The organism is Micromonospora sp. NPDC049114 (assembly GCF_040648635.1).
Lineage (GTDB): Bacteria > Actinomycetota > Actinomycetes > Mycobacteriales > Micromonosporaceae > Micromonospora.
This window is the reverse complement of sequence record NZ_JBEZEA010000022.1, coordinates 1-56,012: the sequence shown is the minus strand read 5'-3', so window position 1 is coordinate 56,012 and position 56,012 is coordinate 1. Positions and strand designations below refer to the sequence as shown.

At 71.9% G+C, this 56,012-nt stretch carries 46 protein-coding genes, 1 tRNA gene and 1 pseudogene; 22 read left to right on the top strand and 26 right to left on the bottom strand.

Annotation, left to right across the window (positions count from 1 at the left end; translation table 11 throughout):
* Positions 1-126 precede the first annotated feature (126 nt).
* Both AB0B39_RS32170 and AB0B39_RS32165 read left to right on the top strand, forming a co-directional pair.
* Positions 127-978: a serine hydrolase gene (locus tag AB0B39_RS32170; protein ID WP_357498967.1), complete on the top strand. Its 852-nt coding sequence runs from the start codon at positions 127-129 to the stop codon at positions 976-978.
* A gap of 54 nt (positions 979-1,032) precedes the next feature.
* Positions 1,033-1,734: a lysoplasmalogenase gene (locus tag AB0B39_RS32165; protein ID WP_357498969.1), complete on the top strand. Its 702-nt coding sequence runs from the start codon at positions 1,033-1,035 to the stop codon at positions 1,732-1,734.
* Here the strand turns inward: AB0B39_RS32165 and AB0B39_RS32160 are convergent.
* The gene (locus AB0B39_RS32160) at positions 1,703-2,500 is read right to left on the bottom strand and encodes a tyrosine-protein phosphatase (protein WP_357498971.1); all 798 of its coding nucleotides are present in this window, start codon (positions 2,498-2,500) and stop codon (positions 1,703-1,705) included. The two genes, AB0B39_RS32165 and AB0B39_RS32160, sit on opposite strands and share 32 nt — an antisense overlap.
* 43 nt (positions 2,501-2,543) lie before the next feature.
* Here AB0B39_RS32160 and AB0B39_RS32155 point away from each other — a divergent pair, with 43 nt between their 5' ends.
* Both AB0B39_RS32155 and AB0B39_RS32150 read left to right on the top strand, forming a co-directional pair.
* On the top strand, positions 2,544-3,641 hold the full coding sequence (locus AB0B39_RS32155) for a dipeptide epimerase (RefSeq protein WP_357498973.1): 1,098 nt from the start codon (positions 2,544-2,546) through the stop codon (positions 3,639-3,641).
* A 59-nt stretch (positions 3,642-3,700) separates the two neighbouring features.
* Positions 3,701-4,618 carry an NlpC/P60 family protein gene (locus AB0B39_RS32150; protein ID WP_357576164.1) on the top strand — a complete coding sequence of 306 codons (918 nt, stop codon included), beginning with the start codon at positions 3,701-3,703 and terminating at the stop codon, positions 4,616-4,618.
* Between the two features lie 38 nt (positions 4,619-4,656).
* On the opposite strand, the gene AB0B39_RS32145 is transcribed toward AB0B39_RS32150, so the two are convergent.
* Positions 4,657-5,655, bottom strand: coding sequence for a TerC family protein (locus AB0B39_RS32145; protein WP_357498976.1), 999 nt, complete (start codon positions 5,653-5,655; stop codon positions 4,657-4,659).
* Between the two features lie 411 nt (positions 5,656-6,066).
* Between AB0B39_RS32145 and AB0B39_RS32140 the strand changes: the two genes are divergently transcribed.
* Positions 6,067-6,360 carry an antibiotic biosynthesis monooxygenase family protein gene (locus AB0B39_RS32140; protein WP_357498978.1) on the top strand — a complete coding sequence of 98 codons (294 nt, stop codon included), beginning with the start codon at positions 6,067-6,069 and terminating at the stop codon, positions 6,358-6,360.
* A 116-nt stretch (positions 6,361-6,476) separates the two neighbouring features.
* Here AB0B39_RS32140 and AB0B39_RS32135 read toward each other — a convergent pair whose 3' ends face one another.
* Together AB0B39_RS32135 and uvrB are read right to left on the bottom strand one after the other, a co-directional pair.
* Positions 6,477-7,334 carry a helix-turn-helix transcriptional regulator gene (locus tag AB0B39_RS32135; RefSeq protein WP_357498980.1) on the bottom strand — a complete coding sequence of 286 codons (858 nt, stop codon included), beginning with the start codon at positions 7,332-7,334 and terminating at the stop codon, positions 6,477-6,479.
* A 141-nt stretch (positions 7,335-7,475) separates the two neighbouring features.
* Positions 7,476-9,584: an excinuclease ABC subunit UvrB gene (gene uvrB, locus AB0B39_RS32130; RefSeq protein ID WP_234584531.1), complete on the bottom strand. Its 2,109-nt coding sequence runs from the start codon at positions 9,582-9,584 to the stop codon at positions 7,476-7,478.
* 327 nt (positions 9,585-9,911) lie between these two features.
* Here uvrB and AB0B39_RS32125 point away from each other — a divergent pair, with 327 nt between their 5' ends.
* Positions 9,912-11,489, top strand: coding sequence for a hypothetical protein (locus AB0B39_RS32125; RefSeq protein WP_357576163.1), 1,578 nt, complete (start codon positions 9,912-9,914; stop codon positions 11,487-11,489).
* A gap of 31 nt (positions 11,490-11,520) precedes the next feature.
* Here AB0B39_RS32125 and coaE read toward each other — a convergent pair whose 3' ends face one another.
* On the bottom strand, positions 11,521-12,705 hold the full coding sequence (gene coaE, locus AB0B39_RS32120) for a dephospho-CoA kinase (protein ID WP_357576162.1): 1,185 nt from the start codon (positions 12,703-12,705) through the stop codon (positions 11,521-11,523).
* A 350-nt stretch (positions 12,706-13,055) separates the two neighbouring features.
* Positions 13,056-14,555, bottom strand: a complete 1,500-nt coding sequence (gene rpsA, locus AB0B39_RS32115) for a 30S ribosomal protein S1 (RefSeq protein WP_109819865.1) — start codon at positions 14,553-14,555, stop codon at positions 13,056-13,058.
* Positions 14,556-14,970: 415 nt separating this feature from the next.
* Between rpsA and AB0B39_RS32110 the strand changes: the two genes are divergently transcribed.
* From AB0B39_RS32110 to AB0B39_RS32100, 3 genes and pseudogenes are all read left to right on the top strand, one after another.
* A complete protein-coding gene (locus AB0B39_RS32110; protein WP_234584534.1) occupies positions 14,971-15,777 on the top strand; it encodes a class I SAM-dependent methyltransferase in 807 nt (268 codons plus the stop codon).
* Positions 15,778-15,834: 57 nt separating this feature from the next.
* Complete coding sequence (locus tag AB0B39_RS32105) at positions 15,835-16,437, top strand: Uma2 family endonuclease (protein ID WP_357576161.1); 603 nt, start codon at positions 15,835-15,837, stop codon at positions 16,435-16,437.
* A gap of 36 nt (positions 16,438-16,473) precedes the next feature.
* A pseudogene (locus tag AB0B39_RS32100) lies at positions 16,474-16,812 on the top strand (DUF3140 domain-containing protein); the annotation flags it as partial.
* Between the two features lie 347 nt (positions 16,813-17,159).
* Here the strand turns inward: AB0B39_RS32100 and polA are convergent.
* The 8 genes from polA to AB0B39_RS32060 all read right to left on the bottom strand — a co-directional run bounded on the left by polA (position 17,160) and on the right by AB0B39_RS32060 (position 27,217).
* On the bottom strand, positions 17,160-19,859 hold the full coding sequence (polA, locus tag AB0B39_RS32095) for a DNA polymerase I (protein WP_357576160.1): 2,700 nt from the start codon (positions 19,857-19,859) through the stop codon (positions 17,160-17,162).
* A gap of 135 nt (positions 19,860-19,994) precedes the next feature.
* A complete protein-coding gene (locus tag AB0B39_RS32090) occupies positions 19,995-20,708 on the bottom strand; it encodes an ABC transporter ATP-binding protein (protein WP_234584537.1) in 714 nt (237 codons plus the stop codon).
* Positions 20,695-21,600, bottom strand: coding sequence for an ABC transporter ATP-binding protein (locus tag AB0B39_RS32085; protein WP_234584558.1), 906 nt, complete (start codon positions 21,598-21,600; stop codon positions 20,695-20,697). Before AB0B39_RS32085 ends, AB0B39_RS32090 begins: the two co-directional genes overlap by 14 nt.
* Before the next feature lie 28 nt (positions 21,601-21,628).
* Positions 21,629-22,786 (bottom strand): branched-chain amino acid ABC transporter permease, encoded by a 1,158-nt coding sequence (locus AB0B39_RS32080; protein ID WP_357498993.1) that lies wholly within the window; start codon positions 22,784-22,786, stop codon positions 21,629-21,631.
* Positions 22,783-23,766, bottom strand: coding sequence for a branched-chain amino acid ABC transporter permease (locus AB0B39_RS32075; protein ID WP_357498995.1), 984 nt, complete (start codon positions 23,764-23,766; stop codon positions 22,783-22,785). Before AB0B39_RS32075 ends, AB0B39_RS32080 begins: the two co-directional genes overlap by 4 nt.
* Before the next feature lie 66 nt (positions 23,767-23,832).
* Positions 23,833-24,984 carry a branched-chain amino acid ABC transporter substrate-binding protein gene (locus AB0B39_RS32070; protein WP_357576159.1) on the bottom strand — a complete coding sequence of 384 codons (1,152 nt, stop codon included), beginning with the start codon at positions 24,982-24,984 and terminating at the stop codon, positions 23,833-23,835.
* A gap of 366 nt (positions 24,985-25,350) precedes the next feature.
* Positions 25,351-26,535 carry a hypothetical protein gene (locus AB0B39_RS32065; protein ID WP_357576158.1) on the bottom strand — a complete coding sequence of 395 codons (1,185 nt, stop codon included), beginning with the start codon at positions 26,533-26,535 and terminating at the stop codon, positions 25,351-25,353.
* A 58-nt stretch (positions 26,536-26,593) separates the two neighbouring features.
* The gene (locus AB0B39_RS32060; protein ID WP_234584542.1) at positions 26,594-27,217 is read right to left on the bottom strand and encodes a response regulator; all 624 of its coding nucleotides are present in this window, start codon (positions 27,215-27,217) and stop codon (positions 26,594-26,596) included.
* A 105-nt stretch (positions 27,218-27,322) separates the two neighbouring features.
* Between AB0B39_RS32060 and AB0B39_RS32055 the strand changes: the two genes are divergently transcribed.
* The 3 genes from AB0B39_RS32055 to AB0B39_RS32045 all read left to right on the top strand — a co-directional run bounded on the left by AB0B39_RS32055 (position 27,323) and on the right by AB0B39_RS32045 (position 29,000).
* A tRNA-Leu gene (locus AB0B39_RS32055) sits at positions 27,323-27,399 on the top strand.
* A 356-nt stretch (positions 27,400-27,755) separates the two neighbouring features.
* Entirely contained in the window at positions 27,756-28,178 is a 423-nt protein-coding gene (locus AB0B39_RS32050; protein WP_357576157.1) for a hypothetical protein, read from the top strand.
* Between the two features lie 171 nt (positions 28,179-28,349).
* Positions 28,350-29,000, top strand: a complete 651-nt coding sequence (locus tag AB0B39_RS32045; RefSeq protein ID WP_357499003.1) for an epimerase — start codon at positions 28,350-28,352, stop codon at positions 28,998-29,000.
* On the opposite strand, the gene AB0B39_RS32040 is transcribed toward AB0B39_RS32045, so the two are convergent.
* Positions 29,001-30,179: an aminotransferase class I/II-fold pyridoxal phosphate-dependent enzyme gene (locus tag AB0B39_RS32040; RefSeq protein ID WP_357576156.1), complete on the bottom strand. Its 1,179-nt coding sequence runs from the start codon at positions 30,177-30,179 to the stop codon at positions 29,001-29,003.
* 83 nt (positions 30,180-30,262) lie between these two features.
* Between AB0B39_RS32040 and AB0B39_RS32035 the strand changes: the two genes are divergently transcribed.
* Both AB0B39_RS32035 and AB0B39_RS32030 read left to right on the top strand, forming a co-directional pair.
* Positions 30,263-30,742, top strand: a complete 480-nt coding sequence (locus AB0B39_RS32035; RefSeq protein ID WP_234584546.1) for an Lrp/AsnC family transcriptional regulator — start codon at positions 30,263-30,265, stop codon at positions 30,740-30,742.
* Positions 30,743-30,787: 45 nt separating this feature from the next.
* Positions 30,788-31,798 (top strand): LLM class flavin-dependent oxidoreductase, encoded by a 1,011-nt coding sequence (locus AB0B39_RS32030; protein WP_357576155.1) that lies wholly within the window; start codon positions 30,788-30,790, stop codon positions 31,796-31,798.
* A 193-nt stretch (positions 31,799-31,991) separates the two neighbouring features.
* Here AB0B39_RS32030 and AB0B39_RS32025 read toward each other — a convergent pair whose 3' ends face one another.
* A complete protein-coding gene (locus AB0B39_RS32025; protein WP_357576154.1) occupies positions 31,992-34,262 on the bottom strand; it encodes a cellulose binding domain-containing protein in 2,271 nt (756 codons plus the stop codon).
* 239 nt (positions 34,263-34,501) lie between these two features.
* Here AB0B39_RS32025 and AB0B39_RS32020 point away from each other — a divergent pair, with 239 nt between their 5' ends.
* Positions 34,502-35,941, top strand: coding sequence for a pyridoxal-dependent decarboxylase (locus AB0B39_RS32020; protein WP_357576153.1), 1,440 nt, complete (start codon positions 34,502-34,504; stop codon positions 35,939-35,941).
* 308 nt (positions 35,942-36,249) lie between these two features.
* On the opposite strand, the gene AB0B39_RS32015 is transcribed toward AB0B39_RS32020, so the two are convergent.
* Both AB0B39_RS32015 and AB0B39_RS32010 read right to left on the bottom strand, forming a co-directional pair.
* Entirely contained in the window at positions 36,250-37,362 is a 1,113-nt protein-coding gene (locus AB0B39_RS32015; RefSeq protein WP_357576152.1) for a sulfite exporter TauE/SafE family protein, read from the bottom strand.
* 559 nt (positions 37,363-37,921) lie between these two features.
* Positions 37,922-38,386, bottom strand: a complete 465-nt coding sequence (locus AB0B39_RS32010; protein ID WP_053658213.1) for an Rrf2 family transcriptional regulator — start codon at positions 38,384-38,386, stop codon at positions 37,922-37,924.
* A gap of 235 nt (positions 38,387-38,621) precedes the next feature.
* Between AB0B39_RS32010 and AB0B39_RS32005 the strand changes: the two genes are divergently transcribed.
* The gene (locus tag AB0B39_RS32005; protein WP_234584550.1) at positions 38,622-39,284 is read left to right on the top strand and encodes a YceI family protein; all 663 of its coding nucleotides are present in this window, start codon (positions 38,622-38,624) and stop codon (positions 39,282-39,284) included.
* Positions 39,285-39,366: 82 nt separating this feature from the next.
* Here the strand turns inward: AB0B39_RS32005 and AB0B39_RS32000 are convergent, their stop codons facing one another.
* The 4 genes from AB0B39_RS32000 to AB0B39_RS31985 all read right to left on the bottom strand — a co-directional run bounded on the left by AB0B39_RS32000 (position 39,367) and on the right by AB0B39_RS31985 (position 43,775).
* Positions 39,367-40,251, bottom strand: coding sequence for an acyl-CoA thioesterase II (locus AB0B39_RS32000; protein WP_357499019.1), 885 nt, complete (start codon positions 40,249-40,251; stop codon positions 39,367-39,369).
* Positions 40,248-41,696 (bottom strand): pyruvate kinase, encoded by a 1,449-nt coding sequence (gene pyk, locus AB0B39_RS31995; RefSeq protein WP_234584552.1) that lies wholly within the window; start codon positions 41,694-41,696, stop codon positions 40,248-40,250. Before pyk ends, AB0B39_RS32000 begins: the two co-directional genes overlap by 4 nt.
* 199 nt (positions 41,697-41,895) lie before the next feature.
* Positions 41,896-43,278 (bottom strand): FAD-binding protein, encoded by a 1,383-nt coding sequence (locus AB0B39_RS31990; RefSeq protein WP_357576151.1) that lies wholly within the window; start codon positions 43,276-43,278, stop codon positions 41,896-41,898.
* A 131-nt stretch (positions 43,279-43,409) separates the two neighbouring features.
* Positions 43,410-43,775, bottom strand: a complete 366-nt coding sequence (locus AB0B39_RS31985; protein WP_357576150.1) for a YciI family protein — start codon at positions 43,773-43,775, stop codon at positions 43,410-43,412.
* Positions 43,776-44,074: 299 nt separating this feature from the next.
* Here AB0B39_RS31985 and AB0B39_RS31980 point away from each other — a divergent pair, with 299 nt between their 5' ends.
* Both AB0B39_RS31980 and AB0B39_RS31975 read left to right on the top strand, forming a co-directional pair.
* The gene (locus AB0B39_RS31980) at positions 44,075-44,389 is read left to right on the top strand and encodes a hypothetical protein (RefSeq protein WP_357576149.1); all 315 of its coding nucleotides are present in this window, start codon (positions 44,075-44,077) and stop codon (positions 44,387-44,389) included.
* Complete coding sequence (locus AB0B39_RS31975) at positions 44,386-44,946, top strand: hypothetical protein (protein ID WP_357576148.1); 561 nt, start codon at positions 44,386-44,388, stop codon at positions 44,944-44,946. Before AB0B39_RS31980 ends, AB0B39_RS31975 begins: the two co-directional genes overlap by 4 nt.
* Here the strand turns inward: AB0B39_RS31975 and AB0B39_RS31970 are convergent.
* The gene (locus AB0B39_RS31970) at positions 44,884-48,963 is read right to left on the bottom strand and encodes a CHAT domain-containing protein (RefSeq protein ID WP_357576147.1); all 4,080 of its coding nucleotides are present in this window, start codon (positions 48,961-48,963) and stop codon (positions 44,884-44,886) included. The genes AB0B39_RS31975 and AB0B39_RS31970 overlap by 63 nt on opposite strands.
* Positions 48,964-49,176: 213 nt before the next feature.
* Here AB0B39_RS31970 and AB0B39_RS31965 point away from each other — a divergent pair, with 213 nt between their 5' ends.
* Entirely contained in the window at positions 49,177-50,049 is an 873-nt protein-coding gene (locus AB0B39_RS31965; protein ID WP_234589397.1) for an aldo/keto reductase, read from the top strand.
* A gap of 55 nt (positions 50,050-50,104) precedes the next feature.
* Here AB0B39_RS31965 and AB0B39_RS31960 read toward each other — a convergent pair whose 3' ends face one another.
* On the bottom strand, positions 50,105-50,905 hold the full coding sequence (locus AB0B39_RS31960; RefSeq protein WP_357576146.1) for an alpha/beta fold hydrolase: 801 nt from the start codon (positions 50,903-50,905) through the stop codon (positions 50,105-50,107).
* A 313-nt stretch (positions 50,906-51,218) separates the two neighbouring features.
* Positions 51,219-51,794, bottom strand: a complete 576-nt coding sequence (locus AB0B39_RS31955; protein WP_357576145.1) for a helix-turn-helix domain-containing protein — start codon at positions 51,792-51,794, stop codon at positions 51,219-51,221.
* A gap of 216 nt (positions 51,795-52,010) precedes the next feature.
* Here AB0B39_RS31955 and AB0B39_RS31950 point away from each other — a divergent pair, with 216 nt between their 5' ends.
* The 3 genes from AB0B39_RS31950 (at position 52,011) to AB0B39_RS31940 (ending at position 55,170) form a co-directional block, all read left to right on the top strand.
* The gene (locus tag AB0B39_RS31950) at positions 52,011-53,477 is read left to right on the top strand and encodes an MFS transporter (RefSeq protein WP_357576144.1); all 1,467 of its coding nucleotides are present in this window, start codon (positions 52,011-52,013) and stop codon (positions 53,475-53,477) included.
* Between the two features lie 100 nt (positions 53,478-53,577).
* On the top strand, positions 53,578-54,555 hold the full coding sequence (locus tag AB0B39_RS31945; RefSeq protein WP_357576143.1) for an SEC-C domain-containing protein: 978 nt from the start codon (positions 53,578-53,580) through the stop codon (positions 54,553-54,555).
* 147 nt (positions 54,556-54,702) lie between these two features.
* Positions 54,703-55,170: a nitroreductase family deazaflavin-dependent oxidoreductase gene (locus tag AB0B39_RS31940; protein WP_357576142.1), complete on the top strand. Its 468-nt coding sequence runs from the start codon at positions 54,703-54,705 to the stop codon at positions 55,168-55,170.
* A 241-nt stretch (positions 55,171-55,411) separates the two neighbouring features.
* Here AB0B39_RS31940 and AB0B39_RS31935 read toward each other — a convergent pair whose 3' ends face one another.
* Positions 55,412-55,675 (bottom strand): DUF6244 family protein, encoded by a 264-nt coding sequence (locus tag AB0B39_RS31935; protein ID WP_007462863.1) that lies wholly within the window; start codon positions 55,673-55,675, stop codon positions 55,412-55,414.
* Positions 55,676-56,012 lie beyond the last annotated feature (337 nt).

Here is a 56,012-nt window from a genome sequence, read left to right as displayed (position 1 = left end):
GCGCGCTCACCACCCCCCCCCCCCCGGCCCGGGGCGCCCCCGCCCCCCCCCCCCCCCCCCCCCCCGTCCGCTTTCCGGCGGGGGTACGCGGGCCCGCCCGCCCCGTGATCGGCTACGGTCACCGGCATGACCTGGGATGATCTCGACGCCCATCTGGACCGGGTGCCGGGCACCGTCTCGGCATACGTCTGTCGACTCGACGCGCCCCCGACATGGACCCGCCACGCCGACGCCGGCCACTACGCCGCCAGCACCATGAAGGTGGGGGTGCTGGCCGCGCTGCACCGCGCCGCCGAGGCCGGCACCCTGGAGTTGGACGCCGACGTCCCGGTGGTCAACGAGTTCGACTCGGCCCAGCCCGGCGCTCCCCGCTTCTCCTGCGCCCCGCACTACGACAACGACGACGCCGTGTGGGACCGGCTCGGCGGCACCGCGCCCCTGCGCTGGCTCGCCGAACGGATGATCGTACGGTCCAGCAACCTGGCGACCAACCTGGTCATCGGGCACGTCGGGTTGCCCGCGGTGGCCGAGGTGTGGTCGCTGGCCGGTGCCCGCAACAGCGTCACCGGCCGGGGCATCGAGGACTTCGCCGCCCGCGAGGCAGGCATCACCAACACCGTCACCGCCGCCGACCTGGCCGCCCTGCTGGGCGCGCTGGCCAGCGGCGCCACGACTCCCGGCCGCCTCGCCTCGCCGGCCGGCTGCGCGACCATGCTCGACGTGCTGCTCGCCCAGGAGCACCGCGAGGACCTGGCCGCCGGCCTGCCCGAGGGCACCCGCGTCGCGCTCAAGAACGGCTGGGTACGCGGCGTGCGCCACAGCGTCGGCGTGGTGCTGCCCGACGACGCACCGCCGTACGTCATCGCGGTGTGCACCACCACCGACCTGGCCGACAGCGACGAGGGCGTCGAGGACGACGCCTGCCGCCTGATCGCGCACGTCTCGGCGCAGGCCTGGGCGGCCCGCCACCGGCTCTGAGGCCGGCACCCGCCGATCCGGCTAGGCTGCTGCCACCCCACCCCGGAGCCGCTGATGCCTCGCAGCCGTACCCTGCTCGTCGTCTTTTCCGTCGTGACGGCGGCGAACCTGCTGGCCAACGCCGTCGACAGTGCAGTGGCCGAGCTGCTCACCAAGCCGCTGCTGATGCCGCTGCTGGCCGCGTACCTCTGGCGGGCGGCCACCGAACGCGGCGCCCGGCCGGACTATCTGGTGCTCGCCGCATTGGCCTGCTCCACGGCCGGAGACGTGGCGCTGCTGGCCTCCGGCACCGGCTGGTTCATGGCCGGCATGGTCTGCTTCCTCGCCGCCCACGTCTGCTACCTCGTGGCCTTCACCCGGCACGGCGCCGCGACGCGGCTGCGCCGTCCGCCGCTGGTCGCGGTGCCTCTGCTGTACGCGGCGCTGACCGTCGCCGCGCTGGCCTGGATGTGGGCGGGGCTGACCGAGGCCGGGCTGGCTGTGCCGGTGGCCGGCTACGCCGTCGCGCTGGCGGCGATGGCCACCACCGCCGTGACCCAGGGCTGGCGGGTCGGTGTCGGCGCCGCGCTGTTCCTCGGCTCCGATCTGCTGATCGCCTCCGGGGTGGCCGACGTGGCCCAGCCGCCCGGCGCGTCGGTGCTCGTGATGGCGACGTACGCGGCCGGCCAGGCGCTGATCGTCATCGGGCGGGTCGCACGCGCCGACGTGCCGACCGCCGTGGCGGTCACTCCAGCAGTTGCGCCCGCAGCGCCGTGAGGACCTCGTCGGTCAGCCCCAGCCCGTCGCGCAGGTAGCCGTCGAACGAGCCGTGCACCCGGCGCACCTCCTGGTAGCCGGCGTCGAGGTACTCGGCGCGGACCTCCAGCACCGGCAGCACCGCGTCGACGTCCAGGCCGGGCTGCCGGCGTCGCATCGCCTCGATGATCACCGCCCGGAGGCTGTCGGTCAGCTCGTTGTTGCGCAGGTACTCGGCGCGGATCGCGGCCTCGTCCACACCGAGCGCGGTCAGCAGGACGACGGTGAGCCACCCGGTGCGGTCCTTGCCCGCGGAGCAGTGGTAGAGCAGCGGAAGGTTCTCCGGCCGGGCGGCCAGCCGCACCGCCGCGCCGAAGTTGACCCGGGCCGACTCGCCGGTGACGAACCATCGGTAGATCTCGGCCATCGCCCCCGCCGTGCCCTGCCGGGCCAGCTCCGCGTACGCGTCGAGGTCGTGGCCGAGCAGCACCGCCGAGACGTACGTGAAGACCGGGTGCTCCGGATCGTGCACCGGCAGGTGCACGACCCGCGGCTCGCCGGCCAGCCGGTCGGGCGGGGCGACATCGATCTCCGCCGAGGCGCGCAGGTCGAGCACGCAGGCCGGCCCCAGCTTCGCCAGCACCGGCAGATCCTCGTCGGTGAGCCGACCCAGCGCCGGGGTGCGGAGCAGCCGTCCGGCCCGCACCCTGCGGCCGTCGGCGCCAAGCAGCCCGCCCAGGTCACGGGCGTTCGGTGCGCCCACCAGCTCCCAGTCCCGTTCGACCATCCGGTCTCTCCTCCCGTCGCGTGTCTGCGTATAGGGTGCCCCAATGACGATCTCGGCGGTACGCACCCACCGCGTTTCTGCCCCCTTACACACCCCGTTCGTCACCGCGCTGCGCCGTACCACCACAGTGGAAACCCTGGTCGTCGAGCTGATCGACGCCGACGGTCGGTCCGGCTTCGGCGAGGCGCCGCAGGTGTGGCAGGTGACCGGCGCGTCGGTCGGCGGCGCGCAGGCGTGCGTACGCGAACTGCTCGGCCCGCTGCTCACCGGGCGGGACCCGGACGACCTGGTGGCCCGCTGCGCCGAGGTGCAGCGCGCCGTGGTCGGCAACGAGGCGGCGAAGGCCGCGATGGACGTGGCCCTGCACGACCTGGCCGCGCAGCGATTGGGCGTACCCCTGGTGCGGTTGCTCGGCGGCACGGCCCTGCGGGTTCCGACGGACGTCACCCTCGCGGCGGGCGACGCGGTGGACCTGGCGACGGCCGCGCGGCAGCGGCAGGCCGACGGCTTCGGCGTGCTGAAGCTGAAGGTCGGCACGGACGCGGCCGGCGACCTGGACCGGGTACGGGCGGTCCGCGCGGCGGTCGGCGCCGGGGTCCGGATCCGACTCGACGCCAATCAGGGCTGGACGCCGCGCGAGGCGGTCCGGGTGATCCGTGGCATCGAGGACGCCGGGCTGGACGTGGAGCTGGTCGAGCAGCCGGTGGCCCGCTGGGACCTGGACGGGCTGGCGTGGGTCAGCGACCGGGTGTCCGTGCCGATCCTGGCCGACGAGGCGGTCTTCGGGGTCCGCGACCTGGTCGAGGTGATCCGTCGCCGGGCCGCCGACCTGGTCAACGTCAAGCTGGCCAAGTGCGGCGGGCTGCAGCCGGCGCGCACCCTGCTGGAGCTGGCCGCCGCGCACGGGCTCGGCACTGTGGTCGGGTCGATGATGGAGAGTCAGGTCGGTATCGGCGCGGCGGCGAGCCTGGTCGCCGCGTACGGCACCACTGCCGTCGCCGACCTGGACGCCGCCTGGTGGCTGGCCTGGTCGCCGGTGCAGGGGGGCATCCGCTACGAGGGGCCGACAGTGGTGCTGCCGGATGCGCCTGGCCTGGGCATCTCCGGCCTGACTGAAGTAAAGGTGCAGACCCGCGGTTGATGACCGTTGGTTTCTTTCATAGGGTTCCCCTGAACAGCCGACACGAGCTGGGGGTTGACGTGGAACTGCAACAGAGCCGCGAGGCCATCGTCCGGGTCGCCGTCGCGACGCTGTGGTCCTCCCCCGAGGCGGTCCGGCCGGTCGACGGTCCCGCGCTCACGGCCGGCGTCGACATCCCGACGTGGGTTCGCGGCATGGACACCGACCAGCAGGTCGGCGACTGCGTGCTGAGCCAACTCCTGCTCGGCGAGCGGGTGCTGATCGACGAGCTGCGCCCCGACGGCTGGGCACGGGTCGTCGCCGTCGAGCAGCCGGCCGCCAAGCTCGATCCCCGCGGCTACCCGGGTTGGCTCCCCGCCGACCAGCTGACCCCCGTGGATCCCACAGTCAGCGGCGACCCGCTGATCGTGGACGCCACCGTCACCGGGCTGCACACCGCTCCGGGCGGGCCGGTGGCGCTGCCCGGCGTCGTCGTCGGCACGCGCCTCGTCCCGGCCGGCCCGGCCCGCGACGGCTGGCGACCGGTCCACGTCCCCGCCCAGGCCGCGCCGCTCTGGCTGCCCGACGCGCAGCTCGTCCCGGTGCCTACCGAGCCGCCCAGCGCCGCCGACGCGCTCGCGGTGGCCCAGCGACTGCTGGACGTCGCCTACATCTGGGGCGGGCTCTCCGCGTACGGCATCGACTGCTCGGGCCTCGTCCACCTGGCGTGGCGCCGGTTCGGCGTACTGCTGCCCCGCGACGCCGACGACCAGGCCGTCGCCACGACCCCGCTGCCCCTGGGCGCGGAGCGTCCTGGCGACCTCTACTTTTTCGCCCGCCCCGGCCGCAAGATCCACCACATCGGCATCGTCACCGCCGTCGCCGACGACCCGACGACCCGACGGATGCTGCACGCCTGCTACCGGCGACGACGGGTGCTGGAGGAACAGCTGCCGGCCGACCGGACGGCCACTCTCGTCGGCGTCCACCGGGTCTGACCGGTCGGGCCCGTGGTGCGGGCCCGACCGGTGGTGGTTCAGCGCCGGACCCCGGCCAGCTCGCGGCGGCGGTCCCGGGCGGACTTGGCCAGGCTCGCGATGGTGGCGATGCCCAACGTGCCGATGATGACCAGCAGGGACAGCCAGATCGGGATGTGCGGGGCCCAGCCGACGTGCTCCCCGCCGTTGATGAACGGCAGGTTGTTGTCGGCGAGCGCCTCCAGCACCAGCTTGACGCCGATGAAGCCCAGCACGACGGCCAGCCCGTAGCTCAGGTAGATCAGCCGGTCGAGCAGGCCGCCGAGCAGGAAGTAGAGCTGGCGCAGGCCCATCAGCGCGAAGACGTTCGCGGTGAAGACCAGGTACGGCTCCTGGGTGATGCCGAAGATCGCCGGGATCGAGTCCAGAGCGAAGATCAGGTCAGTGGTGCCGATCGCGATCATCACGATGAGCATCGGGGTGAACAGCCGACGCCCGTTCTCGTGGGTCATCAGCTTCGCGTCGTTGTAGCCCTTGGAGATCGGCAGCGCCCGGCGGCTCCACCGGATCAGCAGGTTCTCCGAGAACTCGTCCTCGTCCGGCTCACCCTGGCGGGCCAGGTTGACCGCCGTGTAGATCAGGAACGCGCCGAAGATGTAGAAGACCCAGGAGAACTGCGAGATCAGCGCCGCGCCGGCGGCGATGAAGCCACCGCGCATCACCAGCGCCAGCACGATGCCGATGAGCAGCACCTTCTGCTGGTACTGCCGGGGCACCCCGAAGCGGGCCATGATGATGACGAAGACGAAGAGGTTGTCGACCGAGAGGCTGTACTCGGTGAGCCAGCCGGTGTAGAACTGCCCCGCCGAACTGGCCCCGGCGGTCAACCAGACGCCGACGCCGAAGAGCAGGGCGAGACCCACGTAGAAGGCGACCCAGAGGCTCGATTCGCGCACGCTCGGCTCGTGCGGACGCCGGCCAATGATCAACAAATCGACGAGCAGCACCGCAGTCAGTGCGACGAGGGTCCCCGCCCACACCAATCCGGACACGTCCAACGTTCATTCCTCCGGCAGACACGCGGCGTCGGGCACACCGTAACGCCCCCGTGGGGGCTGGCGTGCCGCTGTCGCTCACTCTGGTGACTGTCGGAGGTCTCTTCCGCCCCCGACCCGCGAACGGGTCGGCGACCGACGAAGCCGGGTCGAACACCGAGGTGCCGGCGATCGTCCGTGCTGACGACTTCGTCACGGGGGAATACTCCCCTCCTCGGTGACCATTGTTGCCCACCACTCGCCGTGATCACACCCCGGGCGTCGGGTGTCACCGCGCACCCGATGCGCCCGCGTCATCGGGAATACGCCACACCGCCTAAGCCGTCCTAGGAGGCTAGTGTGTGTCAGGTGCGGCAACCGGCCCCGCGACACCCGCACGCCCCTGCGCGCCTACGCCGTGGGAGGCTTTGCGGCATGGTGCTTGAAGTCGCGCTGATCGACGTACTGCCCGGACACGAGGACGCGTTCGCCGCCGCGTACGCCCAGGGTCACCCGGTGCTCGCCGGGACGCCCGGCTGCCGATCGGTGCGGATGACCCGGGGCATCGAGTCCCCGACCCGGTTCGTGCTGCTGGTCGAGTGGGACTCGGTCGAGGCGCACGAGAAGAACTTCCGGGACACCGAGCGGTTCGCCCAGTGGCGGGCGCTGATCGGGCCGCACTTCGCCGGGCCACCGGTGGTCGAGCACTTCCTCGACGTTCCGGCCTGAGGAATCTGTCGCACCCCGCGGTTATCGTGCCTCCCGCACGCGCCGGTCGCCGGCCCCGACGGGCTCGGGGGCGCCGGGTCCGGGGGCCGCGCGGGCGGCACCCGCCGCACCGCTGCTCACTCGCCGACGCGGCGGGCCAGCGCGGTGACCGTCTCCTCCGGTGACAGGGCTGCCGCCAGCAACGCCTCGGTCATCCGCTCGTACCTGTCGACGTCGAGCACGGTCGCCAAGCGGACGTCGGTGGTCAACGCCTCCAGCATCACCGTCCGCGGATCCGCCGGGTCGGGAAAGGCATACCAGGAGTACGGGGTGAGCGGGTGCAGGCCGCTGCCGGCCACCCCGCGCGGCAGCAGTCGCACCGTCACGTGGGCCAGCCCGGTCACCGTCACCAGGTGCCGCAACTGCTCTCGCCAGACGTCGACCGGCAGGTCACCCGGATCGCACACCGCCTCGGCGAGCACCGCCGTGTAGCGCGGCGGCTCGGCCCGGCGCAGCACCTCCTGCCGCATCGCCCGGGCGCGCACCTCCGCCTCCACGTCGACCTCCGGCGCGAGCAGGACGCCGGCGGCGACCCGCGACCGGGCGTACGCCGGCGTCTGGAGCAGCCCCGGCACGACCGCCGGCTGGTACTCGACGATGTCGGCCGCGCCCGCCTCCAACTCGGCGTAGATGCGCTGCCGCTCGCTCATCTCGCCGAGCGTCTTCCACCAGCCGCGGCTGGTGGCCGCATCCCGCGCGATCACGATCAACGCGTCCCGGGCCGACGCCGGCACCTGGTAGATGTCGAGCAGGTCCAGCACGTCGGCGAGATCCGGACGGCTCTGCCCCAGCTCGATGCGGGACAGTTTCGACGTCGACGCCCAGCCCAGCCGGTCGCAGACCTGCTCCAGGGTCAGCGCCTCGCGCCGACGTAACTGACGCAGCTCGGCGCCGAGCCGCGCGCGTCGAATGACAGGACTTGTTGGCAACGGCATCCCCGCCTCCCCATCGAGGGAGCGTACGCAGGACGATCACCCAGTGCAATAGCTTGCTTGCTCACCGCAATCGAGTGGTCGGCCGGCGGGCCGGGCGGGGACGCCGTTCGGGTAGCCCGGCCCACGCCGGCCGGGCTGCCCTCACTTCACCCCGGCGGCGTCCATGCCGCGTAGCTCCTTCTTCAGGTCGGCGACCTCGTCGCGGATCCGCGCCGCCAACTCGAACTGCAACTCGCGGGCGGCGGCCAGCATCTGGTCGTTGAGCTCCTGGATGAGCTGGGCGAGGTCGGCGCGGGCCATCCCCTCCCGGGACGGGGTGGCGGCGGTGGACCGACTGCGACTGCGGGTCTCCTTGACCGGCGCCTTGCCCCGGGAGAGCTGACGCGCCGCGCCGCCGACCCGGGAGTTCTCGGTGTCCTCCGCCTCGCGGTAGATGTCGTCCAGGATGTCGTGGATCTTTTTGCGCAGCGGCTCCGGACTGATCCCGTGTGCCTCGTTGTGCGCGATCTGCTTGGCGCGACGTCGGTCGGTTTCGTCGATCGCCGCCGCCATCGACGGGGTGATCTTGTCGGCGTACATGTGCACCTGGCCCGAGACGTTCCGGGCGGCTCGCCCGATGGTCTGGATCAGCGACCGACCGCTGCGCAGGAAGCCCTCCTTGTCGGCGTCGAGGATCGCCACGAGCGACACCTCGGGCAGGTCCAGACCCTCGCGGAGCAGGTTGATGCCGACCAGCACGTCGTACTCGCCCTTGCGCAGCTCGCGCAGCAGCTCCACCCGGCGCAGGGTGTCGACCTCGGAGTGCAGGTAGCGCACCCGGACGCCGTTCTCCAGGAGGTAGTCCGACAGGTCTTCGGCCATCTTCTTGGTGAGCGTCGTGACCAGCACCCGCTCGTCGCGGTCGGTCCGCAGCTTGATCTCGTGCATCAGATCGTCGATCTGACCCTTGGTCGGCTTGATCACGACCTGCGGGTCGACCAGCCCGGTCGGGCGGATGACCTGCTCGACGAACTCACCCTGGGCCTGTTCCAGCTCCCACGTGCCCGGGGTCGCCGACAGGCAGACCATCTGGCCGACCCGCTCCAGGAACTCGTCGAAACGCAGCGGCCGGTTGTCGGCGGCGCTGGGCAGCCGGAACCCGTGGTCGATGAGCATCCGCTTGCGGGAGGCGTCACCCTCGTACATGCTGCCGATCTGCGGGATCGTCACGTGCGACTCGTCGACCACGGTGAGGAAGTCGTCCGGGAAGTAGTCGAGCAGGGCGTGCGGCGGGCTGCCGGGCAGCCGCCCGTCCATGTGCATCGAGTAGTTCTCGATGCCGGAGCAGAAACCCACCTGCCGCATCATCTCGATGTCGTAGGTGGTGCGCATCCGCAGCCGCTGCGCTTCCAGCAGCTTGCCCTGGCGCTCCAGCTCGGCGAGGCGCTCGGCCAGCTCCACCTCGATGTCGCGGATGGCCCGCTCCATCCGCTCCGGGCCGGCCGCGTAGTGCGTCGCCGGGAAGATCACCAACTGGTCGACCTCCCGGACCACGTCACCGGTCAACGGGTTGAGGTAGTAGAGCTTCTCCACCTCGTCGCCGAACAGCTCGATGCGGACCGCCAGCTCCTCGTACGCCGGGATGATCTCCAGCGTGTCGCCGCGGACCCGGAAGGTGCCCCGCTGGAAGGCCATGTCGTTGCGGGTGTACTGGATGTCGACCAGCCGCCGCAGCAACTGGTCGCGGTCGAGATCCTGGCCGACCTGCACCTTCACCGCCCGGTTGAGGTATTCCTCCGGGGTGCCCAGGCCGTAGATCGCCGAGACGGTCGCCACCACGATCACGTCGCGGCGGGTGAGCAGCGACATCGTCGCCGAGTGCCGCAGCCGCTCGACCTCCTCGTTGATCGAGGAGTCCTTCTCGATGTAGGTGTCGGTCTGCGGAATGTACGCCTCGGGCTGGTAGTAGTCGTAGTACGAGACGAAGTATTCGACGGCGTTGTGCGGCAGCAACTCGCTGAACTCCTTGGCCAGCTGCGCGCAGAGCGTCTTGTTCGGGGCGAGCACCAGGGTGGGGCGCTGCAGCCGCTCGATCAGCCACGCGGTGGTGGCACTCTTGCCGGTGCCGGTCGCGCCGAGGAGCACCGTGTTGCGGTCGCCGCGCCGCACCCGGCGCTCAAGGTCGTCGATGGCGGCCGGCTGGTCGCCGGCCGGCTGGAATTCACTGACGACCTGGAAGCGGCCGTCGAGCCGGGGAATGTCGAGCGCCATGACCTCAACGGTACGCCGCAGGTCCGACACGTTCGGCCGTCGCGCAGAGTGCGTGATCGGCTTCGATATTCCCATTGTGTGGCCCATGTCACCGGGACTACCCTCTTCATGTAGGCCGCTCGCGGCGGCCGACCGGGCAGGAGGCCGGGCCGTCATCACGGCCGGCCGCCCCCGGCACAGCGGTCGCAGCACCCGGCTCGTCCGGCGTGCGCACCCGTGTGGTCGCGCTCGAGGCGCAGACCGGCCGCCGCGAGCGCCCCTGCCGCTTCGCCCCCAACTCGTCGCCCTCAGCTCGTCACCCCGTGCTGTCCCGCCCGTTTCACATCCGTGGACACCTCTTCGGCCCCGGCGCGCGGCCCCTCCCCCGACACCACACGCGCTGGCGACGCCGTCCGCACCGGCGGCCCGTCCGCCAACCCCGGCGGGGAGCCGCGCGACACGGACGCCCCCGACACCGACAGCGTCGGTCCCTCCCGGGCGAGCCGGCGTCGGCGTACGGTGCTGCTGCTGCTCGCCCTGACCGCGGTGACGTCCGCGACGGCGCTGGTGGCCGGGCTGCTGAGCTGGGCTCCCGACCCACCCGAGCCGACCCGACCGCTGACCGTCGCCGAGGCCGAACGGCTGGCCGCCATGCGGGTCACCAACCTTCGAGACCTGCGCGCCGGCCTCCACGTCACGGTCGGCGCAGGCGCCGCGCGTACCGAACTGGTGGGCTGGGTGGACTGGTCGCGGCCCCTGCTCTACCTGGATGTGGGCGGGCCGGGGGCGGGCGCCGAGCGTGGCCTGTTGCAGAGCGCCGGGTCGGTGCTGGTCACCCGTCCCGACCCGGCGGCCGTGCCCACCCCGGCCGCGCCGCCTCTGGTGCCACCGGCGGACGGCTGGCGGCTGCACCACCTGACGCCCGGCGCGGGCCTGGCACCGGTCCTCGATCTGCTCCTCGGCCTCGCCGCCGACCGACCGGACCCGTCCCCGGCGATGGACGGCGTCGACGCGCGCTGGGTCGCCCGGGACGTGGTCGCGGCCGGGCCGGTCGACGTCGTGCAGGCGCCACTGCCCACCGCAATCCCATCCAGCCCCGCCAGCGCGGCGACGGGCGGCACGGCGGCGACCGGTCCGGACGGGTCGACCCGCTACTGGCTCGACCGGGATGGCCGACTGCACAAACTGGTGACCCGGTTGCCCGGCGCCGGACCGGTCACGGTGCTCCTCAACCGGATCGACCGTCCCACGCTGTCCCCGGTCGACGCTCTCGGCGGCCGACCCGGGCTGCCCCGCGCGCTCACGGATGCGGAGCAGCGCCGGCTGGACCGGCTGCCCGCCCGGCTGCGCGGCCAGGGCGGGGCCACGCTGACGCTTACCGCGCCGGTGGGCACGGACACCAACCTGCGGGGCGCCGGCTGGTTGAGCTGGGCCGCCCGCACGGCGTACGTGGCGGTCGCCGACCTGGGCGTACCGGACCGCCGGACCCTGCTGCACCGCGACGCGGCCGGCCTGTCCCGGACGGACGTGCCGGCCTCCGCCGGCGGCGGTGGCACCGCCGAGGTCCCGGGCCGGCCGCCGTTTCCGGTCCCGGCCGGGTCGTGGCGGTCCACCCGGTCCCCCCGCGACGACCTCGATCTGCTGGTCGACGCCGCGGTGGCCGCCGCCGGGCCGGTGGCGCTGCGCGGCGCGGCCGTGCGGGTACGCGAGGACCTCGCCGCCGGCCGGACCGTCGACGTCGTGGAGCTCCGCACGGCCGACGTGCGCCTGCGCTACTGGATCGACCGCGACGGGTCGCTGCGCCGGGTGGAACTGCACACCGGCCCCGGCGCGTGGGCGCAGGTGGACCTCAGCCCCGCCGTGGTGCCCCGCCTCAACCCGCCGCCGCGCAACGCGAGCGGCCCGCCCCGACCCGGAGCCCGCTGACCACCCGCCCGTAAGCCTGCTGGCAGGGCTCTCAGGGCCGCCAGCCGGTCCGTGCGGCCCACTGCTCGGCCCGCAGGTACTCCTCGTCGAACCAGGGATCGCGGGCCGTTCCGGAGTCGGCAACCAGCGGCGCGGCGTCGACCAGATCCCGTTTGAACAGCAGGTACGTGGCCCGCTGATCCGGATCGGCGCGGAGGTGGTCACGCATGAGCAGCGCGTACCGCCAGCCCGGCGACTCGGCCTCCCGCACGTGCAGGCGCACCGGGCGATCCGGGTCGGCGCTGCCGTGCAGCCGCTTCTCCCACCGACCCCGGCCCGCCGGGCGCGGATCGTCCCACCAGTGCCCCGGCACGCGGGGAAACCCCGCGTTCGCCAGCCGGTCGGCCAGCGGCCCGTCGGCGTCGGCGAGGCTGGACACGGCCACCTGCACGTCGATGACGTCGTCGGCGGCGAGCCCGGGCACCGCCGTCGCACCGATGTGGTCGATCCGCAGATCCGCCGGGGCCAGCGCGTGACGGATCCGGGCGGCCAGCCGGGCGTACTGCTCGGGCCAGCTCGGATCGGCACCCACCCCGGCGCCGCGGTCCGGCACCGGCACGACCTGCCGCTGCCGCAGGTTGTGCTCGTAGGGACGCAGCCGCTGCCGCCACAGCGAATCCACCGCGGCGTGCAGCGCCGCCAGAGTGCCGTCATTGGTCAGCACCACGTCCGCCACGGCACGCCGACGGGCGTCGTCGGCCTGCGCGGCGATCCGCCGCTCGGCCTCCGCGCGGTCCATCCCCCGGTCGCGCATCAGCCGCTCCAGCCGGGTCGGCACGGCCGTCTGCACCACGATGACCAGGTGGTACGTCGGCGCGAGCCCCACCTCCACCAGCAGCGGTACGTCGTTGACGACTATCGCGTCAGGTGCCGCCGCCGCGACCAGTTCGGCCGTACGCGCCCGCACCCGGGGATGGGTGATCGCCTCCAACCGGCGGCGGGCGGTCTCGTCGGAGAACACCACGGCACCCAACGCGGCGCGATCCAGCGCGCCGTCGGCGCCCAGCACCTTCTCCGAGAAGGTGGCGACGATCTCCGCGAGACCCTCCGTGCCCGGCGCGACGACCTCCCGGGCGATCTGGTCCGCGTCGACGAGCACCGCGCCCAACTCCACCAGCCGCGCGGCCACCGCGCTCTTGCCCGACCCGATCCCGCCGGTCAAACCCACCCTCAGCACCGCACCAGTCAACCCGATCACGGCTCGCGCGCCAAACCACACCCGCCCCACGAGGAGCGCCGCAGGCCGTCCAATGCGCTGCCCCTCGCCCGCGTCCTTTGCTCTGCTTCAACCGAGGAAACAGCTGCCGTCCGATAATCGGACACCGGGTGTTTCCTGGGCTGAAGCAGAGCAAAGGACGCGAGGTGGGTGGGGCGCTCCCGACCCGCCAGTGTCAGGTGATCAGGGCGAATCACGGCGACACGCCCCCCTCGCCTCGGCGATGCTGCCTCCGGCGGCGGGTATGGCGAGGGCCCCGCCCCCGGCGATCGGAAAGATCGCGGGGACGGGGCCCGTCGTCGTTCAGCGGGTCACTTACCGCCGGCGAGCTTCTCCCGCAGAGCGGCGAGCGCCTCGTCGGTGGCCAGCGTGCCGGCCGGCTCCTCGGCCTGCCGGCTCGGGGCCGGGCTGGACGAGGAGGTGGTGCCGCCACCGGCGGCCGGAACGGCCGGGGTCGGGTTGGCAGCGGCCTCGGCGTCGGCGGCGCGAGAGGTCTGCACCTGCTTGGTGTGGGCCTCCCAACGCTGACGGGCCTCGGCGTACTGGTTCTCCCAGGTCTCGCGCTGCTTGTCGTACCCCTCGAGCCACTCGCCCGTCTCCGGGTCGAAGCCCTCCGGGTAGATGTAGTTGCCCTCGGCGTCGTACGTCGCGGCCATGCCGTAGAGGGTCGGGTCGAAGTGCTCCTCGCCCTCGACGAAGCCCTCGTTGGCCTGCTTGAGCGACAGCGAGATCCGGCGGCGCTCCAGGTCGATGTCGATGACCTTGACCATGACCTCGGAGCCGACCTGGACGACCTGCTCCGGGATCTCCACGTGGCGCTCGGCCAGCTCGGAGATGTGGACCAGGCCCTCGATGCCGTCGTCCACCCGGACGAACGCACCGAACGGGACGAGCTTGGTGACCTTACCCGGCACGATCTGCTGGATCGCGTGGGTGCGGGCGAACTGCCGCCACGGGTCCTCCTGGGTCGCCTTCAGCGACAGCGAGACGCGCTCGCGGTCCAGGTCGACGTCCAGAACCTCGACCTCGACCTCCTGGCCGACCTCGACGACCTCGGACGGGTGGTCGATGTGCTTCCAGGACAGCTCGGAGACGTGCACCAGACCGTCGACGCCGCCGAGGTCCACGAAGGCGCCGAAGTTGACGATCGAGGACACGACGCCCTTGCGGACCTGGCCCTTCTGCAGCTTGTTGAGGAACTCGGTGCGCACCTCGGACTGCGTCTGCTCCAGCCAGGCCCGGCGGGACAGGACCACGTTGTTGCGGTTCTTGTCCAGCTCGATGATCTTGGCCTCGAGCTCACGCCCGACGTACGGCTGCAGGTCGCGCACGCGCCGCATCTCGACCAGGGACGCGGGCAGGAAGCCGCGCAGCCCGATGTCGAGGATGAGACCACCCTTGACCACCTCGATGACCGAGCCGCGGACGACACCGTCCTCGTCCTTGATCTTCTCGATCGTGCCCCAGGCCCGCTCGTACTGCGCCCGCTTCTTGGAGAGGATCAGACGACCCTCCTTGTCCTCCTTCTGGAGGACCAGGGCCTCGATGTGGTCACCAACCGTCACAACCTCGGCGGGGTCCACGTCGTGCTTGATCGACAACTCCCGAGAGGGGATGACACCCTCGGTCTTGTAGCCGATGTCGAGCAGGACCTCGTCCCGATCGACCTTGACGACGGTGCCTTCGACAATGTCGCCGTCGTTGAAGTACTTGATGGTCTCGTCGATCGCGGCGAGGAATGCCTCCTCGGAACCGAGATCGTCGTGGGTGACCCGGGTGGCGCTCGAGGGGGCCTCGATGCTGCTCGTCATGTGGGCGGTTGCTCCGGTCGGATGGGTTGTCACAGCAGGCTGGTGTCGCGGTGACCTGTTCGCGCCAGCGGATCCGTCGCCGGGCACACCGAACGATCACCTACTGGGATCATGATGTGCTCCGTCGACCGCGCACCTGCTCCCTGCCGAGACACACGATCCGCGAGCGCATCGTCTAGCCTACCGTGCGCATTACCACAGCGTGCAAGCCCTCCCGACTCGTCGACGCGCGATGACCTGCGAAAGCCGAACAATCGCCCGGAAACGACCCCACCTGTCTCGTACGTCACAGGGGCCTCACCGCGCCCTCCCGGTGGGGGTGGCGGGGCGATCCCGCGCCACGACTTCGAGGAAACCGAGTCGATCAGGCCGCGCCGCCGCCGCCATCGGGTTGGCCGGGGCCTAGCGTGAGCGCGTGGATGACGACAGCCGGGTGACCCGGCGCCGGGTGGGTGACGCCGAGGCCCGGCGGGCCAACCGCGGCTGGTGGGACACCGACGCCGACGACTACCAGGCCGAGCACGGGGGTTTCCTCGGCGACGTCGACTTCGTCTGGTGCCCGGAGGGGCTGCGCGAGGCCGACGCCCGCCTGCTCGGTGACCTGTCGGGGCGGCGGGTGCTGGAGGTGGGTTGCGGCGCGGCCGCCGCCGCCCGCTGGCTCGCCACGCAGGGCGCGCGTCCGATCGCCTTCGACCTGTCCGCCGGCATGTTGCGGCACGCCGCGCAGGCCGCCGACCGCACCGGGGTACGCGTACCGCTGGTGCAGGCCGACGCGCTCGCCCTGCCCTTCGCCGACCGTTCGTTCGACCTGGCCTGCACGGCGTTCGGCGCGATCCCCTTCGTGGACGACTCGGCGGCCCTGCTCGCCGAGGTGCACCGGGTGCTGCGCCCGGGCGGCCGATGGGTGTTCTCCGTGACCCACCCGATGCGCTGGATCTTCCTCGACGATCCCGGCGAGGGCGGGCTGACGGCCGTGCACTCGTACTTCGACCGCTCCCCCTACGTCGAGCAGGACGACGCCGGCGTCGCCACCTACGTCGAGCAGCACCGGACCCTCGGCGACCGGATCCGCGAACTGGTCGGCGCCGGATTCCGGCTGCTGGACCTGGTGGAGCCGGAGTGGCCGCAGGGACACGAGGGGATCTGGGGGCAGTGGAGCCCGCTGCGCGGGCGGCTCTTCCCCGGCACCGCCATCTTCGTCACCGAGAAGCCGGCCGGGTGAGCGCGTCGCACCCGCGGTCCGACCTGCGATCCATCGATCGCCGGTAGGCTCGACCCCATGAGCGCCGAGCCCATCCCGACACCACCTGGCCCCTGGTGTCCGGATCCGATGCGGCAGCAGCGTGCCGACTACACGCTGGAGGACCTGCTCACCCTGCCGGACGACGCCCCCCGCGTCGAACTCGTCGACGGAGTTATCCAGGTGACACCCTCCCCCACCCTGGGCCATCAGGACATCTGCAGCCTGCTGTGGCTGTGGCTGCGCTCGCACGCCCCGGCGGACCTTCGTGCTGCCCAAGCAGTCGGAGTCGCGCTCAGCCGCAACACGAGCCGGCAGCCGGACGTGCTGCTCTGCCGTGCCGAGATCCCGTCCAACCGGTCCACACTGCGGCCGGCGGACGTCGTCCTCGCCGTGGAGATCGTTTCGCCGGGCACGCGACGGACCGACAGGTTCGCGAAACCGGGTGAGTACGCCGCCGCCGGCATCCCGTTCTACTGGCGGATCGAGCAGGACCCGGTGCACGTGTACGCGTACCGGATCGGCGACCGGGTGGGGCCGGGCGGTGAGCGGCAGTACGAGCTGGTCGCCGACGGCGCTGACGTGATCGAGCTGGCCGAGCCGTTCGACATCAAGCTGCCGGTCGCCGAGATCACCCCGTAGTCGTTTCTCCTCGGCCAGGTCGGGTAGCCGAGAGCCATGGCCGAACGTGATGATGGCCGGGACACCTACCGGGAGTTCACCGAGGCGGTGAACATGAAGCCCGGCGAGCTGTCCACGTGGCTGGAGACCGACGAGTCGAAGCAGGTCGGCTGGCACAAGGGCGGTCGCGCCGGTGGCGGCGAGTCCGTCGGCCACGAGTCCGGCCGGAAGATCATCGACCTGCTCCGCCGTAAACGCGGTGACCTGTCCGAGGGCGACTACAAGCACATGCGCAAGGTGGTCGGCTACGTCCGCCGGCACATGGCGCAGCGCCCGTCCGGCGACGTCCGCGACACCAAGTGGCGCTGGTCCCTCATGAACTGGGGCCACGACCCCATGAAGTAGGAACCGACCACCCGCCGAGGCTCCCACCACAAGATCCACACAACTTCGGCGAAGTTGGTGCCTCAGGACACGACGACCCAGCAATTACCCCGAAGTTGCGCAGATCATGAACGGCGCGGGACACGGACAGCGCGGAGGTTGCCCGCCTGGCCAGGACGCCGCCCACCACGCCAACGGCCGCGACCAAGGGCGACCGAGTCAGGGGTTCCGGGGCAGCCCGACCCACGCAGGGATCAAGCCTGACCGCCCGGAGTGGGTCGGGCTGCCCCGGAACCCCACACCGCAACCATCCAAGGGTGTGCGCGCTTCCCAGGGAACCCCCACACCGCGACCGAGGGTCAGTGATCAGCGCTGTTCCAGTCCCGGCCTTCGCCGACCGACACCTCCAGCGGCACCGACAGCGGGTACGCCCCACCCATCTCGCGCCGCACCAGCGCCTCCAACGCCTCCCGCTCGCCCGGGGCGACCTCGAAGACCAGCTCGTCGTGCACCTGCAACAGCATCCGGGAGCGCAGGCCGGCATCGGCGAGCGCGGTGTCGACGTGCAGCATCGCAACCTTGATGATGTCGGCGGCCGACCCCTGGATGGGGGCGTTGAGAGCCATCCGCTCGGCGATGTCGCGGCGCTGCCGGTTGTCGCTCACCAGGTCGGGCAGGTAGCGGCGGCGGCCCAGGATGGTCGAGGTGTAGCCGTCCTGGCGGGCCTTGGCGACGACCTGGTGCAGGTAGTCGCGCACTCCGCCGAAGCCGGCGAAGTAGTTCTCCATCAGGCCACGGGCCTCTTCGGTGTTGATGTTGAGCTGCTGGGACAGGCCGAACGCGCTGAGCCCGTACGCCAGGCCGTAGTTCATCGCCTTGATTTTGCGTCGCTGGTCCGGGGTGACCTCGTCGACCGGCACGCCGAAGACGGACGAGGCGGTGGCGGCGTGGAAGTCGGCCCCGGAGTTGAACGCCTCGATCAACGCGTCGTCCGAGGAGAGGTGCGCCATGATCCGCATTTCGATCTGGCTGTAGTCGGCGGTGAGCAGGCACTCGTACCCCTCACCCACCACGAAGGCCCGGCGGATGCGCCGGCCCTCCTCGGTGCGGATCGGGATGTTCTGCAGGTTGGGCTCGGTCGAGGAGAGGCGCCCGGTGGCCGCCACCGTCTGGTTGAAGGTGGTGTGGATCCGGCCGTCGTCGGAGACGGACTTGAGCAGGCCGTCCACTGTCGACTTGAGCTTGGCGACGTCGCGGTGGCGCAGCAGGTGGGCCAGCACCGGGTGCGGCTGCTGCGCGTAGAGCCACTGCAGGGCGTCGGCGTCGGTCGTGTAGCCCGTCTTGATCTTCTTGGTCTTCGGCAGGCCCAGCTCGGTGAAGAGGATCTCCTGCAACTGCTTGGGCGAGCCGAGGTTGAACTCGCGGCCCACCGCCTCGTACGCGCCCTGCGCCGCGGCCTTGACCTCGGCGGCGAAGTGCGCCTCCAGCTCGGAGAGGTAGTCGGTGTCGGCGGCGATGCCGGTGCGCTCCATGCCCGCGAGCACCCGCATCAGCGGCAGCTCCACCCCGGCCATCAGCCGCGCGGACTGCTCGCCGTCGCGGGACAGCTCGGCGTCGATCGCGTCGGCCAAGTCGAGGGTGGCGCGGGCCTGGAGCATGAGGTTCTGCTCGACCACGCCCTCGTCGCCGAGCCCGTCGAGGGTGAGCTGCCCGGTCTCGGGCACGTCCACCCGCAGCTCGCGGTGCAGGTAGCGCAGGGCCAGGTCGGTCAGGTCGTAGGACCGCTGGTCGGGACGGGCCAGGTACGCGGCGATCTGGGTGTCGCGGACGATGCCGGCCAGGTCCCAGCCGTGTGCGGCGCAGGCCAGCACCGCCGGCTTGCTGTCGTGCAGCACCTTGGGCCGCTGCGCGTCGGCCAGCCACCCCGCGAGGGCGCTCTCGTCGGAGGCGTCCAGGCCGGTCGGGTCCACCCAGGCGGCCGCGCCCCCGGCGCTGGCCAGCGCCAGGCCGGTGATCGAGGCGGTGTGTCGGCGGTTGGGGCCGGTGTCGAGCTTGACCGCGAGGCCGACCGGGGTGCCGGTCGGGGCGTGCATGCCCAGCCAGGCGGCGAGCCCGCCCGGCTCGGTGAGCACCTCACCGGTCAGGTCGAAGCCCGACTCGGCCTCCGGCTCGACGGCCTCCAGATACTGGTAGAGGCGGTCGCGCAGGATGCGGAACTCGAGGGTGTCGAAGACCTGGTGCACGGCCTCCCGGTCCCAGCCGGTCCAGCGGGTGTCCTCCGGGCGCAGCGGCAGCTCCAGGTCGGAGACGAGACGGTTGATCTCGTAGTTGCGGATCACGTCGGCCAGCCGCTCCCGCAGGCTGTCGCCGGCCTTGCCCTTGATCTCGTCGGCGCGGGCGATGACGCCCTCCACGCCGCCGTACGTGGTGATCCACTTGGCCGCGGTCTTCGGGCCGACGCCGGGGATGCCGGGCAGGTTGTCACTGGTCTCGCCGACCAACGCGGCCAGGTCCCGATACTGCTGCGGCCCGACGCCGTACTTGGCCTCGATCGCGGCAGGGTCCATCCGGGCCAGGTCGGAGACGCCCTTGCGCGGGTAGAGGACGGTGATCTGGTCGTCGACCAGCTGGAACGCGTCCCGGTCGCCGCTGCTGATCAGCACCGACATGCCCTGGTCGCGGGCCTGGCAGGCGAGCGTCGCGATGACGTCATCGGCCTCGTAGCCCTCCATCTCGACCACCGGGATCTGCAGCGCCGCCAGGACCTCCTTGACGAGGCTGACCTGGCCCTTGAAGTCGGTCGGGGTCTCGCTGCGGCCGGCCTTGTACTCCGCGTACTTCTCCGTGCGGAAGGACCGGCGGGAGACGTCGAACGCGACGACGATGTGGGTGGGCTGCTCGTCGCGCAGCACGTTGATCAGCATCGAGGTGAAGCCGTACACCGCGTTGGTCGGCTGACCCGTCGTGGTGGAGAAGTTTTCCACGGGCAGGGCGAAGAACGCCCGGTATGCCAGGGAATGTCCGTCGACGAGGAGCAGGCGCGGTGTCGTAGCTGTCACGGCAGCGACTCTAGTCCGTCGCACCGACAACCCCGGGTGGCGGCACCGCGCCACGGGCGCGAAAACGCACGCCACGGCACGCACGCCGACGGCCGGCCGCCCACGAGGGGACGACCGGCCGCCGGATGCGGTGGCTCAGGCCACGCCGAGGTACGCCTCCTTGACCGACGGGTCGTGCAGCAGGTCCTGGCCGGACCCCTCCTTCACGATCCGACCGGTCTCCAGCACGTACCCGCGGTGCGCCCGGGAGAGCGCCTGCTGGGCGTTCTGCTCGACCAGCAGGATGGTGGTGCCCTGCTGGTTGATCTCGGTGATGATGTCGAAGATCTGCCGGATCACCAGCGGAGCCAGACCCATCGACGGCTCGTCGAGCAACAGCAGCTTCGGCCGGCTCATCAGCGCCCGACCGACCGCGAGCATCTGCTGCTCGCCGCCGGAGAGGGTGCCGCCGGCCTGCTTGCGCCGCTCGGCCAGCCGCGGGAAGAGGGTCAGCACCCGCTCCAGGTCGGCGGCGATGCCGGCGGAGTCCCGCCGGGTGTACGCCCCCATGTCCAGGTTCTCCATGACCGTCATGCCGGGGAAGATCTGCCGCCCTTCGGGCGACTGACACAACCCCCGCACCACCCGCAGGTCGGCCCGGAGCTTGCTGATGTCCTCACCGTTGAACGTGATCTTCCCGGCGCTGAGCGACCTGGTCCCGGAGATGGCACGCATCGTGGTGGTCTTACCGGCGCCGTTCGCGCCGATCAGGGCCACCACCTCACCCTCGTTGACGGTGAGGCTGATCCCGTGCAACGCCTCGATCCGGCCGTACGCGACGGCGACGTCCTCGAGCTCAAGCAGCGTCATCGGCGGGCTCCCCCAGGTACGCGGCGATCACCTTCGGATCGCGGCTGACCTCCGCGGGCGCACCCTCGGCGATCTTGCGGCCGAACTCCAGCACCACGATCCGGTCGGTGACACCCATGACCAGCCGCATGTCGTGCTCGATGAGCAGGACGGTCAGGCCCATGTCACGGATCTTGCGGATCAGGGTGAGGAGCTCCTCCTTCTCCGCCGGGTTGAAGCCGGCGGCCGGCTCGTCCAGGCAGATCAGCTTCGGCTCGGTGGCCAGCGCGCGGGCGATCTCCAACCGGCGCTGGTACCCGTACGGCAGGTTGCGCGCCTCGTCGTTGGCCCGGTCGGCGATCCCGACGAAGCGCAGCAACTCGAGCGCCTTGGCCTCCGCCGCCCGCTCCTCCAGGATGTGCCGGGACAGGCCGAAGATCTTCGCGGCCGACAGGCGCACCTGCTGCCAGGTCCGGACGATCCCGGACGCGGCGGTGACCTGCGGCAGCTCCTCCGGCTTGGGTCGCACCCGGTAGAGCCGGAACAGCGCCCCCGGCACACTGGTCTTGTGCCGGGAGTCCGTGCCGACCATGACGTTCTCCAGCGCCGTCATCTCCGGGAAGAGACGGATGTTCTGGAACGTCCGGGAGATGCCCAACTGGCTGATCTGGTGCGGCTTGCGGCCGGTCACCTTCTGGCCCCGGAACCGGACCGCGCCGGACGTCGGCTTGTAGACCCCGGTCATCACGTTGAAGCTGGTGGTCTTGCCGGCGCCGTTGGGCCCGATGAGGCCGAGAATCTCGCCCTCGTAGATCTGGAAATTGATCTTGTCGAGGGCGACCACGCCGCCGAAGCGGAGCGTGACGTCGTCGACTTCGAGAAGCACCTGCCGAGGCCCCGGCTGAGTCGGGATCTTCGGCGTCACGGCGCTGGTGGACTGGTCAGACACGAGCGGGCACCTCCTCTGCCTCCGCCGCGCGATCCTTGAGCTCGCGGGCACGCCGCCGGCTGGGCACCAGACCCTGCGGACGCAGGATCATCACCAGCACCATGGCCAGGCCGAAGACCAGCCACCGGTAGTCGGCGAAATCGCGGAACCGCTCCGGCAGGTACGCCAGCAGCACCGCGCCGAGCGAGACGCCGATCATGTTGCCGGAGCCACCGACCACCACCATCGCGACGAAGAGGATGGACAGGTTCGCGTTGAACTGGGTCGGGTCGATGAACGCGTTCCGGCTGCCGAAGAGGAAGCCCGACAGGCCGCCGAGCGCCGCGCCGATGGCGAACGCCCAGAGCTTGAACTTGAACGGGTAGACGCCCATCACCGCGGCGGCGTCCTCGTCCTCGCGCACCGCCAGCCACGCCCGGCCGACCCGGCTGTGCTCCAGCCGGCGAACCAGGAACACCATGATCAGTACGAACGTGATCGCCAACCAGTACCAGGGCTTCGCGTCGATCAGGCCGAAGACCTTGTTGTCCGGCGACGGCGCACCCTCGGGGCCCGGGATGGCCGAGATGCCCACCGGGCCGTTGGTCAGACCGGTGGCGTTGCGGGCCACGATCCGGATGATCTCGCCGAAGCCCAGCGTCACGATGGCCAGGTAGTCACCGCGCAGCCGCAGCGTCGGCCAGCCCAGCAACACGCCGGAGATCATGGTCAGCACGATCGCGATGAACAGGCAGATCGCCCAGGTGACCGCCCACGTCGGCGGGAGGTCGAACTCCTTCTGGATCCACTTCACCACCGGGGAGTTCACCGAACCGAACAACGCCACGCTGTACGCGCCGATGGCGAAGAAGCCGATGTAGCCCAGGTCGAGCAGGCCGGCGAGGCCGACCACCACGTTCAGGCCGATCGCGACCAGCACGTAGATGGCGCAGACGAAGAGCACGCCCGCCCAGTTGTTGCCGCCCTTGATCGAGTCGGTCCGCAGCCAGGTCAGGCCCGGAATGCCAAGGAGCGGCAGGTAGTAGAGGATCGCCACGAAGGCGGCCAGCCCGAGGGCCTGCTGCCACTTGGTGAGCGCCCGCCAACGGTCGCCGATGCCGGTCAGCAGCGTCACCCGACGCTGATCTGCGGAGCGGATCTTGTTGATCATGCGCGGGCCCTCCCGAGCGACTCGCCCAACAGACCGGTCGGCCGGAACATCAGCACCACGATCAGCACTACGAAGGCGATGACGTCCTCCCAGTTGGACGCGAAGAGCGTGGCGCCGTAGACCTCGACGATGCCGAGGAAGAGGCCACCCAGCAGCGCGCCGCGCAGGTTACCGATGCCGCCCAGGACCGCGGCGGTGAACGCCTTCAGGCCGAGCACGAAGCCGATGCTGTTCTGGGTGAAGCCGAACCGCATGCTCCACAGCAGCGCGGCCGCGCCGGCCATGATGCCGCCCAGCACGAAGATCAGCATGATGACGCGCTCCTGGTTGACGCCCATCAGCGCGGCCGTCTCCGGGTTCTGGGCCACCGCGCGCACGCCCCGGCCGTACCGGGTGCGGTTGATGAACCAGTCGAGCAGCGCCATCATCACCACGGCCGAGATGAACACGATCACCTGGATGTTGGTGATCGCCGTGTTGCCGATGTTGAACAGGGTCTCCTGCTTGATGATCGTCGGCATTCCGACGATCTGCCGGGGCCGGCCGAACACGTCCGGCAGCACGCCACCCAGCAGCTTGGGCAGCACCTGCCCGAAGAGCTCCACGAACACCAGCGACAGACCGATCGCGGTGATCAGGAAGATCAGCGGCGGCGCGTTCTTGCGCCGCAACGGCCGGTACGCGACCCGTTCGAGCGCCAGAGCCGTACCGCCCGAGGCGACCGCGGCGACGATGAGGCCGAGCACCAGGAACAGGATCGCCTGGCCGACCGGGGGGTTATTTTCCACACCGAGCTGGTTCCAGAGGATCAGCACCGCGAAGGTGCCGACCATGAAGACCTCGGAGTGCGCGAAGTTGATCAGACGAAGGACGCCATAGACGAGTGTGTAGCCAAGGGCGATCAGGGCGTAGATGGCGCCCTTGGAAAGGCCATCGACCGTGTGCTGGCCGAGATGACCGATCAGTTCATCGAAATGCACCGGGGGTCTCCTTGAATCGAGTGCGGCCGGGGTGAGACACCCCGGCCGCACTCCATCGCCATGGCGTCAGCTGAGCTTGAGCTCCTGCAGCGGCTCGATGGCCTCGCCCTTGATCTGGTAGGCCCAGATGACGACCTTCGACGGGTCGACGTCGCCCTTGGAGTCGAACTTGATGTACTTCGACACACCCTGCTTGTCGTACGACTTCACGTACGCCAGGATGTCGGCCCGGGTCTTCTTGCCGTCCTTGAAGGCGTCCAGGTAGATCTTGGCGGCGTCGAAGCCCTCAGCACCGTAGGAGCCCGGCGCGATGCCAAACTCCTTCTGGTAGTCGGCGGAGAAGGTGCCGCCGGCCTTGTCGGCCGGGAGGCACGGGCAGGTGATGATCGCGCCCTCGGCGCCGCCGGAGGCGCCCTTCGGGAAGGCCGGGTCGTACAGACCGTCCGGGCCGACGAACTTGGCCTTGATGCCTGCCGCGCGCATCTGCTTCACCAGCGGGGCGGCCTCACGGGTGTAGCCACCGTAGAAGACGTAGTCCGCCTGCGCGGCCTTGATCTTGGAGATGGTGGCGTCGAACTGCGCCTGCCGCTCCTGGATCTTGTCCTTGTTGACCACCAGCGGGCCGAGCTGCTTGCCCAGCTCGTCGGTGATGCCGGCACCGTACGCGCTGGCGTCGTCGACCATGAAGACCTTCGCGGCGTTCTGCGCCTTCAGGTAGCTCGCCACCGCGCCGGCCTGCGTGCCGTCGTTGCCGACGACCCGGAAGAAGGACGTGTTGCCCTTCTGGGTCAGGTCGGTGCGCGTTGCCGACGGGGCCACCATCGCCAGGCCCGCGGCCTGGTAGATCGGCATCGTGGCGTCCGACTCACCGGAGAAGTGACCACCGATGACACCGAGGAACGAGTTGTCACCCGCGATCTGGTTCGCGAACGGGGTCGCCACGGCCGGGTCGCCCTGGGTGTCGAACGGCTGCATTTCGACCTTGCAGTTCGGGTTCGCCTCGTTGAACTGCTTCACGGCGAGCTTCGCGCCGTTGAGCGACGGGATCACCAGACCCGCGTTGTCACCGGTGAACGCGCCGAAGATCGCGATCTTGCCACCGCAGTCACCGGACGCGGTCCCACCGTCGCCGCCACCGGAATCCTGGCAACCAGCCGCGACCACCAGGGTCGCGGCGAGCGCAACGGTGCCCAGCGCCCGTACATAGCTTCGCCTCACGGCTTCCTGACCTCCTCCAGATGCGGACGCGCCTGCCCCGTAGTGACGGCGACAGCACGCGGACCGCAGATCCACCCACCCCGCAGGGACGCCCCCTGCGTAACGGCTCGTGATGGCGGAGCGTACCGACACCGCATACCGTCCCGGAAGGCCTGAACGGGGGGTCTGCGAAACCGTTACGAAGACGTGGGCAATCCTGTCGATGCCCGTAACAGGTGAATCCGTCGATCGGTCCTTAAGCCCACGGGCGGTCGGAGCGCCCGAACACCCACCCGATTCGGCGGCCCCCACGAAAGGACAGACTGACCTGCGCAAACAATCCGACAACCGGAGCCGCCGGGCCACGGGACCACCGGGCCGTACCCCTCAGTCGCCCGACCCGGGCGCCCACCACAGCCCGGACCGCGAACCGTCGTCCACCGCCAGCCACCACCGGTCACCCACCGCGACCAGCGCGACATCCCGGTCGGCACCCGCCGCCACATCGAGCGGCATCGCGGCCTCCCGCCACGACCCACCGCGATCCGTCGACACCCACACCGAGTAACGCCCGCCGTCCGTCACCGCGGCGAACAGCCGGTCACCGGAGGCCACCAGCGACGCCACCTGAGGCACCCCCGACGCGGACCGCCGCCCGAACGCACCCGCCGCCACCCAGCCCGCCGCCTCCTGACGCCACGCGCCGAACGTCGCCCCCCGCAGCCCGACCGCCACCGGCACCCCGCCGGCCAGCACGACGCGCTGCAACTCCTCGTACTCCGGGCCACCCGGTAACACCGTGCGCTGCCACGACCGCCCGTCCGGCGACGACCACACCGCCGGGTCCCGGTCGATCCGGCCGGCCGGCAGCAGACCACCCACGGCCAGCCAACCCGACGACGTCGCCGCGGCGTCGAACGCCCAGGTCACCCCCGTGCTGTCACTCGCCAGCCCTGGTGCGCCCTCCACCAGCGCGAACTCCGCCGCCTCCGGCGACGACACCCACGAGGCCGCACCCGCCGAACGGTTGCCCACGATCAACCAGCCCGCCGGACCCGCCGCCAGGCGGGACACGTTCACCGCCTTCGGCCCGCCGTACGTCTCGAACGACGCCTGGACCTCGACCAGCGCGCCGTCGGCCACCTGCCGCCACGTGCTCACCCGCGGATAGCCGTGCGCCCCGCCGACCTTCGCGCCGATCACGGCAGCCCGGCCGTCGCGACACGCCACCGACGACAGCACGTTCTGCTTGCCGTAGAACGAATCCGCCCGCACCGGCAGGACCGTCCACGCCGTACCGTCCACGCTGGTCCAGGCCGCCGGGCGCGTGCCGCCAGCATCGTCCGCGACACCGCCGACCAGGAACCACCGGCCCGCGCACGCCGCCACGTCGCGCAGCAACAGCCGACCCGCGCCACCCGGCGGCGCCGGCAGCGTCAACGCCTGCCACGCCGGCCGCAGCGCGGGCGCGGCGGCAGCGGAGGGTTCACCTGTCGGCGCGGCCGGCCCGTCACAGCCGGCGAGCAGCAGCGCGAAGAGGCCGAACAGCGCGATCACCCGTCGGACGGACACCCGTCGATGCTAACCACCGCCCGGCCAACGCGGTGACCCCCGAGCAGGGCAGACGCGCTCAGACGGTCGGCTGCTGCGCCACCTCGCCGCCGGCGGTCTCCGCGAGGATCCGCTCGGCGACCTCCTTCATGGTCATCCGGTGGTCCATCGCCGTGCGCTGGATCCACTTGAACGCCTGCGGCTCGGTCATCCCGTACGTCGTCATCAGCGCGCCCTTGGCGCGCTCCACCGTCTTGCGGATCTCCAGGCGGTCGGTAAGGCTCGCGACCTCGGCCTCCAGGGCCGCGACCTCCGAGTAGCGCGACAGCGCGATCTCCACCGCCGGGACCAGGTCACTCTTCTGGAAGGGCTTCACCAGGTACGCCATCGCGCCCGCCGCCCGCGCCCGCTCCACCAGGTCCCGCTGGCTGAACGCGGTCAGGATGATCACCGGGGCGATCCGGGCGCCGGCGATCCGTTCGGCGGCGGCCAGCCCATCCATGATCGGCATCTTGATGTCGAGGATGACGAGGTCGGGCTTCAGCTCCTCGGCGAGGCGCACGGCGGTCTCGCCGTCACCGGCCTCCCCCACCACCTCGTAGCCCTCTTCGACGAGCATCTCGGCGAGGTCCAGCCGGATCAGCGCCTCGTCCTCGGCGATCAGCACGCGCCTACGCTCGGCATCCGTCGGCATCTCAGCCACCAGCCCTACCCCCACCAGTTCGAACTCGACACCCGCCCAGCCGGGTGTCACCGCCCTCAGCGTAGTAGGTAACCTATGGAAGGCCACCAGAGCATTCGGCCAAGCGTCCCCGTATTCCAACTGGCAGAGAAGCGGAGCTCAAACCTCCGACAGTGTGGGTTCGAATCCCACCGGGGGCACCAAACTTGTCGTACGGCTGTTCCAAAATCCAGCTGTGCACCCACCCGAGCTACGCCTACGAGCCAGGCAACAGCACCTGTCCGGCAGCACCGTGGCCGAGGTCGCCCGACGCCTCAGGCTCCCCTACCCGACAGTCCGAGGCTGGTGTAAAGGTGCGGCGCCGAGCGAGCACGGCACGGCGGCACGCTGCTTTCGCTGCCGGCCGGACGTCGGTATTCAGACAGATCCCGCTGCGTATCTTTACCTGCTCGGCCTCTACCTGGGCGATGGACACCTGGTTACGTCCGCCCGGGTTCCGGTACTCCGGATCTCTTGTAGCGATACCTGGCCGGGGCTGATCGAGGCCTGCGACACCGCTATGCGGCACGTGCTGGCCGCGAAGGTGCAGCGCGTTCACCAGACCGGCTGCGTCAGCGTGCAGAGTTACGGCACGCACTGGCCGTGTCTGTTTCCGCAGCACGGCCCCGGCAAGAAGCACGAGCGACCGATCGTCCTGGCCGACTGGCAACTGTCGCTCGTCGAGAGCCACCCTGGCGACTTCGTGCGCGGTCTGTTCCACTCGGACGGCTGCCGGTTCGCCAACCGGGTGACCGTGCGCGGCAAGGAGTACGTCTATCCGCGCTACATGTTCACCAACGAGTCGACCGACATCATGGGGCTCTGCCAGTGGAGTCTCGACCTGCTCGGCGTCGCCTGGCGGATGAACCGCCGCAACTCCCTCTCGGTGGCGCGGCGAGACGCGGTCGCCACCCTCGACCGCCACGTCGGCCCCAAGTCCTAACTCCCGCCCCATGAGGCCGCCCCGCCTCACCCCCCGCCCCCCGGCCCCCGGCCCCCGGCCCCCGGCAGCAGAAGGGGGCCGGTGAAGGGGCCGGCCGAGGGGTCGGTGAAGGGGCCGATTGTGTCGTGCGTGGGAGCCTGGGCGGGTGTCGACGACGGAGGGCGGGTTCTGATGCGGGTGGTGGTTTTCGGTGCTACCGGGATGGTGGGCCAGGGTGTGCTGCGGGAGTGCCTGCTCGCCGAGGACGTGCGCGAGGTGCTCACCGTCGGCCGCCGGCCGACCGGCGGGCAGGATCCGAAGCTGCGGGAGCTGACCGTTCCCGACGTGGGCGACCTGGAGACGGTCCGCGCGGAGCTGACCGGCGTTGACGCCTGCTTCTATTGCCTGGGCGTCTCGTCGCTGGGTCTGGACGAGGCGGCGTACACCCGGATCAGCTACGACTTTCCGATGGCTGCGGCGCGGCTGTTCGCCGAGGTGAGCCCTCAGGTCACGTTCATCTACGTCTCCGGCGTCGGCACCGACTCGACCGGGCAGGGCCGGGTGATGTGGGCGCGGGTCAAGGGTCGCACCGAGAACGCGATCGTCGACCTGCTGCCCAACGGGTACGCGGCGCGGCCGGGCTTCATCCAGCCGACGTACGGGGCGGTGTCGAAGACGCGGTGGTACCGGGTGCTCTACGCGGCGACCAGTCCGCTGGTCCCGATGCTGCGCCGGTTGTTCCCCAACCAGGTCACCACGACGGACGGGATCGGTCGGGCGATGCTGCGGGTGGCTCGGGAGGGCTCACCGACCCGGGTGCTGGGCAACCGCGAACTGCGCTGATCAGGCGATCGTGTCGAGCGCCTGGGCGAGGTCGGTGCGCAGGTCGTCGGGGTCCTCCAGGCCGACGGAGAGACGCAGCAGCGCGCCGTCGGGCTTCGCGTCGCCCTCGACGGGCCGGTGGGTGAGCGAGGCGGGGTGCTGGATGAGGGTGTCCACGCCGCCGAGGGACACGGCGTGGGTGATCAGTCGGCAGGCGGCGGCGACGGTGGCGGCGGCGGGCGCCCCGCCGCGTACCTCGAAGGCGAGCAGGCTGCCGGGGCCGGCCATCTGCCGGCCGACCAGCGCCGCCGGGTCGTACACCGAGGGGTGGTGCACCCGGTGTACGGCCTGGTGGTCGGCGAGCCAGCCGGCGAGTTTCTCGGCGGTGGCCTGTTGGGCGCGGACCCGCAGCGGCAGGGTCTGCAGGCCGCGGTGCAGGAGGTAGCCGCCGAGGGGGTGCAGGATCGCGCCGGTGACGGCGCGGACCTGGCGCAGCCGGACGGCCCATTCGGCGTCGCAGGCGACGACGCCGGCGAGGACGTCGCCGTGCCCGCCGATGCTCTTGGTGGCGCTGTGCAGGACGAGGGCGGCGCCGTGCCGGGCGGGTTGTTGGAGCACCGGGGTGGCGACGGTGTTGTCGACGAGCAGGGGTACGTCGCCGGCGGCGGTGGCGAGCGCGGCGATGTCGACGAGGTCGAGGGTGGGATTGGCGGGCGTCTCGATCACTACCAGCGCGGTGTCGGGGCGGATGGCGGCGGCGACCTGGTCGGGGTGGGCCCAGGTGACGGTGGTGCCGAGCAGGCCGGTGGCGAGGACGTGGTCGGTGCCGCCGTAGAGGGGCCGGACGGCGACGATGTGGCGGTGGCCGTCGCGGGTGGCGGCGAGCAGGGTGGCGGTGAGGGCGGCCATGCCGCTGGCGAAGGCGACGGCCTGGGCGGTGCCCTCCAGCTCGGCGACGGCGGTTTCGAAGCGGGCGACGGTGGGGTTCCAGAGCCGCTGGTAGACGGCGCTGCCGTCGGCGGGGAGGGTGCCGCCGGTGGCGAGTTGTTCGTAGGCGTTGCCGCCGTCGTCGACCGAGGGCAGTGGGTTGGTGGTGGAGAGATCGATCGGAGGCACGTGCACGCCGAGCGTGCGCAGGTCGTCGCGGCCGGCGTGTACGGCCCGGGTGTCCACCGTCGTCATGGCGGTAGCGTCGAACATCCTGAGCCGATTGGGCAATGGTTTGGTGAATGATTCTGCAACCAGGGCTGGCTTCGTCGGGAGATTCGGTGGAGGATGCTCGGGTGCCCCCTGAGCCGAACGAAGTGCGGCCGTATCCGGCCCTGGACGAGGTGGACCGCGCGATCCTCGCCGAGCTGGCGGCGGACGGCCGCTTGCCGAACAACGCGCTCGCCGAACGGGTGGGGGTGGCGCCGTCGACGTGCCTGACGCGCACCCGGGCGTTGCGCGAGCGCGGGGCGATCCGGGGCTTTCACGCGGAGGTGGATCCGGCCGCGCTGGGTCTGCCGTTGCAGGCGTTGGTGTCGGTGCGGTTGACCGCGCACGAGCGGGCCGCCGTGGACGCGTTCCGGGCCCGGTCGGTGCGCCTGCCCGGGGTGGTGTCGGTGTTCCACGTGGCCGGCGCGGAGGATTACGTGCTGCACGTGCGGGCGGCGTCGGGTGACGCGCTGCGGGACTTCGTGCTGGACCATCTCGCGGTCGACCCTGCGGTGCAGCACACGCAGACCAGCCTGATCTTCGAGCAGGCCCGCGGGATGGGCTGAGCGACGGTCGGAATGAACGGGCAGGCCAGGGAGTTGGCACTGCGTGTGATCACCGTACCGTTGTCTGTTCTTGATCTTGCCCCGGTCGCTCGCGGGACCACCGCCGGCGCGGCCCTGCAGGCCACCACCGAGCTGGCCCGGCGCACCGAGGAGCTGGGCTACCACCGGTTCTGGGTGGCCGAGCACCACAACATGCCGGCGATCGCCAGCTCCGCGCCGGCGGTCCTGCTGGCGCACCTGGCGGCGAACACGTCGACGATCCGCCTCGGTTCGGGCGGGGTGATGCTGCCCAACCACGCGCCGCTGGTGGTGGCCGAGCAGTTCGGCACCCTGGAGGCGCTGCACCCCGGTCGGATCGACCTGGGCATCGGCCGGGCCCCGGGCACCGACCAGGTGACCGCGCTGGCGTTGCGGCGCACCATGGAGGGCCTGTCCGCGGAGGGTTTCCCGCGTGAGCTGACGGACCTGATGAACTACTTCAGCGGGGAGAAGCCGGGGCAGATCATCGCCACCCCGGGTCGGGGTGAGCAGCCGGCCGTCTGGCTGCTCGGCTCCAGCGGCTTCAGCGCCCAACTCGCCGGCCTGCTGGGCCTGCCGTTCTCCTTCGCGCACCACTTCAGCTCGGCGAACACCCTGCCGGCGCTGGCGCTGTACCGGCAGAACTTCCGGCCGTCGCAGTGGCTGGACAAGCCGTACGCGATGGTGGCCGTCAACGCGGTCTGCGCCGAGACCGACGAGCGGGCCGAGTGGCTGGCCGGGCCGAGCGCGCTGTCGTTCCTGAAGCTGCGCTCCGGTCGACCGGAACCGCTGTCGACGCCCGACGAGGCGGCGGCCTACCCGTACACCGAGTTCGAGCGGGAGTTCGTGCTGGCGCGGCGCGACGGTCAGGCGCTGGGCTCGCCGGAGACGGTGCGCCGGCAGTTGACCGAGTTGCAGGAGCGCACCGACGCGGACGAGCTGATGCTCACCACCCTGGTCTACGACGTCGCGGACCGGGTGCGGTCGTACGAATTGATCGCCGAGCAGGTGGCGGGGGGTCTGCGCCGGGACGCGTGAAACACGATCTTCACGTCAGCGTCACCCCCGCGACCCGGACGGTGCCTAATGTTGGTGCCGGTGGTGGTACGGCATTCCCGGTCGGGACGGGTCGGGAATGCCGCGGTGTGGAGCACCGGGCTGCAGCTGTGCGGATTCCGCGGCTGCGGCCCGGTGCCTGCCACCTTAGGCGAACCGGATCAGGACCGCCAGATCAACGTAGGTAGATGTTCGGGGTCGGCGGGCTGGCCATCTGATCGCCGATGAAGAACCCCGGGTGTGGCGGCTGGTTGTAGGCGGTGTTCTGCCACGCGATCGCCACCCGGTACTGCGGGTCGTGCATCAGGGTGTGGATCCGGGTGCTGGTCGGCGTGGGCGTGCTGTAGATGCGCAGCGCCCGGCTGTCGGTGGTCCGCCAGATCACCTCCTCGCGCCAGTCGCCGAGGATGTCCCCCGAGAGCGCCGGCGTGGACTTGGTGCCGTTGTTGGACGCCACCTGGTCGCCGGTGAGCAGCCGGGTCTCGCCGCTGGTGCCGTACTTGTCGATCTTCGTACCGTCCAGCAGCTCGCGGACCGGGTCGCCGTCCCACCAGGCGAGGAAGTTGGCCGACGACGGCTTGCGGCCCACGTTCTGACCCCGGGTGTTGGAGAGCCCGGACACTGCCGAGGACCACGACTCGGCGCCGGGGCTGCCCGCCCAGATGTCCGCCGAGACGCCCCGGCCGTTGTCACCCGAGGCCGGCGTGGACCACAGGATCTGACCGGTACGGGCGTCCGCGAACCAGGAGCTGGGCTTGCTCCCGTCCTCGTCGACCTTGAACACCTCCAGGCCGGCGCGGCCCGGGTCGAGGTCCCCGACGTGCAGGGCGTCGCCGTGCCCGTTGCCCGTCGAGTAGAGCAGCCGACCGTTGTCGTCGATCGTGGCGGCGCCGTAGACGATCTCCTGACGGCCGTCGGCGTCGACGTCGGCCACCGAGAGCTGGTGGTTGCCCTGGCCGGCGGCGGTGCCGTTGCCGGACGAGTTCGAGTCGAACGTCCAACGCTTGGTCAGCGTGCCGTTGCGGAAGTCCCACGCCGCGATGACCGCCCGGGTGTAGTAGCCCCGGGCCATGATCAGCGAGGGACGCTGCCCGTCCAGGTAGGCGGTGCCGGCGAGGAACCGGTCCACCCGGTTGCCGTACGAGTCGCCCCAGGACGACACGGTGCCGCGCGGCGGGTCGTAGTTGACCGTGGATGCGATCGCGCCGGTCTGGCCGTTGAACATGGTCAGGTACTCCGGGCCGGAGAGCACGTAACCGCTGGAGTTGCGATAGTCCGCAGACGACGAGCCGATGAGCTGACCGGTGCCGGAGCGGGTGCCGTCGGCGGTCTTCATGGCCACCTCGGCGCGACCGTCACCGTCGTAGTCGTACACCTGGAACTGGGTGTAGTGGGCTCCGGCGCGGATGTTGCGGCCCAGATCGATCCGCCACAACCGGGTGCCGGTCAGGGTGTACGCGTCGACGTAGACGTTGCCGGTGTAGCCGGACTGCGAGTTGTCCTTGGCGTTCGACGGATCCCACTTGAGCACGATCTCGTAGGTGCCGTCACCGTTGAGGTCACCGACCGAGGCGTCGTTGGCGCTGTAGGTGTAGCTCTCCCCGCTGGGGGTGGTGCCCCCGGCCGGCACCTGCAACGGCACGTCCAGGAAGCCGTTGGCGAACTGCAGGGCGGGCGCGGACGCCGCCTGCTCCGCGCCGCCCACCACTGCCCGCACGGTGTACGCCGACCCGGCCGCCGCGCCACTGTCGAGGTAGTTGGTGGCGCCGGTGATCGGGTTGGCGTTGACCCTTGTCGAGCCCCGGTAGAGGTTGAACGCCACGCCGGAGGTCTCGGTGCCGAGCAGCCGCCAGGACACCAGGTTGCCGCTACCGGAGCGGACGCTGATCAACCCTCGGTCCAGGTTCTCCATCTGCTTCGCCCCGGCCGGAGGCGTGGTGGGTGGCGGCGTCGTCGGGGGCGGCGTGGTCGGAGGTGGCGTCGTGGGCGGTGGGGTGGTCGGTGGCGGGGTGGTCGGGCCGTCGGTGGCCGGCGCCCCGGTGCAGGTGACGCCGTTGAGCGCGAAGCTGGTCGGCGCCGGGTTGCTGCTCGTCCACGAGGCGTTGAACCCGAACGAGGCGGTGCCGTTGGTGGCGAGGGCACCGTTGTAGTCGACGTTGCGCGCGGTCACCTGGGCGCCGGACTGGGTGACGGTGGCGCTCCACGCCTGGGTGACCTGCTGCCCGGCGGCGTACGACCAGGTGAGGGCCCAGCCGTTGACCTCCTCGCCGAGGTTGGTGATGGTGACGCTGGCGCCGAAACCGCCCTGCCACTGGTTGCTGACCTGGTAGTCGACGCGACAGCCGACGGCGGCGGCCGAGGCGACGACAGTGCCGACGGTGCCGGCCACGACGGCGGCGGCCGTCGACGCGGCCAGCAGGATGAACCGTTGTCGTAACGGGTGCATGAACTGCCTCCGGAGGATCCGGTGATGACCGCTGTGGTCCACCTGCCCTGCCCGGGAAGCACGGTGAACGGCCCGCCGCCGTGACGGCGAACGGCGATCTGGTCGGGGTGAAACGCCCTGGAACTCGCGGATCCGGCTCAGCCGCATCGTAGGGCAAGCGCTTTCCGCTCCGCAATATCGACGACCGTCACGCCATGCGGCTCTTGACCCTCCCCCGCTGGCCTGATCAACTCGTCCGGGTGAGCGCCCCACACATGGACCCGGACGAGTTCCGCCGCGCCGGCCACGCCGTCGTCGACTGGATCGCCGACTACTGGACGACGCTGCACCAGCGGCCGGTCGCCCCGGCCGACCCACCCGGAACGGTCGCCGAGGCCCTGCCGAGCGCGCCACCCACCACCGGCGGCGAGCCGGTCGAAGCGGTCCTCGCCGATCTGGACGCGATAGTCCTACCGGGCCTGACCCACTGGCAGCACCCAGGTTTCTTCGGCTACTTCCCCGCGAACACGTCCGGCCCGAGCCTGCTCGGCGACCTGGTCAGCTCCGGGCTCGGCGTGCAGGGCATGCTCTGGGCCAGCAGCCCGGCCTGCACCGAGCTGGAGACGGTCATGATGGACTGGCTGGCCCAACTGCTCGACCTGCCGCAGCGCTTCCGGTCGAGCGGCGCCGGCGGCGGCGTCATCCAGGACTCGGCCTCCTCGGCGACCCTGGTGGCCACCCTCGCCGCCCTGCACCGCGCCAGCGCGGGTCGCTGGCGCGTCACCGGCATCGACCGGCGCTACCGCGCGTACACCTCAGTGCACGGGCACTCCTCGATAGAGAAGGCCGTACGGATCGCCGGGTTGGGCGGCGACGGGATCCGGCCGATCGACGTGGACCCGGACACCCAGGCGCTGCGCCCCGCCGCGCTGCGAGCCGCGATCGAGGCGGACCTGGCCGCCGGGGACGTACCCGCCATCGTCGTCGCCACCATCGGCACCACCTCCACCACCGCCGTCGATCCGCTGCCCGAGATCGGGGCGATCTGCGCCGAGTACGGGATCTGGCTGCACGTCGACGCGGCGTACGCGGGCGCCGCCGCCGTCTGCCCCGAGCTGCGCTGGTCACACGCCGGCCTGGAGTACGCCGACTCCTACTGTTTCGACCCGCACAAGTGGCTGCTCACCGGCTTCGACTGCGACGCGTTCTGGGTGGCCGACCGCGCCGAGCTGATCGAAGCGCTGACCGTGCTCCCGGAGTTCCTGCGCAACGCCGCCTCCGAGTCCGGGGCGGTGATCGACTACCGGGACTGGCAGGTGCCCCTGGGCCGCCGCTTCCGGGCCCTGAAGCTGTGGTTCGTGCTGCGCTGGTACGGCGCCGAGGGGCTCCGGGCGCACATCCGCTCCGGCGTGGCGCTGGCCGCCCGGTTCGCCGACCGGGTCCGCGCCGACGACCGGTTCGAGCTGGCCGCAGCGCACCCGTTCTCGCTGGTCTGCTTCCGGCTGCGCGCCGACGACGACACCAACGCCGAGCTGCTGGCCCAGGTCAACGGCACCGGACGCGTCCACCTGACCCACACCCGCGTGGCCGGCCGGTACACGCTGCGGCTGGCCGTCGGGGCACCGCAGACCGTCGAGGCGCACGTCGACGAGGCGTGGACGCTCCTCGGCGAGGCGGCGGACAAGCTGCTGACGCCCTGACCACGCTAGCGCCGGCTGACCGCGCGCGTCCCGGCTTACCGCGCGCGTGCCGGCTTACCGCGCGCGTGCCGGCTTACCGCGCGCGTGCCGGCTGACCGCGCGAGCGTCCCCGCCGGTCCGGCAGGCCGCTGACTGCGCGGGCGCCGTTGGTCAACTCCAGGTCGCCGATGTGGCGGCATAACGGCGCGGGGACACCGCCAGATCGGCGATCCGCAGTCGATCTCCCGCCATGACACCGGCAGGAAAGCCGCAACCCGGCGGCGTGGCGGCGCGGGTCAGGGCGGGGCCGCTCCGATCCGGCAGCCGGATCAGCGCGGGGCCGGCGTTCCGACGACGGTGAGACCGGCCGGCGTGCCGTCGCCGACAGCACCGGCTACTGCGACGCCCGAAACGACAGCACCCGGCCGAAACGGAGCCGGCTGAGAAACCGCCGACGCTCCGGCGACGGTGGTAGTCGCGGTCGCGAGGGTGGCGGCGGTCGCGGTCGCAACGGTGGTAGTCGCGGTCGCGGCGGTCGCGGCGGTCGCGGCGGTGGTAGTCGCGGTCGCGACGGTGGCGCGGGCTCGGCGGGTGCGGCGCAGGGCCCGCACGGCGAAGACGAGCGCGGTCAGCCAACCGACGGCCAGCAGGGCGTACAGGGTGGGGCGGAGCGGGCCGTCCAGCCCGGCGGACCGGATCAGGGTGCGGGCGTTGCTCAGCACGATCACGCCACCGACCGCCGCGCCCAGCAGTTGGGCGGGCACGATGCGCACCAGCCAGGCGGCCAGCGGGGCGGCGATCAGCCCGCCGATCAGCAGGGCCACGACGGTGGGGAGCAGGAACCCCTCCGTGCCCAGCCCGATCAGGAACCCGACGCTCGCGGCGCCGGCCACGACGAACTCGGCGGTGTCGACCGAGCCGATCACCTTGCGGGGCTCCATGCGACCGGAGACCAGCAGCGCCGGGGTGGCGACCGGGCCCCACCCGCCGCCGCCTGTCGCATCGACGAAGCCGGCGACCAGGCCCAGGGGGCCGAGGAAGCGGCCGCGCAGCCGCCCGCCGGCCCGGCCGGTTCGCAGCGGTCGGGCGAAGCGCACCAGCAGGTACGCGCCGAGGGTGAAGAGGATGGCGGCCATCCACGGTGCGGCCGACTCGGTGGAGATCGAGCTGAGCAGGGTGGCCCCGGCGAACGCGCCGATCGCGCCCGGCAGGGCGATGCGGGTCACCACCCGCCAGTCGACGTTGCCGAACCGCCAGTGCGCGACCCCGGCCGCGAGCGTGGTGCCGATCTCGGCCAGGTGCACCGACGCCGAGGCGGCGGCGGGAGCGACCCCGACGACCAGCAGCAACGTGGACGAGGTCAACCCGTACGCCATACCGAGCGAACCATCGATCAACTGCGCGACGAGCCCGACCAGAGCGAGGACCAGTAGCTTGCGCACGAGCGCCCCCTGACTTTTCGGTATCTCCTATCGACTTGGTCGACAATGCGCCACTGGACAGCACGGGTCAAGCCCCCGACCGGGGGATGGGACGCCACCGCGCGGCACAGCCCGGCCGGACCAGCGGGCGACGTACCCCGGCACTGCCACGCGTCCCCGCAGACCAACCGCCCGGACGCACCCCCGCGCACGGCGCCGCGACCGCGCACGCACCACCACGGCAAGATCTTGGACAGTTTCCGTTCGGCGCGAACGGAAACTGTCCAAGATCTCGCGAAGCCGCGCCCCCATAGAGCGTGAAGCGCGGGCTCAGAACCGCGCGGGCACAAACCCCCGCGGACTCAGACCGGGCGCGGGCTCAGACCCGCGCAGGCTCAGACCGGACGCGGGCTCAGACCGGACGCGCGCTCAGACCGGGCGCGGGCTCAGACCCGCGCAGGCTCAGACCGGACGCGGGCTCAGACCGGACGCGGGCACAAACCCGCGCAGGCGCAGACCGGGCGCAGGCTCAGACCGGAGGCAGGCTCAGACCAAACGCGCGCTCAGACCGGGCGCAGGCTCAGATCCAGGCGCGGGGGTCGGCGACCAGCTCGGTGACCCGCGGCGGCAACGTGCCGGCGGCCACGTCGGCGACGCTTACCAGTTCGAGGATCTCCCGCTCACTGGCGCGCAGCGCGATCCAGACCTCCTGCAGGGCACGGGCCGGACCGTGGTAGCCGAGCTGTTCGGGGCGCTGCCCCCGGACGTGCGCGAGCGGCCCGTCGATCACCCGGATCACCTCCGCGAGGGAGATCTCCTCGGCCGGGCGGGCCAACCAGTAGCCGCCCTCCGGGCCGCGCTGGGCGTGCACGATGCCACCCCGACGCAGTTGCAGCAGGATGCTCTCCAGGAACTTCGGCGGGATCTCCTGCGCACGCGCGATCTGGTCGGCGGTGACCGGCCGCCCCCGCCCGGGGCCACTGGCCGTCGCGGCGAGCTCGGCGGCCGCGCGGAGGGCGTAGTCGACCCGAGCGGAGAGACGCATGCCGGCAAGGTTAGCCCGCAGGTCATCCTGCCGGTTCGGCGACCCTCGGCCGATCGATCACGCATCGACGAATAGCCAATAACGTCGTACGCCGTGATCCATCACCCGGTGGGGCCCGGAATGCCGATTCGGAGCGTCCTTATGCTGGGCGGGCGGTATGACTGCGGGACCGGTTACCCCGGCTCGGGCAGGACATTGATAAACACCCGGATCCACCCGGGGGGAAGGCAACACGATGACCGATGTCGCCACACGCACCTGGGATGGCATGACCATCCCGATCGCCGGCACCTATCGCCTCGATCAGGCGCACAAGCGGATCGGTTTCCTGTCCCGCCACATGATGGTGAGCCCGGTGCGGGGCGAGTTCGCCGAGGCGAGTGCGGAGATCTTCGTGGCGGAGGATCCGCTGCGCTCCGGGGTGACCGCCACCATCGCGGCGGCCAGCATCTCCACCGGGAGCGTCGACCGGGACACGCATCTCAAAAGCGCCGACTTCCTCGATGTGGAGAGTTATCCCACGCTCGAATATCGAAGCACGGGCATTAACTGGCAGAGCAACGAGGACCCGATTTTCTACTGGGCCCGTCTGCGAAACCACCGACTCGGCGGACGAGGCAGAAGTCACAATCCCCCGCCGCAGTCCGAGGCCAATCGATTCGTGCTCACCGGCGAGTTGACGGTAAAGGGGATCACCCGCGCGGTGGACCTTCAGGTTAATTTCGGCGGTGCCCGGCGTGATCCGTACGGACAGAACATCTTCGGATTCAGCGCGACCGCCGAGATCAACCGGGAGGACTACGGCCTGCTCTGGAATGTCGCGCTGGAGAGCGGCGGCGTTCTGGTCGGCAAGACCGTGCAGATCGAAATCGCCGGCGAGGCCATCCTGGAGGCGTGACAGCAACGCCGGATCACGCGGGCCAGCAACGGCGGATCAGGCGGGACAGCAACGGCGGATCACTCGGGACAGCGACGGCGGATCAGGCTCCGACGCGGCGCAGCAGACCCTCCTGCACGGCGCTGGCGATCTGCCGGCCGTCGGTGGTGAACATCCGGCCGGTGGCCAGCCCTCGCGCGCCGGACGCCGACGGGCTCCAGCAGTCGTAGAGGAACCACTCGTCGGCGCGGAACGGCCGGTGGAACCACAGCGCGTGGTCCAGGCTCGCGCCGACCACACCGCCCGGCCCCCACACCTCACCGTGCACGGAGAGCACCGAGTCGAGCAGGGTGAGGTCCGAGGCGTACGTGAGCGCGCACGCGTGCAGCAGCGGGTCGTCGGGCAGCTTGCCGTCGATGCGCATCCAGACCCGCTGGTGCGGGTCGGCGGGCCGGTCGCCGGGGCGGACCCAGCCGGGCTCCCCCACGTAACGCACGTCGATCGGGCGGGGGATCTGCCCCCAGATGCCCAGACGCTCGGGATAGCGGGAGAGCCGGTCGGACATCGTCGGCACGTCCTGCGGGGCGGGCACGTCCAGCGGCGCGGGAGCCTGGTGGTCCAGCCCCTCCTCGGTCCGCTGGAACGACGCCGACATGAAGAAGATCGGCTTGTCGTGCTGGAGGGCGACCGCCCGGCGCACCGAGAAGGACCTGCCGTCGCGGATGTTCTCCACCTGGTACTCGATCGGCTCGACCGGGTCGCCGGGGCGGACGAAGTAGCCGTGCAGCGAGTGCACGAACCGCTCCGGGTCCACCGTGCGGCCGGCGGCGACCAGTGCCTGACCGGCGACCTGGCCGCCGTACACCCGTTGCGGACCGACCGGGGGGCTCATCCCCCGGAAGGTCATCTCCCCGGTCGAGTCGAGGTCCAGCACTTCCAGCAGCTGGTCGACCGCTGCCTGGCCGACCGCGACCCGACCGTCGCTCACTGCAGCGCCCGCGCCGACGCGGCGTCGACCAGCGAGCCGAGCTGGTGGACGCGCAGCGTGTTGGTCGAGCCGGGGGTGCCGGGCGGGCTGCCCGCCACGATCACCACGTAGTCACCGGGGTTGGCCCGGTCGAGGCCGAGCAGCGCCTGGTCGACCTGGCGGAACATGTCGTCGGTGTGCTGCACGAACGGCATGAGGAAGGTCTCCACGCCCCAGGTCAGGGCGAGCTGGTCACGCACCTCGGGAACCGGGGTGAACGCCAGCAGCGGCAGGTCGCAGTGCAGGCGGGAGAGCCGGCGGACGGTGTCGCCGGTCTGCGAGAAGGCGACGAGCGCCTTGGCGTTGATGGCCCGGGCGATCGACGAGGCGGCCACGGTGAGCGCGCCGCCGTGGGTACGCGGGTCGTGCTGCAGGCGCGGCACGCCGATCGAACCGGCCTCGGTGGTCGTCACGATCTTGGCCATGGTGCTGACGGTCAGCACCGGGTACTTGCCGACGCTGGTCTCGCCGGAGAGCATCACCGCGTCCGCGCCGTCGAGCACCGCGTTGGCCACGTCGGAGGCCTCCGCCCGGGTGGGGCGGGAATTCTCGATCATGGAGTCGAGCATCTGGGTGGCCACGATGACCGGCTTGGCGTTCTCCCGGCACAGCTGCACGGCCCGCTTCTGCACCAGCGGGACCTCGTCCAGCGGCATCTCCACGCCGAGGTCGCCCCGGGCGACCATGACACCGTCGAAGGCCAGCACGATGGCCTCCAGGTGGTCCACGGCCTCCGGCTTCTCGACCTTGGCCAGCACCGGCCGGAACACGCCCTCTTCGGCCATGATGTTGTGGACGAGCTTGATGTCCTCGGCCGAGCGCACGAAGGACAGCGCGACCAGGTCGACGCCGAGCCCCAGGGAGAAACGCAGGTCCTCGGCGTCCTTGTCCGACATGGCGGGCACGCTGACCGCCACGTTGGGCAGCGACACGCCCTTGTTGTTGGAGACGGGGCCGCCCTCGGTGACCAGGCAGCGGATGTCGTTGCCGGTGACGTCGGTGACCTCCACGGCGACCCGACCGTCGTCGATCAGCAGGCGGTCACCGGGCTTCACCTCCTGCGGCAGCTTGCGGTAGGTGCAGGAGACCCGCTCCTTGGTGCCGAGGATGTCGTCACCGGTGATCACGACGGAGTCGCCGGTGCGCCACTCGTGCGGGCCGTCGGCGAACCGGCCGAGCCGGATCTTGGGCCCCTGCAGGTCGGCGAGGACGGCAACCGGCTTGCCGGACGCCTCGGACGCCTCCCGGACCAGTCGGTAGACCGCCTCGTGGTCGGCGTGGCTGCCGTGGCTGAAGTTGAGCCTCGCCACGTTCATACCGGCCTCGACGAGGCCCCGGATGCGCTCCGGGGACGAGGTGGCGGGACCAAGAGTGCAGACGATCTTCGCGCGGCGTGTCACGCCCATCAGGCTAGTCTCTCCTTCAGGTCGGACTCGGGGCCGACCCCTTGCAGGCAGCGGAACATGTGTCCAACAACGCGCGGTGCGCGTCGGACCGGCGGGCGGAACCGCACCGGGAACGTTGTGGCGACGGGCAACGGCGACCGCGCGCCGGGAATCGTACGCCTGTCGTGGCGGGCGGTGTCGGGGCGCTCCCGGCGCGCGCTCACTCCGGGTGCTCCGACGGGGGCAGCGTGGGCACGGCGGTGAGCAGGTCACGAGGGTCGTAGTGCCGCTTGGCCCGGCGCAGACGTGCCCAGTTCGCGCCGTACGCGAGCCGGACCCGCTCGGTCTCGGTCGGGGCGAGCAGGTTCGGGTAGCCCCCGGGCAGGGCGAGCGGGGCGAGCGCCTCCGACGTCCGCTCGGCCCACGCGAGGTGCGGTGCGACCTCCCCGCCGGGCGCCCACGCCGCGATGATCTCGGTCAGCAGGTGCTCGGCGCGCAGGCCGAACGCCGTGTCGCCGAGCCGGACCCGGGTGGCCGCGCCGTGGAAGTGGTGCAGGGCCAGCGCGGAGAACGGCGAGGTGACCTGCCGGGCGGCGTCGACCAGCGCGTCCACCGCGCCGTCGGCGAGCGTTGGCAGCCAGCGGGTACGCAGCAGGTAGTGGTTACCGTCGACCATTCCGCCGTCGAACATCCGCAACGCGTCCGCGTACGGCAGCGGGTCGACCTGGTCGACCAGCGGGGTGCCCAGCGCCCGCAGCCGGTCCAGCCACGGGCGGCCGGCGTCCAGGTCCGGACCGCTGTAGAAGGGGCACACGAAGACCACCGGTTCGCCGGCCGGGCCGGGCAGGAAGCCGGCCATGACTGTCAACTCGTCCGGGGCGTCGGCGAGCAGCGTCGCGTAGCCGCGCAGCACGGCCGGCGCCTCGGCCAGTGCGAACATGATCATGCCAGCGAGCACGGCCGGCAGCCGGTGCGCCCGGTACCGCAGCTCGGTGACCACGCCGACGTTGCCACCGCCGCCGCGCAGCGCCCAGTACAGCTCCGCGTCGTGGCGCGGGTCGGCGGTGACCCGACGACCGTCGGCGAGGACGACCTCCGCGCCGAGCAGGTTGTCCAGGGCCAGGCCGAACCGCCCGCCGAGCGGGCCGTAACCGCCGGCCAGGGTCAGCCCGGCCATGCCCACGTCGCGGACCACACCCGTGGGCACCACCAGGTCGTACGGGGCGGCGGCGGCGAGCAGGTCGGCGGCGCTGGCACCGCCGGCCACCGTCACCGTGCACCGGTCCGGATCGACCCGGACGGCCCGCAGGCCGGTCAGGTCGAGCACCAGGCCCCCGTCGCGCAGTGCCCGGCCCGCCCAGTCGTGCCCACCGGAGCGGACCGACACCGGCAGGTGGCACCGGGCGGCGACGCGGACCGCCGCGGCCACCTCGTCGGCGTCCAGGCAGTGGGCGACCAGGGCGGGCTGACTGTCGACGGCGGCGTTCCACAGGCGGGTGGCGGTGTCGAACCCGGGTTCGCCCGGCTCGTGGAGGCGGTCACCGAGCAGGGCACGCAGCCGCGCGGCGGCGGATGCGACATCGGCGGTGGCGGCGGAGCTCATGGCGTCTCCTCGACCGGGCCCGGCCGATGACGCCGGGTGCGCCGCGACCGCGGGCCTCGGTGCGCGCGACCGTAGCACCGGCGCAGGCCACACCGCCGTCACCATCACGACACCCGTCGCTGGACCGACCGTCAGCTCTCGGCCTTGACCAGCGGAAACTCCAACGAGCCGGCCGGGCAGAGGAAGGTCAGCACATCCACCCGGTAGAGGCCTGCCTGGACCGCCGGGTCGGCCTCCAGCACGCTGCGTACGTCGTCGACGCTGCCCGTGCGGGCCAGCCCGAAGCCGATCGGCGGCTCCGGCGTACGGGCCGGCCCGTCCACCGAGCCGGCGACGAGGATGATCCCGCTGCGCTGCAACGCCTGCATGTGCTCGGTGTGCTCGGCCTGCAACCGCTGCACGGTCTCCGGGGGCAGGGCCCGTCCGGCCGCGCCGGGATAGATCACGATGCACTCGTACGTGTCGAGCGCGAAGTCGACCTGCGGCACTCCCGCCATGGTGCTCCCTCCGCCGTCGCGCCGGCACGCACCGGGCCGGCCGCCCGAGCCGGCGTCACCGGCACGCGCCCAGCGTCGCACGCCGACGACTGCGGTACCTGTCGCTCCGCGCAACTGCCCCCGGTCAGTCCACGCCTCGACGGCGGCACGGCCACGGTCGGTGGGGGTGGGAACGGCAGGCATTCCGCCGCCTCGCCGGGCCGGGATCCCGGCGCGGCGGCGCCCCGGCGAGGTCGGTCGGCCCGGGTGCCGGCACCGACTACGGTGGACGGTCCGGGTGTCGGTGGTGGGAGGTCGGGATGCGCGACGACGAGCCGGTGTCGAGCCCGCTGCCGTACGCCGAGGTGACCGACGAGGCGTACGCCGCGCAGGCCGCGGCGGGCTTCCGGACGCAGGAATTCGAGTTCGCGGTGGTGCTCAGTGGGCGGTGCCCCCGGTGCGGCCACCCGAGCACCACGACGCTCGTCGACGAGGTGTACCGCAAGGACGCCGCCGCCTCCGATCCCGGTTACCGGACGCTGCTGTGCGAGTGCGAGGCCGAGCACCCGGGGCGTCCCGCCGGGCTGCGTGGCTGTGGGGCGTACTGGACGCTGTGGCTGGAGGTCGAGGCGTGATCCGGCTTCGTCCGGGGCCGCCCGCGACCGTCGCCGACCTGCACCGGGCCCAGCAGCTGGCCGGCCTGCTGCGCGGCGAGCTGGAGCGCGTCCGTGCGGCGGCGGTGGCCTGGCGCAACGGGCTGGGCGGCCTGCTGGTGGCGCTGGTCGGGTTCAGCCTGATCCGGGGCCGCACCGACGTGACCACGCTCGCGGCGGGCTGGGGCGCGCTGGTCGGGGTCCTGCTGCTCGCCGCGCTGGCCGCGGGCGTTGCCGGAGCGCTCGCGCTGCTCCGCGCGGCGCACGGCCGGTTGCGGGTGACCCCGGTGGCGGCTCTGCCGCCGGCCCCGCTCGGCGACCACCTGGAGGCCCTGGCGGCGGTCCGGTCCCTGCGCACCGGGGTGGGGCTGGTGCTGCTCTGCACCGCGCTGCTGGTCGCGGCCGTCGGCGTGACCTGGTACGCCCCCGCCCGCCAGTCCTCCCCCGCCGTCAGCTCCCCAGCCGTCGGGCGACCGTCAGGGGCCGAGGTGGGCGTAGCCGGCCCAGGTGTCGGGGCGATCCGGCAGGGCCTCGCGTAGGTGGCGGACCGCCGCGTGCAGGGCCACGGCCGCGCGGTCCGGCGCGATCCCTCCGGGCACGGACAACCCGTCGTACAGGTCCTTGCAGAGGCGCACGGTCAGCGTGTCCGAGATGGACCACAGCGCGCCGATGACCTGCCGGAAGCCGACCAGTTGGAAGGCCGTGCCGAGCGTGAGCGCCTCGTCGGGCAGGGCCGCCCCACCGCGTACCGTCTCGCAGGCCGAGAGCACCGCCAGTGCCGCCGGGTTGCCGGCGGGCCGCCACAGGTCCCGGACGTGCAGCGCGCCGCCGGCCAGCTCCAGCCGACCCCAGGCCGGGGCGCGCAGGTCCTGCGTGCCGTGACAGCACAGGTGGGCGACCGGCTGGTCGGGCAGGGCGGCGAGCACTGTCGCCGGGGTGGCCACCGGGCCGAGCAGCGAGCGGACCCGAGGCACGTGCTGACGCACGATCTCCTCCTCCCGCGCGACGCCGGGCAGGTCGGCGAGGCCGGGCGTCCGGGGCATGCCGACGAACACCGCCGAATCGACAGGTTCGGGTCGGGCCGGGACGCCCCGGCGCGCGTGTGCCAGCGCCCGCAGCGACGCCGTGTACGACGGGACCACCCGGTCCAGCACCCCGTCGCCGCCCTCGATCGGGCCGGCCGCGTGCAGCGGCAGCAGGGCGAGCACCCCGGTGGGACACCACCACAACCGAGGCCACTGCCCCACCGCCCCGCCGCCGGACGGCGGCACGGGGGCCGCGTCGGCGTCCGGCGGCGGCGGCACGGGGGCCGGTTCGGCGTCCGACGACCGCGGGGTGGGTGGAGGCCTGTCGAGGACGGGTCGGGCGACGACCCGCCACAGCCAGTCCAGTGTCTGGGCGACCTCGACGCGGGCCGCCGAGCGACGACGCTGTACCTGCGGCTGCGGGACGTCCGACGGCGCCGGCTCGGTGAGCACCGCGATCGCCGTCAGGAAGGTCGCCGTCCGGACGACCAGCTCGTCCAGGGTCAGCTCCTCCAGCGGCACCACGTTGACCCGGCCCTCGGCGACGACCAGCGCGTCGCAACGCCGGGCTGCCACGTTGACCAGCACCACCGGGCCGTCGGCGGCGGCCCGGGCCAGCTCGTCGAAGGGCGGTGGGCGGAGGAAGTCGGCGAAGCCGGGCCGGTCGCGGATCTCGGTCAGCAGCTGACGACGGCGGGTGGCGAGGTCGTACCGCTGCTCGGGGCTCGGTCCGGCGGTCGCTGTCAGCCCCGCCGCCGATGCTGCCCCCGTCAGCGTGGGGAAGTCGTCGAGGGCTTCCTGGAGTTCGGCGAGTCGGGCGGCCAGCCGGGGGGCCTGCGCGCGCAGCGCGGCCAGGTCGGCGCCCGCGTCGTGGGCGCGGGTCAGCAGGACCCCACGGCCGTACTCCAGCAGCTCGACCGCGCGCCGCGGGTTGTCGAGGGCGATGGCTACCGCGGCGGCGTCGCTGGCCAGCCCGGGGAAACGCCCGAGCAGGCGAGTCTGGTCGTCGGGGTCCATGCCGTGCCAGGCCACCAGGTCGATCAGCTCGATCGCGGTGGCGTACCCGTCGAGCGCGGCCGCAAGGTCGCCGGCCCGGGCGACGTGGGCCGCGTACCTGCTGGCGGCCACCGCCCGCAGCAGCGACGGGGCGGACTCGACGTCGGCGGCGGCGCGCAGCGCGACCGCCGACTCGGCGAGCGGGTCGGACCCGCCCACTCCGGCGGCAGCCGTGGCGGCGGCGATGCCGGGAGCGGAGGGGGCGGCCTCGGTGACCGCCTCCAGCGCGGTGGCGAGATTGCTCAGACACATCGTGCGGGCCGGATGCTCGGCGGCCAGTTCGTCGACCGCTGCCCGGTACGCGGCCAGCATCGCGGTGGCGTCGTCGTCGGCGTGAGCGGCACGGAAGCGCAGCAGCAAAGCGTTGGCGAGGTTGGTGAGGATCCGGTAGCGGTCCGCGCCGAGCGACTGCCGCTCGCTCAGTCGCCGCAGCAGTCGAATCGCCTCGTCGAGCGCCGGCAGGTCGTCGTGCAGCCGATGCCGCAGCAGGTGGGCCAGCGCGTGGGTGCCGAGCGTCTGGACGTACTCGGTGGGGGCGGCCTCCCGTTCGGCCAGCTCGGCGGCCTCGCGCAGGGCGACCACCGCGGCGTCGGAGTCCCGGGCGACGCCGGCCGCGACCTGGTCGGCGGGCCCGCCGCCGGCGGGCAGCGCGCCGTCGAGGAAGAGTTCGACCCGGCGGTTCAGCGCGGCCCCGTAGTTGGTCAGCGCCGGCAACCGGTCCGGGTGCCCGGGTGGCGTCGTGTCGATCACCTGCGCCAGCACCTGGATCGCCTCGGTCAGGGTCGCCAGGTCCTGGGTCGAGGCGAACAGCGCCTGCAGCACCAGGCCCAGGTTCGAGCGGTACCGGGGCAGGGACGCGGCGTCCGGTCCGGCGGCGGCCACTGCCGAGCGCAGCGCGACCACTGCCGGCTCCAGCAGCGCCGGCTCGCCGGCCAGGTCGGAGAGTTCGCGCAGGGTGTTGCCGAGGTTGTTGAGCACGTGGTGACGCAGCGGGTCGGTACGGGGAAGCAGGCGTTCGGCCTCGGTCAGCGCGTCCCGTGCGGCGCGCAGCGCGCTCACCCCACCGAGGTCGGCGTGGCCGAGCGCGAGCGCGTAGCCGAGGTCGGCGAGCCGACGCGCCCGTTGGCCGGAGTCCTGGGCGGCGGCCACGCCGGCGCGCAGCACCCGTACCGCCTCGGTGACGTCGTCGGCCCGCTGGCGCACCTCGTACCGTTTCACCAGGAGACCGGCCAGGGCGTGGCGCAGCTCCTCGCGATCCGTCCCGCCGGGTGTCGCACCGGAACCGGCGGCGGCCCGGTACGCGTCGATCGCCGCGTCGAGGTCGACCGGATCGGCGGTCACCTGGTGCCGGTCCGCGAGCAGGGTGGCGAACCCCACCTGGGCGGTGCCGGCCAGCTCCGGGTCGAGCCCACCGAACCCGGTCAGCGCCGACCGGTACGCCTCGATTGCGGAGTCCCGGTCGGCGGGCGTCCGGTCGCGCAGGAACCGCTCGGCGAGCGCCGCGCCGTGCAGCGCGGCGACCCGGGGATCGGCACTGCCCCGCGCTGCGGCGAAGGCGTCGACCGCCTCGTCGAGGTCACCCGGGCGCCGGTGCAGACGCCACCTGTCGCGCAGCCGCTGGCCGAGGTTCATCCGCGCCATCGTGCGCACCGGTGTGCCCGTGGCGGCGGCCCGGGCCGCGTCGCGCAGCACGGTGATCGACTCGTCCAGCGCCGCCGGGTCGCGCTCGACCTCGTACGTGTCGCCCAGGACGTTGCCGAGGTTGAACAGCCGCACGGGGCGTTGCGGGTCGCCGAGGCCGGTGGCCTCCAGGCTCTCCCGGTGCGCCGTCACGGCTGCCGGGAGCGCCGGCCGTCGGCCGAGGTGCTGGAACTGGTCACGGTGGACCTTGCCGAGGGCGGACAGGTAGTGCAGCCGCTCCGGCGCACCGACCGGCGTACCGTCGAGGGCCTGGCGCAGCAGCGATTCGGCCTGGTCGGCCGCCCGGTAGTCGCGGCTGGTCTCGGCGGCGGCCATCAGCATGACGGCCTCGACGTAGCGGGCGCCGGCGGCGTCGGAACCCGGCCCGGCGGACCGCGGGCCGGACCGGGCCGGCGGCGTGTCGGCGGGTGGGGCGTCGTCATCGGGCGGTCGATGTGCGTGCAGCAGCGCCAGCATCGCCGGCGACACCCGCTGCGGGGCGAAGCGCAGCAGGAACCGGGTGAGCCCGACGGCCTGAGCGAGGTCGTCGGCGTCCTCGCCCGGGGGCAGCAGTTGGTACCGGTACCAGTGCAGGCGGGCCAGGAGGAACACGCCCTCGGCGACCCGCTCGGGCAGCGGCCCGTCCGTCGGCGTCGCCGTCACCAGGTCGACGACGGCCTCGGCGTCGCGGATCGCTCCGGAGTCGAGGACCGCGCGATGGTCGCGGGTGGCGTCGAAGCGGTCCAGCCGCTCCCGCAGGCGACCGACCGGGTCGGGTCTGAACCGTCGCCACATCGCGCCTCCCCCGGCCGGCCGCGCCGACTCGGATCAGGCGTAGCAGACCGGACAGGACGGGCGCTAGTGGCAGGCCGACAGTGATCGCGTGCTGCCGTGTCGGCGCACACAATCGGGCGGGCGGCGGCATGATGGCCGGCTCCGGGGGGATGATCACGAGGTGGTGGGTTGTCTGTCTCGCCCGCCGCGACGAAGACGATTGGGGATTCGCGTATGGCCACCGACATCAGCAAGCAGCCCGCGAAGGCGTCCGGCACGTACCGGATCGGGGGCGACGTCACGGTCAACCGGCTCGGTTACGGGGCGATGCAGATCACCGGGCCGGGCGTGTGGGGTGATCCGAAGGACCCGGCCGAGGCGCTGCGGGTGCTGCGCCGGGCTGTCGAGATGGGCGTGACGTTCATCGACACCGCCGACTCGTACGGCCCGTTCGTGTCCGAGCTGCTGATCCGCGAGGCTCTGCACCCGTACGCCGACGACCTGGTCATCGCGACCAAGGCCGGGTTGACCCGTTCCGGACCGGGCGACTGGCGGCCGGTGGGCCGGCCGGAGTACCTGCGTCAGCAGTGTGAGCTGAGCCTGCGGCACCTGGGTCTGGACAGCATCCCGCTCTACCAGCTGCACCGGATCGACCCGCAGGTGCCGCTGGCGGACCAGTTGGGTGAGCTGGCCCTGTTGCAGCAGGAGGGCAAGATCCGCCACATCGGGCTGTCCGAGGTGAGCGTCGAGCAGATCGAGCAGGCCCGCGCGATCACCACGATCGCCTCGGTGCAGAACCTCTACAACCTCGCCAACCGCAGCGCCGAGGACGTCCTGGAGTACTGCGAGCGCAACGACCTCGCGTTCATCCCGTGGTTCCCGATCGCCACCGGCGAGCTGGCCCGGCCGGGCGGCCCGCTGGACGCGATCTCCACCGAGCACGGCGCGTCGCCCGCGCAGCTCGCGCTGGCCTGGCTGCTGCGCCGCTCGCCGGTGATGCTGCCGATCCCCGGCACGTCCTCGGTGGCGCACCTGGAGGAGAACGTGGCCGCTGCCGACGTGCGGCTCACCGACGACGAGTTCGAGGCGCTGAGCAAGGCGAGCTGAGCAAGGCGAGCCACGGCCGTGCGGGTGGTCCCGGCCGGGACCACCCGCACGGCGTTCAGACCGCGAGGCAGTTGGGTCGCACCGGGCCGTCGGCCAGGGCGCCGCGCACGATGGTGTACGCGGTCCCGTCGAGCACCAGGCCGAGGTGCCCGACCACCCGCAGCGGGCAGTACGCCTGGATGAGGACGTTCGTCGCCCCGTCGTTGACGGCGGCGTTGCCGGTCGGACGCACCAGCTCGTCCTGGAGTGTGCGAACAGTGGTGTAGCGCACCGACCCCGGGGTGTCGTCCCCGGCGTTCAGGTCGGCGAGAAACGCCGAACCGATGGTCATCTGTTGGCAGGCCACGACGCCGGCGCAGCTGCCAAGGCCGAGAAACGCCACGATGTTGGCGACGTACGTGCCGTACTGGGGTGTGCCCAGACTGACGTACCGGCCGACGCTGGCGGTGCCGCCCAGGCGCTTGAGGTAGTAACGGCTGACCAGGCCGCCCTCGGAGTGGGCGACGAGGTCGACTGTCGCCGCGCCGGTGCTGGCGCGCACCTGCTCCACGAAGCCGGCGAACGCGCGGGCCGAGGCGGGGATGTCACCGAGGCCCAACCCGGGCAGCTGGTAGATGAAGGTGCGGTAGCCGTCGGCGCGCAGCCGGGCGGCGATGGGCTCGTACGCCACGGCGACGCCGCTGAGGCCGCCGACCACGATGACCGGGTTGGCCGCGGCAGCGGCGGCGAAGGCGGCGGTGGAAGCCGGGACGGTGGCAGCCGGGGCGGCGGGGGTGGCGGCGGTCGCGGTGCCGGCGGACGCCAGCAACGCGGCGGTGGCCAGGGACACGACGAGGACGGTCTTTCGGAGCAGCATGGCTGCACCTCCGGGGGGAGGCACCCGGCGAAGCGGGCAGGTGGGTGGGGGTGTCCGGTCGACCGTGCGACGATCATGCCCGCAACAATTTAGAAACGTCAATCACTTGTTACGCGCGGGTAACCCGTTGTCCCACCGAAGGCACAAAGCGGCAATTCGTTCTCGCTCCACACCGGACACCCGCCGACCACGCCGCAGCGACGGCCAACGACGGCGGCGGTGTTCCACGTGCACGCGCGGATGGCTGACACCGGGCGACGATCCGCGCGAGAACGAGGTCACGCGGACGGCGCGGCGGGTGCTGAACGGGTGCTCAGCGAGCGGTCGCGCGCAACCCGTCGAGGGCCACGCCGAGCACGCGGTCCCGCTGCTCGGGTGCGGGGAACTGGGCCATCGTGAGGCCGCTGATCAGGCGCACCACGTCGTCGAAGCCGATGTCGTCGCGGACCACGCCGGCGGCCTGCGCGCGGCGCATCAACGGCTCGCCGGCGGCGTAGATCTCCGTCCGGCAACTGGCGAAGATCTCCGAGTCGTGCAGCAACTGCTCGGCGAGCGCCCGCTTCGTGGCGACGTACGCGACGAAGCGGTGCAGCCACGCGACCAGGGCGTCCCACGGGGGCAGCTCGGCCAGGTCGGCGGCGGAGTTGCTCAGCGCACGGACCTCCTCGACGTAGACGGCCTCGAACAGGTGCCGGCGGGTCGGGAAGTTGCGGTAGAGGGTGCCGATGCCGACGCCGGCCCGACGGGCCACGTCTTCCAGGGAGGCGGCCGCGCCGTTCTCGGCGAACGCCTCGCGCGCCGCGCTGACCAGGGCGTCGTAGTTGCGTCGCGCGTCGGCCCGCTTGGGCCGCTGCGCGAAGACCTTGGGCGTCTGCCCCGCGCTGGTCATGACGTGCGTCACCTCATCTTGGTTGCATCCGGAGGCACCCCTCCGCTAGCTTAGTGGAGGCACCCCTCCGGAAATGCCGGAGGACAGCCTCCGGTTAGCTTACCTCGGGACCCGCCCGATCCGCCTGGCCACCCGATCGCCCGGACCCGACAGACCTGCCCGCCTCCGACGACGGGCGACAAACCTCCTTCCGTACCACATCAGGAGTTTTCTCTCGTGTCAGTGACATCCCGACGCAGCTCGCGTCGGCTCACCTTCACCGTGCTCGCGGCCGGCGCCGGATTCTTCGCGATGCTCCAGTCGTTGATCACCCCGGTGCTGCCGACCATCCAGCAGGACCTGCACACCTCGCAGAACACCGTGACCTGGGTCCTGACCGCCTACCTGCTCTCCGCGTCGATCTTCACGCCGATCCTCGGACGCGTCGGCGACATGGTCGGCAAGGAGCGGATGCTTGTCGTCTCGCTCGCCGCCCTCGCCCTCGGCTGCCTGGTGGCCGCCATCGCGCCGAACATCGGCGTACTCATCGTCGCCCGGGTCGTGCAGGGCATCGGCGGCGCGGTCTTCCCGCTGTCGTTCGGCATCATCCGCGACGAGTTCCCCGCCGCGCGGGTCGGCGGCGCCGTCGCCGCCATCTCGGCGATCGTCGCCGCTGGCGGTGGCCTCGGCGTCGTGCTCGCCGGCCCGATCGTGGCCGCGCTGGACTACCGCTGGCTGTTCTGGATCCCGATGGTCGTGGTCGGGCTGACCGCCGTCGCCGCGCACCTGTTCGTGCCCGAGTCGCCGGTGCGGACGCCCGGTCGGATCGACTGGCGTGCCACGGTGCTGCTCTCCGGCTGGCTGGTCGCGCTGCTGCTGCCGATCAGTCAGGGCGCGGCCTGGGGCTGGACCTCCACCCGGGTGCTCGGCCTGCTGGTGCTCGCCGTGGTGCTGCTGACCGGCTGGCTCGTCGCCGAGGTGCGCTCGTCCAACCCGCTGATCGACATGCGGATGATGCGCCTGCCCGGCGTGTGGACCACCAACCTGGTAGCCCTGCTCTACGGCGCGTCGATGTTCTCCGTGTACGCGTTCCTTCCCCAGTTCGTGCAGACCCCGACCGCCGCCGGCTACGGCTTCGGCGCCAGCATCAGCCAGGCCGGTCTGCTCATGTTGCCGATGCTCGTCGCGATGTTCGTCGCCGGTCTCGTCGCCGGCCGGCTCCAGGCCGTGTTCAGCGCCAAGGCACAGCTCGCCACCGGCGCCGCGTTCAACGTGGCCGCCTCCGCGATGCTGGCCGCCGCGCACGACACCCGCTGGGAGGTCGCCATCGCCGGTGGGCTGGTCGGTCTCGGCATCGGCCTGGCGTTCGCGTCGATGGCCAACCTGATCGTCGGCAGCGTGCCCGCCAGCCAGACCGGCGTGGCGACCGGCATGAACGCCAACATCCGTACCATCGGCGGCGCGATCGGCGCCGCAGTGGTCAGCGGCGTGATCACCGCCCACCCGCAGGCCAGCGGCCTGCCCCGGGAGGCCGGCTTCACGATGGGGTTTCTCGTCCTCACCGCGATCGCCCTGGCCGCCGCGCTCGCGGCCCTGGCCGTCCCGTCCGCCCGGCGGGCGTCGGCCGGTCGCCGGCCGTCCACCGCGACGATCGTCGAGTCCGAGCTAGCCGGCGAGTTCGCCACCATGCCCGCGACCCGCTGAGGTTCGCTGGCACGTCGGAGCCCGGGCGGTTCGCCGCCCGGGCTCCGGCATGCTTCGGGGGTACGCTGGCCGCTCCCTTTGTCGTTTTCAGGATGAGCCGATGCCCGAACTGCTGACCACCGACCGCATCGAGGAGATCGGCGCCCTGGGCGTCAAGAGCCCGGACCCGGCGGCGCTGGTCGCCGAGCTGGTGAGCGCCGTCGACGAGGGACGTCTCGCCGACCCCGACGACATCGGGTACGCGCTGCTCGTCGCCGCCGACATCCTCGATCAGGCAGGTGACCTGGCCGATGCGCTCGCGCTGGCCACCCGCGCCATCGCCGAACAGCCCGACGAGGACGCGTACGCCCGAGCGGTGCGCGGCGGCCTGCTGCTGCGCCTCGGCCGCTCCGACGAGGGCATGGCCGAGCTGACCGAGCTGCGTCCGCTGCTGGAGACCAACCCCAACGCCACGTACCTGGTCGACGAGCTGGCCGAGGCCGGCCACGCCGACCTGGCGCTGCAATGGCTGACCGGGGCACTCGACACGATCCTGGAACGCACCCGGACCCAGCAGCACGAGTCCGAGGACGCGCAGGACGAGGCCGCGGCCATGATCTACGGGCTGGCCCAGCGGCGGCACACCCTGCGCGAGGAGATGGGCCTCCCCCACGACGAGTACGACAACCTCGCCGACCGGCTGCGCGCCGCGAGCACCCACGCCCTCGACGCCCTCGACGACGGCCCCGCGACGCTGCTGTACTGGCCGGAGGCCGAGTTCACCGCGTTGCTGACGCGCTGGCCCGCGCTTGTCGACAGCTACCCGAAGACGTGGGGCGAGCACCGCACCCAGATCGAACGCGCGCTCGCCGACGCCGCCGGGCTGGGCGGCGCGGACCTGGGCGTCGTCGCCGGCACCGTCGAGGGCCTGGCCGCGTTCGTCGGCGAGGAGCCCGTCGACGAGGAAGCCCTCGACGAGTACGCCGACAGCCTCGACGAGGTGGGCCTGACGGCCTGGCCGCCCGGCCGCAACGACGCCTGCTGGTGCGGGTCGGGCGCGAAGTACAAGAAGTGCTGCCTGCCCCGCTCGCGCGACTGACCGCACGTCGGGTCTCGGCCCCACGCGACGGGAGGCCTGGTCCCGTGAAAGCCTGATGCCGGTGAGTCATCTTGATGACTCACCGGCATCACAACGCGGCCCACCCTCACCCCCCGGGGGGGCAGGCCCGATGAAGGAGGCGAAGCGATGACCGCGCAGGAGCAGCACGAGACGATCGAGGACAGCCCGGTCGGCTGGGTCGCCAGCCACGTCCGGCGGTACGTCGAGACCGACGGCGCCGACGGCGGCACCTTCCACGGAATTCCCTCATTGCTGCTCACCACGCGCGGACGCCGGTCGGGCGCCCTGCGCCGCACCGCGCTGATGTACGGGCGCGACGGCGACAACTACCTGCTGGTCGCGTCCAACGGAGGTGCCTCCCGGCACCCGGCCTGGTATCTGAACCTGAGCGCCGACCCGAGGGTCGAGATCCAGGTCGGCGCGGAACGGTTCGCCGCCCACGCGCGAACGGCGTCCACCGAGGAGCGTGCCCGGCTGTGGCCGGTGATGACGAAGGTCTTCCCGACGTACGCCCGCTACCAGAAGGGGACCGACCGCGAGATCCCGGTCATCATCATCGAACGGACGTCCCCGGAAGACTCGACGATCCATTGATCCACGTCAGCGCGGTGTACGTCTAAGGCGGCGGCTTCGCCTTCAACCGGGGCGTGCACTTGCCACCGGAGGCCTTGAGCTGTGCGGCCAGGACGTGTGCGACTACCCGCGCTTCGAGGGCGAGGTCCGCATCACCCGCTGAACCGCCAACGGTCGGATCCAAGCCTCGCGTTCTTCTCGGTCTCGCGCTTCACCCCGATCACCGCCGGTGGTCGGTGGGCTGTACTACCGCCACCCGCGGTCAATTTCCCAGGGCGCGGACCTTGGCGATCGTCTCCTGGACGTGCTGCTTGGCCGGTTCGCCACCCTGGGACGCCTGCGCCAGAGCCTGACGGTACGCGTCGATCATGCCGACCAACGGCCCAGCGGCAACGCCCTCCAGCGCACCGGCGACCAGGGATCGCGCCTCGGCCGCGTCCTGTGCTGCCGCTGCGGTCTTGGCCTTCGCCTCATCGAGCTTCTGCGACGCCGCCGCCAACCTCGCGATGATCTGCGCTGCGCTCACGCGCACCCTCCCCCTGGTCGACCATCGCCTCCACCACCGCACCGGCGGAGACCACAAGGGAGCGTACGAGATCCGCGCACCCAACGCGACCGCTCGATCGCCCCACCATGATGTGCGGGATGTCCGCGCTGCCCTCTGGCGAAGATCACTTGATGCTGCCCAGTCCGGGCCGACCCTCGATAACTGGTACGCATCAAGTAAATGGCCGAGGAACCCGGCCGGAGTCTCCAGATCTTGGACACTTTCCGTTAGCCGGGCGGGCTCAACCGGTGGTTGCAACACCCTTTCGTGATCGTCGTTGGGGTGGTTATGGCGTCGAGGTTGAGTCCGCTGGAGC

Excerpts from the sequence above, each read along its gene's own strand:
- AB0B39_RS32170 (WP_357498967.1), top strand. The coding sequence starts at position 127 with ATGACCTGGGATGATCTCGACGCCCATCTGGACCGGGTGCCGGGCACC.
- AB0B39_RS32165 (WP_357498969.1), top strand. The coding sequence starts at position 1,033 with ATGCCTCGCAGCCGTACCCTGCTCGTCGTCTTTTCCGTCGTGACGGCG.
- AB0B39_RS32160 (WP_357498971.1), bottom strand. The coding sequence starts at position 2,500 with ATGGTCGAACGGGACTGGGAGCTGGTGGGCGCACCGAACGCCCGTGAC.
- AB0B39_RS32155 (WP_357498973.1), top strand. The coding sequence starts at position 2,544 with ATGACGATCTCGGCGGTACGCACCCACCGCGTTTCTGCCCCCTTACAC.
- AB0B39_RS32140 (WP_357498978.1), top strand. The coding sequence starts at position 6,067 with ATGGTGCTTGAAGTCGCGCTGATCGACGTACTGCCCGGACACGAGGAC.
- AB0B39_RS32135 (WP_357498980.1), bottom strand. The coding sequence starts at position 7,334 with ATGCCGTTGCCAACAAGTCCTGTCATTCGACGCGCGCGGCTCGGCGCC.
- uvrB (WP_234584531.1), bottom strand. The coding sequence starts at position 9,584 with ATGGCGCTCGACATTCCCCGGCTCGACGGCCGCTTCCAGGTCGTCAGT.
- rpsA (WP_109819865.1), bottom strand. The coding sequence starts at position 14,555 with ATGACGAGCAGCATCGAGGCCCCCTCGAGCGCCACCCGGGTCACCCAC.
- AB0B39_RS32105 (WP_357576161.1), top strand. The coding sequence starts at position 15,835 with ATGAGCGCCGAGCCCATCCCGACACCACCTGGCCCCTGGTGTCCGGAT.
- AB0B39_RS32090 (WP_234584537.1), bottom strand. The coding sequence starts at position 20,708 with ATGACGCTGCTTGAGCTCGAGGACGTCGCCGTCGCGTACGGCCGGATC.
- AB0B39_RS32080 (WP_357498993.1), bottom strand. The coding sequence starts at position 22,786 with ATGATCAACAAGATCCGCTCCGCAGATCAGCGTCGGGTGACGCTGCTG.
- AB0B39_RS32050 (WP_357576157.1), top strand. The coding sequence starts at position 27,756 with ATGCGGCACGTGCTGGCCGCGAAGGTGCAGCGCGTTCACCAGACCGGC.
- AB0B39_RS32045 (WP_357499003.1), top strand. The coding sequence starts at position 28,350 with ATGCGGGTGGTGGTTTTCGGTGCTACCGGGATGGTGGGCCAGGGTGTG.
- AB0B39_RS32040 (WP_357576156.1), bottom strand. The coding sequence starts at position 30,179 with ATGTTCGACGCTACCGCCATGACGACGGTGGACACCCGGGCCGTACAC.
- AB0B39_RS32025 (WP_357576154.1), bottom strand. The coding sequence starts at position 34,262 with ATGCACCCGTTACGACAACGGTTCATCCTGCTGGCCGCGTCGACGGCC.
- AB0B39_RS32010 (WP_053658213.1), bottom strand. The coding sequence starts at position 38,386 with ATGCGTCTCTCCGCTCGGGTCGACTACGCCCTCCGCGCGGCCGCCGAG.
- AB0B39_RS32005 (WP_234584550.1), top strand. The coding sequence starts at position 38,622 with ATGACCGATGTCGCCACACGCACCTGGGATGGCATGACCATCCCGATC.
- pyk (WP_234584552.1), bottom strand. The coding sequence starts at position 41,696 with ATGGGCGTGACACGCCGCGCGAAGATCGTCTGCACTCTTGGTCCCGCC.
- AB0B39_RS31990 (WP_357576151.1), bottom strand. The coding sequence starts at position 43,278 with ATGAGCTCCGCCGCCACCGCCGATGTCGCATCCGCCGCCGCGCGGCTG.
- AB0B39_RS31985 (WP_357576150.1), bottom strand. The coding sequence starts at position 43,775 with ATGGCGGGAGTGCCGCAGGTCGACTTCGCGCTCGACACGTACGAGTGC.
- AB0B39_RS31980 (WP_357576149.1), top strand. The coding sequence starts at position 44,075 with ATGCGCGACGACGAGCCGGTGTCGAGCCCGCTGCCGTACGCCGAGGTG.
- AB0B39_RS31970 (WP_357576147.1), bottom strand. The coding sequence starts at position 48,963 with ATGTGGCGACGGTTCAGACCCGACCCGGTCGGTCGCCTGCGGGAGCGG.
- AB0B39_RS31965 (WP_234589397.1), top strand. The coding sequence starts at position 49,177 with ATGGCCACCGACATCAGCAAGCAGCCCGCGAAGGCGTCCGGCACGTAC.
- AB0B39_RS31960 (WP_357576146.1), bottom strand. The coding sequence starts at position 50,905 with ATGCTGCTCCGAAAGACCGTCCTCGTCGTGTCCCTGGCCACCGCCGCG.
- AB0B39_RS31955 (WP_357576145.1), bottom strand. The coding sequence starts at position 51,794 with ATGACCAGCGCGGGGCAGACGCCCAAGGTCTTCGCGCAGCGGCCCAAG.
- AB0B39_RS31945 (WP_357576143.1), top strand. The coding sequence starts at position 53,578 with ATGCCCGAACTGCTGACCACCGACCGCATCGAGGAGATCGGCGCCCTG.
- AB0B39_RS31940 (WP_357576142.1), top strand. The coding sequence starts at position 54,703 with ATGACCGCGCAGGAGCAGCACGAGACGATCGAGGACAGCCCGGTCGGC.